At 48.3% G+C, this 41,305-nt stretch carries 32 protein-coding genes and 1 rRNA gene; 6 read left to right on the forward strand and 27 right to left on the reverse strand.

The features are described from left to right. From NE536_RS19230 to NE536_RS19240, 3 genes are all read right to left on the reverse strand, one after another. A 16S ribosomal RNA gene (locus NE536_RS19230) occupies window positions 1-88 on the reverse strand; the annotation flags it as partial. Between the two features lie 766 nt (window positions 89-854). Next, a complete protein-coding gene (gene secA / locus NE536_RS19235; protein ID WP_261273716.1) occupies window positions 855-3,581 on the reverse strand; it encodes a preprotein translocase subunit SecA in 2,727 nt (908 codons plus the stop codon). A 60-nt stretch (window positions 3,582-3,641) separates the two neighbouring features. Then, window positions 3,642-4,541, reverse strand: coding sequence for a M23 family metallopeptidase (locus NE536_RS19240; RefSeq protein ID WP_006079901.1), 900 nt, complete (start codon window positions 4,539-4,541; stop codon window positions 3,642-3,644). Window positions 4,542-4,568: 27 nt separating this feature from the next. Here NE536_RS19240 and NE536_RS19245 point away from each other — a divergent pair, with 27 nt between their 5' ends. Beyond that, window positions 4,569-5,015 carry a DUF721 domain-containing protein gene (locus NE536_RS19245; RefSeq protein WP_261273701.1) on the forward strand — a complete coding sequence of 149 codons (447 nt, stop codon included), beginning with the start codon at window positions 4,569-4,571 and terminating at the stop codon, window positions 5,013-5,015. 12 nt (window positions 5,016-5,027) lie between these two features. On the opposite strand, the gene lpxC is transcribed toward NE536_RS19245, so the two are convergent. The 15 genes from lpxC to mraZ form a co-directional block, all read right to left on the reverse strand. Continuing rightward, window positions 5,028-5,948, reverse strand: a complete 921-nt coding sequence (gene lpxC, locus NE536_RS19250) for a UDP-3-O-acyl-N-acetylglucosamine deacetylase (protein ID WP_011845621.1) — start codon at window positions 5,946-5,948, stop codon at window positions 5,028-5,030. Between the two features lie 180 nt (window positions 5,949-6,128). After that, window positions 6,129-7,316: a cell division protein FtsZ gene (gene ftsZ, locus NE536_RS19255; RefSeq protein WP_006079898.1), complete on the reverse strand. Its 1,188-nt coding sequence runs from the start codon at window positions 7,314-7,316 to the stop codon at window positions 6,129-6,131. A 33-nt stretch (window positions 7,317-7,349) separates the two neighbouring features. After that, window positions 7,350-8,585: a cell division protein FtsA gene (gene ftsA, locus NE536_RS19260; protein ID WP_006079897.1), complete on the reverse strand. Its 1,236-nt coding sequence runs from the start codon at window positions 8,583-8,585 to the stop codon at window positions 7,350-7,352. Then, a complete protein-coding gene (locus NE536_RS19265) occupies window positions 8,566-9,315 on the reverse strand; it encodes a cell division protein FtsQ/DivIB (protein WP_198555559.1) in 750 nt (249 codons plus the stop codon). The genes ftsA and NE536_RS19265 overlap by 20 nt, the downstream gene beginning before the upstream one ends. Window positions 9,316-9,466: 151 nt before the next feature. After that, the gene (gene murC / locus NE536_RS19270; protein ID WP_006079895.1) at window positions 9,467-10,933 is read right to left on the reverse strand and encodes a UDP-N-acetylmuramate--L-alanine ligase; all 1,467 of its coding nucleotides are present in this window, start codon (window positions 10,931-10,933) and stop codon (window positions 9,467-9,469) included. 2 nt (window positions 10,934-10,935) lie between these two features. Beyond that, a complete protein-coding gene (gene murG, locus NE536_RS19275; RefSeq protein ID WP_261273717.1) occupies window positions 10,936-12,024 on the reverse strand; it encodes an undecaprenyldiphospho-muramoylpentapeptide beta-N-acetylglucosaminyltransferase in 1,089 nt (362 codons plus the stop codon). Next, window positions 12,024-13,235, reverse strand: coding sequence for a cell division protein FtsW (gene ftsW, locus NE536_RS19280; RefSeq protein WP_261273702.1), 1,212 nt, complete (start codon window positions 13,233-13,235; stop codon window positions 12,024-12,026). Before ftsW ends, murG begins: the two co-directional genes overlap by 1 nt. Next, on the reverse strand, window positions 13,225-14,544 hold the full coding sequence (murD, locus tag NE536_RS19285) for a UDP-N-acetylmuramoyl-L-alanine--D-glutamate ligase (protein WP_259523109.1): 1,320 nt from the start codon (window positions 14,542-14,544) through the stop codon (window positions 13,225-13,227). The genes ftsW and murD overlap by 11 nt, the downstream gene beginning before the upstream one ends. Before the next feature lie 6 nt (window positions 14,545-14,550). After that, the gene (mraY, locus tag NE536_RS19290; protein ID WP_107403417.1) at window positions 14,551-15,633 is read right to left on the reverse strand and encodes a phospho-N-acetylmuramoyl-pentapeptide-transferase; all 1,083 of its coding nucleotides are present in this window, start codon (window positions 15,631-15,633) and stop codon (window positions 14,551-14,553) included. Then, on the reverse strand, window positions 15,634-17,016 hold the full coding sequence (locus NE536_RS19295; protein ID WP_259544382.1) for a UDP-N-acetylmuramoyl-tripeptide--D-alanyl-D-alanine ligase: 1,383 nt from the start codon (window positions 17,014-17,016) through the stop codon (window positions 15,634-15,636). It lies immediately after the preceding gene. Further along, the gene (murE, locus tag NE536_RS19300) at window positions 17,013-18,512 is read right to left on the reverse strand and encodes a UDP-N-acetylmuramoyl-L-alanyl-D-glutamate--2,6-diaminopimelate ligase (protein WP_261273703.1); all 1,500 of its coding nucleotides are present in this window, start codon (window positions 18,510-18,512) and stop codon (window positions 17,013-17,015) included. The genes NE536_RS19295 and murE overlap by 4 nt, the downstream gene beginning before the upstream one ends. Then, window positions 18,509-20,263: a penicillin-binding transpeptidase domain-containing protein gene (locus tag NE536_RS19305; protein ID WP_261273704.1), complete on the reverse strand. Its 1,755-nt coding sequence runs from the start codon at window positions 20,261-20,263 to the stop codon at window positions 18,509-18,511. Before NE536_RS19305 ends, murE begins: the two co-directional genes overlap by 4 nt. A gap of 13 nt (window positions 20,264-20,276) precedes the next feature. Then, entirely contained in the window at window positions 20,277-20,591 is a 315-nt protein-coding gene (gene ftsL / locus NE536_RS19310; RefSeq protein WP_006079887.1) for a cell division protein FtsL, read from the reverse strand. A gap of 10 nt (window positions 20,592-20,601) precedes the next feature. Beyond that, a complete protein-coding gene (gene rsmH, locus NE536_RS19315; RefSeq protein WP_261273705.1) occupies window positions 20,602-21,543 on the reverse strand; it encodes a 16S rRNA (cytosine(1402)-N(4))-methyltransferase RsmH in 942 nt (313 codons plus the stop codon). Window positions 21,544-21,574: 31 nt separating this feature from the next. Then, entirely contained in the window at window positions 21,575-22,033 is a 459-nt protein-coding gene (gene mraZ, locus NE536_RS19320) for a division/cell wall cluster transcriptional repressor MraZ (protein ID WP_006079885.1), read from the reverse strand. Window positions 22,034-22,771: 738 nt separating this feature from the next. On the opposite strand from mraZ, the gene NE536_RS19325 reads away from it, so the two are divergent. Next, a complete protein-coding gene (locus NE536_RS19325; RefSeq protein ID WP_006079884.1) occupies window positions 22,772-23,101 on the forward strand; it encodes a hypothetical protein in 330 nt (109 codons plus the stop codon). A gap of 153 nt (window positions 23,102-23,254) precedes the next feature. Here the strand turns inward: NE536_RS19325 and glpK are convergent, their stop codons facing one another. Next, complete coding sequence (gene glpK, locus NE536_RS19330; RefSeq protein ID WP_261273706.1) at window positions 23,255-24,739, reverse strand: glycerol kinase GlpK; 1,485 nt, start codon at window positions 24,737-24,739, stop codon at window positions 23,255-23,257. A gap of 318 nt (window positions 24,740-25,057) precedes the next feature. On the opposite strand from glpK, the gene NE536_RS19335 reads away from it, so the two are divergent. Beyond that, entirely contained in the window at window positions 25,058-26,356 is a 1,299-nt protein-coding gene (locus tag NE536_RS19335; protein WP_261273707.1) for an NAD(P)/FAD-dependent oxidoreductase, read from the forward strand. A 47-nt stretch (window positions 26,357-26,403) separates the two neighbouring features. Here the strand turns inward: NE536_RS19335 and NE536_RS19340 are convergent, their stop codons facing one another. The 5 genes from NE536_RS19340 to leuA all read right to left on the reverse strand — a co-directional run bounded on the left by NE536_RS19340 (window position 26,404) and on the right by leuA (window position 33,053). Further along, window positions 26,404-27,753, reverse strand: coding sequence for an outer membrane protein transport protein (locus tag NE536_RS19340; protein WP_261273708.1), 1,350 nt, complete (start codon window positions 27,751-27,753; stop codon window positions 26,404-26,406). Between the two features lie 527 nt (window positions 27,754-28,280). Further along, entirely contained in the window at window positions 28,281-28,886 is a 606-nt protein-coding gene (gene leuD, locus NE536_RS19345; RefSeq protein WP_261273709.1) for a 3-isopropylmalate dehydratase small subunit, read from the reverse strand. Between the two features lie 27 nt (window positions 28,887-28,913). Continuing rightward, complete coding sequence (gene leuC / locus NE536_RS19350) at window positions 28,914-30,320, reverse strand: 3-isopropylmalate dehydratase large subunit (protein WP_261273710.1); 1,407 nt, start codon at window positions 30,318-30,320, stop codon at window positions 28,914-28,916. Beyond that, on the reverse strand, window positions 30,320-31,414 hold the full coding sequence (leuB, locus tag NE536_RS19355; protein WP_261273711.1) for a 3-isopropylmalate dehydrogenase: 1,095 nt from the start codon (window positions 31,412-31,414) through the stop codon (window positions 30,320-30,322). Before leuB ends, leuC begins: the two co-directional genes overlap by 1 nt. A 70-nt stretch (window positions 31,415-31,484) precedes the next feature. Further along, window positions 31,485-33,053 carry a 2-isopropylmalate synthase gene (leuA, locus tag NE536_RS19360; RefSeq protein ID WP_011787768.1) on the reverse strand — a complete coding sequence of 523 codons (1,569 nt, stop codon included), beginning with the start codon at window positions 33,051-33,053 and terminating at the stop codon, window positions 31,485-31,487. Window positions 33,054-33,560: 507 nt separating this feature from the next. On the opposite strand from leuA, the gene NE536_RS19365 reads away from it, so the two are divergent. Continuing rightward, window positions 33,561-35,342, forward strand: a complete 1,782-nt coding sequence (locus NE536_RS19365; protein ID WP_261273712.1) for a diguanylate cyclase domain-containing protein — start codon at window positions 33,561-33,563, stop codon at window positions 35,340-35,342. Here NE536_RS19365 and recQ read toward each other — a convergent pair. Then, a complete protein-coding gene (gene recQ, locus NE536_RS19370) occupies window positions 35,324-37,147 on the reverse strand; it encodes a DNA helicase RecQ (RefSeq protein ID WP_012586599.1) in 1,824 nt (607 codons plus the stop codon). The two genes, NE536_RS19365 and recQ, sit on opposite strands and share 19 nt — an antisense overlap. 328 nt (window positions 37,148-37,475) lie before the next feature. On the opposite strand from recQ, the gene NE536_RS19375 reads away from it, so the two are divergent. Together NE536_RS19375 and rarD are read left to right on the forward strand one after the other, a co-directional pair. Then, on the forward strand, window positions 37,476-37,940 hold the full coding sequence (locus tag NE536_RS19375; protein WP_261273713.1) for a thioesterase family protein: 465 nt from the start codon (window positions 37,476-37,478) through the stop codon (window positions 37,938-37,940). A 200-nt stretch (window positions 37,941-38,140) separates the two neighbouring features. Next, a complete protein-coding gene (gene rarD, locus NE536_RS19380; protein WP_261273714.1) occupies window positions 38,141-39,025 on the forward strand; it encodes an EamA family transporter RarD in 885 nt (294 codons plus the stop codon). A 49-nt stretch (window positions 39,026-39,074) separates the two neighbouring features. Here rarD and NE536_RS19385 read toward each other — a convergent pair whose 3' ends face one another. Together NE536_RS19385 and argA are read right to left on the reverse strand one after the other, a co-directional pair. Continuing rightward, window positions 39,075-39,593: a PH domain-containing protein gene (locus NE536_RS19385; RefSeq protein ID WP_261273715.1), complete on the reverse strand. Its 519-nt coding sequence runs from the start codon at window positions 39,591-39,593 to the stop codon at window positions 39,075-39,077. Between the two features lie 119 nt (window positions 39,594-39,712). After that, window positions 39,713-41,032 (reverse strand): amino-acid N-acetyltransferase, encoded by a 1,320-nt coding sequence (argA, locus tag NE536_RS19390; protein WP_106648335.1) that lies wholly within the window; start codon window positions 41,030-41,032, stop codon window positions 39,713-39,715. Between the last annotated feature and the right edge of the window lie 273 nt (window positions 41,033-41,305).

Raw genomic sequence — 41,305 nt, forward strand, 5'->3', positions numbered from 1 at the left:
AGTAAACTCCCTTGTGCTGCCGCTCGACTTGCATGTGTTAGGCCTGCCGCCAGCGTTCAATCTGAGCCATGATCAAACTCTTCAATTAAAGTTTTGTTGTTTGACTTGCGTCAAACGGCTCAACGAATTCTGTTCGACTTCTATTTATCCGAAAATAAGTAGTAAGTCTTTGTACATATTGCTATGAACACTCATCACTCTCGTGAAAGAATTGGTTGATTTAAATTTTTGACTGCCAACCCTAAGGTTAAGCAGTTTCGATTAACTCAACACCTGTGAGTGTCCACACAGATTTGCTTGATAAATTGTTAAAGAGCGTTGACCACACACTGAGTTTTCTGCGGGTCAGGGCTGCGTATTCTACGCATTCCCGTTAATGCGTCAAGTAGTTTTTTCAACTTTCTCAACACTCATCGTTTAGCTCGCTAACCGATGAACTGCTTGGCTTTCTTTGCTTAACTTACGTTACGCTGTCTGCCGTGTCAGTGGATGCGCATTATAGGGAGATTGAGAAAGTCCGCAAGGGCTTTTTTGAGAAAAATGGATCTTTTTTTAATACTTTCAGTTAGTCACACAATACCCCCACTTTATCCTCAGACTTATCCACAAAATGGGTTTTAACGGTTAAATTTGCTACAGCGATGGGTTTGCTTTAATGGCTATCAATGAGAATGAAATGATGTTCAATGGGGAATAACGACGATTAGCGATATAAAGAAGAGTAAGAATGTAATCCGGATGACACGAGAATCAGCGCGAGGCTTATTAAAGAGGAAATAAAAAGGCAACTTAGATAAGTTGCCTTTAGTGTGCGTTCTATTCTACTTATTCAGTAGGCTTAATCTGTCAGCAGATTAACTTAACTTGCCGTGACATTGTTTGTACTTGCGACCTGAGCCACAAGGACAAGGATCATTACGACCCACTTTCTCACCATCACGGATCATCGGTGCTTGCGCAGTGACAGCTTCATGCTCATCACCACCGCCAACAAGCGACTCTGCCGCTGCGTGTTGATAGTCGCGCTGGATCTTGGCATCTTCTTCACGACGACGCGCTTCCATTTCTTCCACATCTGACTGAGCTTGAACTTGTACTTTCGACAGCACACTGATGACGTCATGTTTCAAGGTGTTCAACAGTTGTTGGAATAACTCAAACGACTCACGCTTATATTCTTGCTTTGGATTTTTCTGTGCGTAACCACGTAAGTGGATACCTTGACGCAGATGGTCCATCGCCGCTAAGTGTTCTTTCCACAGACCATCGAGCGTTTGTAGCATAACGGCTTTCTCGAACTGGCGTAGCACTTGCGCGCCAACCATTTCTTCTTTCGCCTTATATGCATCGCCCCAAGCAGTGATAATACGCTCACGTAGACTCTCTTCATGCAGATCGTCTTCTTTATCTAACCATTCCTGGATAGGTAGTTTGAGCATAAACTCTTGGTGTAGACGTTGCTCTAAACCTGGGATATCCCACAGCTCTTCTACTGATTGCGGTGGAATATACTGATCGATTACCGCGCCAATCACATCGTCTTGAATGTTTTGGATAGTATCTTCAATGCTTTCCGCATCCATCAACTCGTTGCGCTGGGCGTAAACCACTTGGCGCTGATCGTTAGCTACGTCATCAAATTCGAGTAATTGCTTACGGATATCGAAGTTACGGGCTTCAACTTTACGTTGAGCGTTTTCGATTGCGCGAGACACCCATGGATGTTCGATCGCTTCACCTTCTTCCATGCCCAGCTTTTTCATCATGCCAGAGACACGATCCGAGGCGAAGATACGCATTAAGCTATCTTCCATCGACAGGTAGAAGCGTGATGAACCTGCGTCACCTTGACGACCCGCACGACCACGTAACTGGTTGTCGATACGGCGTGATTCGTGACGTTCAGTACCTAGGATGTGTAAACCACCTGCGGCAACGACTTCATCATGACGAACTTGCCAGTCGGCTTTGATCTTAGCTTTTTGATCAGCAGTTGGATTATCGAGCGCATCGATTTCCATGTTCCAGTTACCGCCAAGCACGATATCGGTACCACGACCTGCCATGTTAGTAGCAATAGTCACAGCGCCAGTACGACCTGCTTGGGCGACGATTTCAGCTTCTTTCTCATGGAATTTCGCGTTCAAAACTTGATGTGGGATTTTTTCCTGCACCATTAAGCGCGCTAGCAGTTCAGACTGTTCGATTGAGACCGTACCCACCAACACTGGCTGACCACGTTCGCGGCAATCTTTAATGTCTTTGATGATAGCTTGATATTTTTCATCGGCGGTCAGGTAAACCAAATCCGCCATATCCTTACGCACCATTGGGCGGTTAGTCGGCACAACAACTGTGTCTAATCCATAGATGTGTTGGAATTCGAACGCTTCAGTGTCGGCAGTACCTGTCATACCTGCCAGCTTCTCGTATTGACGGAAGTAGTTCTGGAAAGTGATCGAAGCCAATGTTTGGTTTTCGTTTTGAATGTGCACGCCTTCTTTGGCTTCGACAGCTTGATGTAAGCCTTCTGACCAACGACGACCTGGCATAGTACGACCCGTGTGTTCATCGACTATGATGACTTCGTTGTCTTGTACTATGTAATCCACATCACGCTCAAACAGCGTGTGCGCACGGAGCGCCGCGTTAACATGATGTAACAGAGAAATATTTGCAGCAGAATAGAGTGAGTCACCTTCGGCTAACATGCCGCGCTCGATCAGCAGGTTCTCTACTTTTTCTTGACCACGTTCGGTGAAATGCACTTGTTTGGCTTTTTCATCGATGCTGTAGTCACCCTCACCCACATACTCTTCAGAGTCTTCTTTATCCTGACGGATAAGATTTGGGATAAGCAGGTTGATCTTGATGTAAAGCTCAGAGCTGTCTTCAGCGGCACCAGAGATAATCAGCGGTGTACGTGCTTCGTCGATTAAGATTGAATCCACTTCATCGATTAGGGCGTAATGCAACGGACGTTGTACCCGTTCTTGCGGCGAAAACGCCATGTTATCGCGCAAATAATCGAAACCAAACTCGTTGTTGGTACCGTAAGTGATATCGGCGTTGTAGGCATCTTTCTTTGCCTGCTGACCGAGACCTGCCACGTTGATGCCGACGGTTAAACCGAGGAACTCAAACAGTGGGCGGTTATTCTCGGCATCACGACGTGCTAAGTAATCGTTCACGGTAATCACGTGAACACCTTTGCCCGTCAATGCGTTTAAGTAAGCGGGCAAGGTTGCCGTTAAGGTTTTACCTTCACCCGTACGCATCTCAGCAATACGGTTACTGTCGAGCACCATACCACCGAGTAACTGTACGTCGAAGTGGCGCATGTCAAATACACGCTTAGACGCTTCACGTACTGTCGCAAACGCTTCAGCCATGATGCTATCTAATGAAGCGCCGGCAGCTAAACGCTCACGGAACTCAGCGGTTTTCGCTTTTAAAGCTTCATCGGTTAATTTTTCATAATCAGCTTCTAGTGCGTTAATGCTAATAACGATCTTTTGAAGCCCTTTAAGGGTGCGGTCGTTGCGACTACCAAATACTTTTGTCAGTAATTTACCAAACATCTGAATCACTTATTCTCTGTAGGCCAAGTCCATGATGGAAACTAGAAGCCAATGTTTCAATTAACTTGCTTTGCGGTAGACAAACTTTTGTGGATCTATCTGCTGTCCGCCGCGCAACACTTCATAATGCACATGAGCCCCAGTTGAGCGCCCAGTGCTTCCCATACTGGCGATTGCATCGCCTTTTGCGACCACATCACCTACAGTCACTGACAAAGCTTTATTATGGCCATAACGCGTATGTAAACCGTTACCATGGTCTATTTCGACCAACTCGCCATAACCGAACATGTTCCCAGCCCAAGTTACTACGCCTGCAGCAGTCGCAACAACTTTGGCCCCTTCTCGGCCGGTAAAATCAATCCCCTTATGCACAGTCCTGCGACCGTTGAAAGGGTCATTACGTAATCCGTAGGGCGACGATAACCAACCTTTATCGAGTGGGATCCCTGATATATAACGTTCATCATCTATATGGTGGTTAGATGACACTGTTTCAAGTAGTGAAAGCTGAACATTATTATTGTCAATTCGTGATGCCAACTTATCCATATCGTCGATAAGCTGTCCGAGCTCGATGTTAGTGCCTAATTCGCTCAAACCACCCACACCAACTTCGGATGAGAAATCAAAATCTTCATCCAATTTATTCTGCTGGGCGACCTGTTGACCTAAGGCTTCGAGACGGGTGATCTTGGCTTGCATACGTGCAACATGAGTCACTAGCATAGCCAGTTGAGACTCTGTAGCACTTTTTAGCTCTAAGACTTGTTTCTTTTGTTGTTCGCGTACGAGACGATCGTTATCGACACTGGCTTGCTGATCTTGAAATCGAGCTGAGTTGTGTTGATAAATACCGGACCCAGTGGCCAACAATAGTATTGGAAGTAGCAACCAGCGTTTACTGGGCTGCCAGCGTGTGACGCCATTCCGACCTTGAATAAATACTGTTACACTCATAGCCTAATTCAGCCATCTTATTATCATATGAAAAAGCCCCCTCAAGATCTCAGCCAATTACTGCATCAATCGGGCAAATTACCCGACCTTGCTGAGAAAGCGGAACTACTTATGTATCTGAATCATCATGTGAAGCAGATTATCGCAGGTCCTGTTGCGGAGCAGCTAAAAGTCGCTAATTTCCGCCAGGGTGTTCTTGTGGTTGAAACCACTTCGGCGGCCTGGGCTGCACGAATTAATTTCCAAAAGCCGAAGCTACTAGCGCAGCTTCAAGCAGAAACGCTCCCAATCCTTACCGCAATCGAAGTTAAAGTCAACCCGAGATTAGCAATGTATGACGCAAAGCCTAAACAGGGACACAAAGAATTAAGCCCTGCGGCAGCGGAGCATATTGCGGCATTAGCGGAAAATATTGGCGGTTCACTGGGCGAAAAACTAAAACGGCTGGCCTCATTGGCCAGCCGTAGTAAATAATCTCACCGCTTTTTAAGCAAATACAGCGCCACCTGGCACGGTAAAGCTAACGGGAACATCGGCTTCTTTTTCAAAGCTGACCAACTCCCACGCATCCTGTTGCGCCAATAAAGCACGCACCAATTGATTGTTCAACGCATGACCGGTTTTATACGCAGTAAACTCACCTAAAATAGCGTGTCCTGCCACGTATAGATCACCAAACGCATCTAGAATTTTGTGCTTAACAAATTCGTCCTCATAACGCAGGCCGTCGGGATTAAGGACGCGATATTCATCAAGTACAACAGCGTTTTCCATGCTGCCGCCCAACGCTAGGTTGTTGGCTCGCAGATATTCGATATCACGCATAAACCCAAAAGTACGGGCGCGGCTGATATCTTTCACGAAAGCAGACGTTGAAAAGTCCATCACCACATGCTGTTGGCTACGAGCGATTTCTGGGTGCGCGAAGTCAATTTTAAAATTGACTCTAAAACCTTTAAAGGGTTTCAGCTCGGCCCATTTGTCGCCATCTTCAACACGCACAGGGCGCTTAATCTTTAAGTATTTCTTAGGTGCGGCCTGCTCTTTAATACCCGCAGACTGCAATAAGAAGACGAACGGGCTCGCACTGCCATCCATAATAGGAATTTCAGGCGCGTCCACTTCGATTACGGCGTTATCTATGCCTAAACCCGCAAGTGCTGCAAATAAATGCTCAATGGTCGAGATACGAATACCTTCGTCATTGACAAGTGCCGTACACATAGTGGTTTCACGAACTTGCTCCGCCTTCGCTGGAATAGCGACAGCAGGACTCAAGTCGGTGCGCACGAGTACGATCCCTGAATTAACGGGCGCGGGCATTATGCTCAAAGTGACCTTGTTGCCAGAATGCAATCCGACACCAGTAGTTTTCACCATTTTCTGAACAGTTCTTTGAAATATCATTCAGTTACCCGTTTAAATGCCAATTATAAAGCCTAATATTTGTACACTCAGCGTCGGCAAATTGGCCGCACTGGTTCAACATAATAACATAACTTTATTATGTCACACAAATGCAGCTATGCTGTGGTATTGCCCAAAACGAACAACACCTCACATATACGCTGGACTCAAACGCTATCGCTAGTCGGCTTGCTTACGCAAAAATGCTGGAATATCAAGATAATCCAACTCATGCTTTGTCGATGGTGCAGGCTGTGGAGCTGGCTGTGGTGCCGCTGGCAATACGTTGCCTTTTGGCGCAGCGTAGTTCACATGTACCGCTTCTTCGACATAGGCTTCGACTTTTGGTTCCACAACCACTGGCTCTGGACGAGGCGCAGGCTTAGACACCAATTGAATATCTGGACGCTTTTCAGCACCGATACCTGTAGCAACAACCGTTACACGCAGCTCATCACTCATTTCTGGGTCGATGACAGCACCAACAACCACAGTCGCGTTGTCAGAGGCATAAGCCTTAACGTGATTACCCACGGTTTCGAATTCTTCGATACTCATGTCCATACCCGCAGTGATGTTAACTAACACACCACGCGCACCGGCTAAGTCGATGTCTTCTAATAATGGGCTGGCAACAGCAGCTTCAGCCGCTTCTTCAGCACGGTCTTCACCACGAGCGACGCCTGTACCCATCATGGCATTACCCATTTCAGACATCACAGTCTTCACGTCGGCGAAGTCGACGTTAATTAGACCTGGACGAGTGATAAGCTCGGCAATACCTTGTACCGCGCCAAGTAACACGTTATTCGCTGCGGCGAACGCATCGAGTAAAGAAGTACCACGGCCCAATACTTTTAATAATTTTTCATTTGGAATCGTGATTAACGAATCCACGTGCTTAGCCAGCTCAGCAATACCTTGCTCAGCATAAGCCATACGCTTTTTCCCTTCGAATGGGAAAGGCTTAGTCACAACCGCAACGGTCAGAATACCTTCTTCGCGAGCGATTTGAGCGACAACTGGTGCAGCACCTGTACCTGTACCACCGCCCATACCGGCAGCGATAAAGATCATGTCAGAGCCTTTGATTGCTGCGCGAATGTTTTCGCGGTCTTCTTCAGCTGCTGCACGACCCACGTCTGGGTTTGCCCCAGCTCCGAGACCTTTAGTGACATCGCGTCCTAATTGAATCGTTGAGCCTGCACCTGATTTTCTCAGGGCCTGAGCGTCTGTATTGGTAACGATAAACTCAACACCTTCAATGTTGTGTTTGACCATATGTTCGACAGCGTTACCGCCACCGCCGCCAACGCCGATGACTTTAATCACCGCGTCGTCTGAGTGAGTATCCATGATCTCAAACATTGTCTGATCTCCGTGTTGCCTGCGTTATGAAAATTAAAATTCGCCCTTAAACCAGCTTTGGACCCGATTCCAAGCGCTAGTTACCCCTTGGCGCTCAGGACGTTCGAACTGACGTTCGATCACCCGTCGTGCACCGTAATGAAGCAGTCCGACTCCAGTGGAGTAAATAGACTGGTCCACGTATTCATATAAACCTTTGATCGGTAGCGGTGATGCTACGCGAACTGGCATGCCGAATGTCGCTTCTGCGATATCGACCACACCTTGAATCGACGCTGTGCCACCAGTGAGCACAATACCTGCGGCGATTTGATCTTCTAAGCCACTGTCTTTCAGCTCTTTGAGCACTAACTCAAACAGCTCTTGGTATCTTGGTTCTACTACTTCGGCGAGCGTGTGACGTGACATGCTCCGCGATGGACGTCCACCTACCGATGGCACTTCGATACTGTCTTCGCGGCTCACCATCGAGCTGCGCGCACAGGCGAATTGCACTTTAATTTGTTCAGCATGTGACGACGGCGTGCGAAAAATCTTCGCAATGTCGTTGGTCACTTGGTTGCCCGCAACTGGCACAACCGCGCAATGACGCAAGGCACCGTTGGTATAGACCGCGATATCCGTAGTGCCACCGCCGATATCGACGATACACACACCTAAATCTTTCTCATCGAAGGTCAGCACTGCATCGGCCGAAGCAATCCCAGAGAACACTAAGTCATCGACCTTAAGGCCACAACGCTCAACGCTCTTAGTGATGTTCTTCGCCATATCATTGGCGCAAGTCACTATATGTACCTTGGCTTCCATCCGCATGCCGGACATACCGATAGGGCTGCGGATGCCGTCTTGCACGTCGATCGCATATTCCTGCGGCAGCACATGTAAGATGCGACGTTCGGTCGGGATCTTCACCGAGCGAGCCGTGTGGATCACGTTATCGACGTCTTCCTGTGTCACTTCTTCATCGTTGATCGATACCATGCCGTTTTCGTTTTGGCAGGCGATGTGTTTACCAGAGATACTCAGGTAAACCGATGACACTTGGCAATCCGCCATTAATTCCGCTTGATCGAGCGCACGTTGCACACTGCGAACTATCGAATCTAAATCATTCACGCCACCTTTATCCATGCCTCTTGAGGGATGGTTGCCAAGGCCGACTATGCTGATTTCGCCATCGGGCAGAACTTCGCCTATGATCACTGCGACCTTAGAGGTTCCTATATCCAATCCGACGATAAGGTTTCTATCTTGGTTTTTGATCATTAATTATCGGCTCTCTTGTTTGTGCATCGCCCCAGCCTACGGCCAACCCTGTGTCGTAGCGCAAATCTACTCTGGCGACGGATTTATCTTGTTTCGCCAAAACCGGATAAACAGTTATAAATCGCTGTATCCGTGCAATTTTATCTTCGCGACCTAAATCTAAAACGATGCCGTTTCCTAAGGTCGCGTGCCACGCATGTCGTGGCGTCAAATTCAAACTGGCTAAGGTAAAGCCATTAATCTTTAACAGTGAGTTGATCTGTGCATACACAGTCAGCACCTCAAGACCCATATCGTCTGGCCCTGATAACTGCGGTAAATGCTCCAGCTCTGGGTGCGATGGCGCTTCAAACACTTCGCCATGCACGTTCAACCAAGCGTCACCATTCCAATGGGCTGCTGGTTGCTGCTCCTGCAAATATACCCTGAGTTTCGCAGGCCACTCGCGTCTTACCGACGCGCGATACACCCAAGGTAAGGCTTCTAACGCCTGTTGCACTAAGGTGATATCAGCACTAAAAAAACTCCGCTGCATTAAATCCTGTAGTGCCACTTGTATATCTTTATCTGTGGTGTAAGCCCGCTCACCTTTGATGGCAACGGCCTCAATCGGCAAGGTGCTGGCATCGTTTAAAAATTTATGTAGCTGGTATCCACCAAATACAAAACTGGCCACGATGAAGAATAAAAAGCCAGCCCCGCTCCACAGATACCAATTAACCCGTGACATTCTTGCCCGCCAGTGCCGCCTCTTATCACTCCAAGACACGCTTCATTCCACCTTTAACGACACTCATTAAAAACCACAGAAAACCGGCCATTATATAGACCAAAATCCTTTGGTCAAAATTTCCTTTTCCTCGCAGATCAAGCGCTAAAGATCAGCTTGCTTGCGCAGGTAATTCCGCAACAGCAAAGCCCAATTCTGTTGTCGCTAACAATCGCGACAGGGCGCCAATATTACCCGCACCTTGGGTGAGTAATAAATCCCCCTCCTGCAATACATCGGGCAATACTTCTGCGAGCTGATCAGGACTAGCGATAAAGATCGGATCTAACTGGCCACGCAGACGAATTGAGCGACATAGAGCTCGGCCATCGGCACCTGTGATTGGCGCTTCACCCGCACTATAAACATCGAGCAACAGTAAGCAATCCACTTGGGATAACACTTCAACAAAATCTTCATACAAATCACGGGTACGTGTGTATCTGTGTGGCTGATACGCCATAACCAGACGTTTGTCGGGCCAACCTGCACGGGCAGCTTTAATGGTCGCGGCAACTTCACTGGGGTGATGGCCATAATCATCGACTAACATAACTTCGCCCTTGGGCGTAGCAAACTTGCCCAAATGCTGGAAACGACGACCTATGCCTTGAAACTCCACTAACGCCTGAGTAATGGCACTGTCGTCGATTTCATCTTCGGTCGCGACCGCTATCGCAGCTAACGCATTGAGCACATTATGTTGACCCGGTAAATTCAGCACCAGATCGAGATCCGCTTTGCCTTTACGTCTCACAGTGAAACGACACTGATGCCCTTGCTGACTGAAATTCAGCGCTTGCACGTCCGCATCGTCACTAAAACCATAGGTCACGAGTTGACGACCAATCCGCGGCATGATTTCGCGCACCACAGCATCGTCGATACACACAACTGCGACACCGTAAAACGGCAAGTTATGTAGGAAATCCACGAAGGTCGATTTCAATTTTTCGAAATCACCGCCATAGGTATCCATATGATCGGCTTCAATATTAGTTACCACACTGACCATAGGCTGCAAATGCAGGAAGCTCGCATCACTCTCATCGGCTTCGGCAATCAAGTAACGGCTGGTGCCTAATCTGGCGTTGGTACCGGCGCTATTGAGCAAGCCACCAATCACGAAGGTTGGATCCCGCCCCGCTTGACCGTACACGCTGGCGATAAGGCTCGTTGTCGTGGTTTTACCATGGGTGCCCGCAATTGCCACACCATGACGGTAGCGCATCAACTCGGCTAGCATTTCGGCGCGGCGCACAATAGGAATACGTAATTCTTTAGCAGCAAGGATTTCTGGGTTTTCCAGATTAATCGCCGTGGAGACCACGACCACATCCACTTGCTGCACGTTTTCGGCGGCATGACCAATTTGGATCTTGGCACCGAGCAAACACAATCTGTCGGTCACGGCATTTTGCGCGATATCCGAACCACTCACCTGATAGCCTTCGTTCACTAACACTTCGGCGATCCCGCCCATGCCCGCGCCGCCAATGCCGACGAAGTGAATACGCTTAATACGGCGCATTTCTGGGATCATGCTTCTCAGTTGTGCATATCTTTCTGTCTTAGTCATGCTTATCCTTTCTCAGCAAGGCTGATGCACACTGCGGCAACTTGTTCAGTCGCATCCAGTACGGCAACGTCTCTCGCTCTTTGGCCCATACGGGCTAATTCTGTTCTGTCATTGGCAAGCAGTTGTAATTTGCCCGCCAGTTTATTCACGTCCAAGATGGCCTGTGGCAATAGGAAAGCTGCGCCAGCCTCAACCAATACTTGACCGTTACGGGTTTGGTGATCATCCACCGCATGGGGATAAGGCACCAGAATACTCGGTAGCCCCACCGCCGCTAACTCAGACACCGTCAGCGCACCGGCGCGGCACAATACCACATCAGCCCAGCGATAAGCGGCTTCCATGTCGTCGATAAACTCGGCGATATTCACGCCGCCATCTTGCCCATGTTGCTGATAAGCCGCCTTCACGCCCGCAAGATTATCTTTACCCACTTGATGCCAAACCGTAACGGACTGTTGCTGACTCAGTATCGCAACCGCTTCAGGCATAAGATCGTTAAAGACTTTGGCGCCAAGGCTGCCACCGACAACTAATACTTTTAAGGCTTCATCAGCCTCTGGCTTTGGTTCTGCGCCTAAGGCAATCAATTCTTGGCGAATCGGATTACCAACAACCTTGGCCTTCACTGTGGTAAAGGTATTTTTAAAGGCACATAACACTTGCGTCGCAATCCGCGACAACAACTTGTTCGTCATCCCTGGGATGGCATTTTGCTCATGCAGAACCAATGGAATACCGGCTAATCTTGCCGCCACACCACCTGGGCCACTGGCGAATCCGCCCATGCCAAGCACGACATCGGGTTTAAACTCAGCAATCACGGTCTTAGCCTGCAATATTGAGCGCACCACTTTAAAGGGCGCCGCGAGCTTACGTATCAAACCATTGCCGCGCACACCTTTGATATCGATGAAATCAATATCAAATCCATACTGGGGCACTAAACGCGCCTCCATACGATCGGCCGTGCCTAACCAACGCACTTGCCAACCCTGTTGAGCTAAATGCTTAGCCACTGCCAGCGCCGGGAACACATGTCCTCCCGTACCACCCGCCATGACTAAAATACGTTTTCCTGCTGGGGTCATCACTTCAATCTCCCTTGCACGGCCTGAACTAATGTCATGCGCCGCTCGTAATCAATGCGCAGCAACATCATGGCTGCTGCCGTCATGACCCATAAACTACTGCCGCCATAGCTGATAAAAGGTAATGTCAGCCCTTTGGTCGGTAACATGCCGATACTTGCGCCGACATTAACCACAGTCTGAAAACAAATCCAAATACCGATGGCATAGCCTAAATAACCTTCGAATGGCTTATCCATGGCTAGACATAAATTACCTAAACGAATCGATCTCAGCGCCACAAATAGCAGCACGGATAACACGGCGATAATGCCGATAAAACCTAATTCCTCGCCGATCACGGCAAAGATAAAGTCAGTGTGCGCTTCGGGCAGATATTCTAATTTTTGAATACTGTTGCCCAGCCCTTGGCCAAACCAATCACCACGGCCATAGGCCATCAAAGATTGCGTCAACTGGTAACCGCTACCGAAGGGATCTTGCCAAGGATCCATAAACGATGTCACCCGGCGCATACGGTAAGGTTCTAACAACACCAAAGCCACAAACGCCAACACGCCAGCAAAAATCAGGGCGAAGAAGTCGAGCAAACGTGCACCCGCTAAAAACAGCAGGCCAACGGTACCGACGAACAACACCACAACCGTCCCTAAGTCGGGCTGCATCAAAATCAGCACAGCATAAATGGCAAATACCGCAATCGGTTTATAGAAACCCTTAGCATTCTCGCGCACTTCCTGATGACGACGCACTAAATAGCCCGCCATGTAGATGGCAAAGGCAAACTTAGCGACTTCCGCCACTTGGATGCGTATTGGGCCTATCGATAACCAACGCGTCGCACCGTTTACCGTAGTACCGACCACTAAAACCGCCAGCAACATCAAGCCCACAACCAATAGCAACATGGGGCTCCAGCGCTGCCAAGTTTGCATTTCAACTCTTAATACAAATGCCGCAATGGCTAAGCAACCCACTAAATAACCCACATGGCGAGTCATAAAATAAAACGGGTTACCCGTGAGCGTTTGCGCTTCTGGCATTGAGGCCGACATCACCATCACAAAGCCAAAGCCAATCAAAGACAACACAGCCGCGAGCAAAGCGCGGTCGTACAATTGCACGCCCGGCACTTCGGTATCACGTTGCCAATTGGGCATTGCTGAACGCAAACGCCCAAATAGGCTGAGTTGTCTTACATCACTCGCCATTGAGTTGCTCCACAAGGTTTCTAAAATCGTCACCTCGAGCCATAAAGTTACTGTACATATCTAAACTGGCACAGGCTGGCGACAATAAAACGATATCGCCAGAGGTCGCCAATTCAGCGGCTTTAGCCACCGCAGCCGCCATCGTCTCGACTCTGACCGCGCCGTCTTTTAAAGCGGCAATCTTTTTGCCATCACGACCTAAGGTAATGAGGTGTGTAACTTTCGCTAACGCCACGCCTAAAGGTTTAAAATCAGCACCTTTACCGTCACCGCCAGCAATCAAAATAATATCGCCTAAGTGATCACTCAAACCATCGAGCGCGGCAACGGTGGCGCCGACGTTCGTCGCTTTCGAGTCATTGACATAGGTCACGCCATTCTTAATCCCAACCACTTCACAGCGATGGGATAAGCCGGTAAAGCTACGCGCCACTTTTGCCATAATCTGTTTATCAATACCGACAACATCCACAAGCGCCATTGCTGCGAGTAAGTTGGCATGGTTATGGCTACCAATCAGGGAGACTTCAGTGATCGGCATGATTTCGCTGCTGCCGTGATAAATCTTGCTGTCGCTGATACCCCATTCGTCCGCTTCTGGCGCAGCTAAACCAAAACTGTTTTGATTCATTGGCTCTGGCGGTACGGTCAGTTTATCGTCGCGATTAAACAGCACGGCGCGGCTTTGTTTGTATAAACGTAATTTAGCTTCGCGGTAGGCAGCGATATCGCTGTATCTGTCCATGTGGTCTTCGCTGATATTCAAACAGGTCGCCACCACACACTTAAGGCTATGGGTGGTTTCCAATTGAAAGCTCGACAACTCAAGCACAAATAAGTCGGCATTTTCATGCAGTAAATCCAGCGCAGGCACACCGATATTGCCACCAACGGCAACGGCAATACCCGCTTCCCTTGCCATTTCGCCTACAAGCGTAGTGACAGTTGATTTACCGTTAGAGCCAGTAATACCGATAACGCAAGGTTTACGGTCAGCAATCTCACGAGCAAATAGCTCCACATCGCCAATCACTTCGATGCCCATATCCACAGCGGCACGCACCTCTGGGGTATAAGTGGCAATGCCGGGACTGATAATGATCTGCGTCGCTTGCACGAGATAACGGCAATCGAATCCGCCAGAAATCAGCTTCACATCAGGAAAAGACGTCGCTAATGTTTCGGCGCCCGGAGGCTGCCGACGACTGTCCATGACCAATGGCGTAATGCCCTTTCCACACAAATAGCGTACGACGGACAAACCCGTTGCCCCTAAACCTAACACTATGTGTGAATACTGATTTTGCATAACCAATTACCTTAACTTCAACGTGGCTAAGCCAAGTAAGACGAGGAATATCGAGATAATCCAAAAACGCACTATCACTCGAGGTTCGGGCCAACCTTTTAACTCATAGTGATGGTGTATCGGCGCCATGCGGAAAATACGCTGGCCGCGTAACTTGTACGAACCTACCTGCAGAATGACTGACAGGGTTTCCATCACGAACACGCCGCCCATGATCACTAACAAAATTTCTTGGCGAACGAGCACTGCAATTGTGCCCAGTGCAGCACCTAATGACAGAGAACCCACATCGCCCATGAAGACTTGCGCGGGATAAGTGTTGAACCACAAAAAGCCCAGACCCGCACCGACAATGGCGGTACAGACAATCACAAGCTCACCCGAACCGGGTAAATGCGGAATATGTAAGTAGTTCGCAAACTGCGCGTGACCGGACAAATAAGCAATCAAGGCAAACGCCGCCGCGACCATTACCGTCGGCATAATGGCCAAACCGTCGAGGCCGTCGGTTAAGTTCACCGCATTACTCGACCCCACAATAGTGAAGTACGCCAATACGATAAATACGGCGCCAAGTTGCGGCATCACGTCTTTAAAGAAAGGCACCACTAACTGGGTTTCACCTGGATTTACCGCTGTGGCATATAGGAAAAAAGCAATGAGCAGCGCAGCCAAAGATTGCAGAATGTACTTCCAGCGCGCGATCAAACCTTTAGTGTCTTTACGCACCACTTTGCGGTAATCGTCGATAAAGCCGATCAGACCGAAACTGCCGAGCACAAACAACATCACCCACACATAGCGGCTACCGAGATCGCCCCACAGCAACACACTGATGAAGATAGCGGCCAATATCAGCAAGCCACCCATAGTCGGCGTGCCACGCTTACTAAAATGTGATTCTGGACCATCGTTACGCACGACCTGACCAATTTGCAGTAATTGCAAACGTTCAATCAGTTTAGGGCCAAACCATAAGCTAAAAACCAATGCGGTTAATAAGCCTAAAATGGCTCGAAACGTCACATAGGAAAACACGTTAAACCCGGTATGAAAACGGGTTAAATACTCGGCCAGATATACCAGCATTTACACTAACTCCCCACGCCCGAAGGCTACTGTTAGTCCATCCACGACCCGCTCCATGGCGGCGCTACGTGAACCTTTAACGAGAACCGTTACCTGTCCCGGTAACTGGTTAATATGCTTTATGAGTTTTTCTACTAACGTCGCCACACTGTCATAGTGCTCCGCACCGAAAGCTTGGCTCGTATGCTGACTTAACGTTCCGGTGCAAAACAAGGCATCTATCCCCTGTTGCTTGGCCAGTTGCCCTAGTTCAGCGTGTAAAAGGGGCGCATTGTCGCCTAATTCTCCTAAATCTCCCAGTACCAGACAGCGATTTTCAGAAATTTCCTTTAACCAAGCGATTGCCGCCCCAACGGACACAGGATTCGCGTTATAGCTATCGTCGATTAGACGAACGCGTCCCAATTGACTCGGCTGCATGCGCCCTTTCACTGGCGTTAATTGGCTTAAGCCTTCGGCGATCTCTGTCAAACTTAATCCCAAGGCAATACAAACACTTGCAGCGGCTAGTGCATTACTCACCTGATGGCGACCCGCCAGCGGTAGTACCACTTGGCAAGATTCACCTGAGTAATTGAGCATAAAACGATAGCAACCATCGGCATTGGCCTTATGACCTGTAGCGATGATATCGATATGACGTTTAGCAGCACCATCTTGCTGGGAGAAGCTCAGTTGCTTATAAGGTCTTGCCTTAACGCTCATAAAATCGGCGAAGGCATCATCGGCGTTGATGATGGCGGTGCCATCGGCCTGCAGATGATTAAAAATTTCCGACTTAGCCTGCGCGACACCCGCTTGCGATCCAAATCCTTCTAAGTGGGCACTGCCGACGTTATTCACCAGCGCCACGTTCGGACGCACGAGTCCCGAGGTGTAATCAATTTCACCTTTATGGTTAGCCCCGAGCTCGAATATCCCAAACTCATCCGCTGGCGTTAAACGCAGCAAGGTAAGCGGCACACCGATTTCATTATTGAAGTTACCAGCGGTATAGAGGATTTGATGCTTTGCCGACAGAATGGTCGCGATCATTTCCTTCACGCTGGTCTTGCCGTTTGAGCCTGTTAACGCCACGCAAATCGGATTGATTTGATCACGGACATAAGCCCCTATCGCGCCCATGGCTTTTTGGCAATCGGGCACAATCAGCTGCGGAATATCAAAGGCTAATTCGCGCTCGACCATTAACGCCGCGGCGCCGTTCTCAATAGCGGTTGCAGCAAAATCATGGCCATCAAAACGCTCACCCTTTAAGGCTACAAACAGGGTTGCAGCGCCGATTTTGCGGCTATCACTGCTTAAATCTTCGATGGTGACGTCGTCACCGACTCGAAACGTACCTAAGTGTTGACTTAGGGTCTCGAGAGAAAGAGGGATCATCTTAATTGCTCCGATAACTGGCGTGCCAGGGCGCGTTCATCATAGTCATGACGCACACCTGCCGCCTCTTGGTAAGTTTCGTGGCCTTTACCCGCCAGCAAGATCACATCGCCCGGTTTCGCCAATGCCACAACCTCTTTAATTGCTGCGATACGGTCAACCTGAGTCAATGCCTGCTGAGGGTTGATTAGCCCTTGGATAATATCGGTAATAATTTGCGCGGGGTCTTCACTACGCGCATTGTCGCTGGTCACCATAATGCGGTCGGCATATTGCTCTGCGGCTTTGCCCATCAAAGGACGCTTGCCCTTATCACGGTCGCCACCACAGCCAAATACGCACCATAAATCACCGGCACAATGGCGACGTAGCGCGTTTAACGCTTGTTCAATCGCATCTGGTGTATGGGCATAATCGACCACTAAGGTAATGTTATTCGCAGTTGTGAAACGCTCCATACGACCTGCGACGGGCGTTAGGTATTGCACTTGCTCGGCTAACGCTTTCATATCAAAACCTTGCAGATACAAGGCTGAGAGCGCCGCGAGTAAATTAGAAAGATTAAAGGCACCAAGTAGTGGGGAGTGAATTTGAGTTTCGCCCTCGGGCCAGACTAAGGTTGCACTGACGCCTTGATCGTCAAACTTGGCATTTTTAGTATAAAAAGCCGCACCTTGATGACCTTCAATACTAAAGCCCCACATTTGCGCAGGCACAGATTTAAGTTCAGTTAACCAAGATGCGCCAACTGCGTCGTCGAGATTCAATAAACCGTGACCTAAGGTGCTGAAACGAAATAGGCTTTGCTTAGCGGCGGCATAGCTTTCCATGTCGCCGTGGTAATCGAGGTGATCGCGCGTCAGATTGGTAAACACGGCAACATCGAATGGTACTGCATCGACGCGGCCTTGCACTAAGCCGTGGCTCGACACTTCCATGGCGCAGACACTCGCGCCTTGGGCTTCAAAGTCATGCAACTGACGCATTAGGGTAATCGCATCGGCTGTGGTGTTACCGCTATCGACGAGCTCGCCCCAGAGTCCATTGCCAAGGGTGCCCATCACGGCGGCTTTGCGGCCGAGCGACGTTATCAGCTGGGCAATCAGTTGGCTTGTCGAGGTTTTACCATTGGTGCCAGTAATACCAATCACCCCAAGGGATGTTGTCGCAGACTGATGCGCTAAGGGATAACGCTGGGCGGCGATGGCTGATACTTGGCGACTCAACTGGAAGACATAAATCTGTACGCCGTGCTCGGCATTATCGCTGTGCAACACTTTGCCATGCTGATCAGCATCATCCGTGTGGACTAATACGGCTGCAGCACCTAAATCTAAGGCTTTTTCAATAAACTGTCTGCCATCGACCTTATGCCCTGGCAGTGCCAAAAACACATCGCCGCGACGTATTGCGCGGCTATCTAAGGTCAAATCGTTGAAGGACTGCGCGCCGGCATAATGCAGCCAAGGCGCAAGCAGATCCCGTAATAACATCATTCTGCTCTCCCGGCGGCGATACCCGCCAATTGCACTTGTTCTTTGTCGGTAATGGGTTCAACGTTTAACATTTGCAGTGCGCCAGACATGACTTTGGCAAATGCAGGCCCCGCCACTGAACCACCATAATAGAGATCGCCCTTAGGCTCGTTCACGACGACCACTATCGCTAACTTAGGATTATTCGCCGGGGCAACACCCGCAAATAAAGCAACATAATCATCACCATAACCGCCAGCAACCGCCTTACGGCTTGTACCAGACTTGCCCGCAACTGGATAACCGTCGATATGCGCTAAGGTGCCCGTGCCGCCTTTTTCTGTCACGCCAACCAGCATTTGCATCACATCGTGGGCCACATCTTCAGAAATGACTCGCTCACCGACTGGTGGCTTTTTCAGTTTCATAATTGAGACGGGAAATAAAGTACCGCCATTGCCTAAGGTGGCGTACATGCGCGCAAGTTGAAGTGTTGTTGCCGTTAAGCCGTAACCAAACGACAAGGTGGCACGTTCAAAGTCTGACCAACGGTGGCGATCTTGAATCAAGCCAGCGCTTTCACCCGTGAGGTTAATTCCCGAAAAGCTGCCAAGTCCCATGGATTGATAGGTGCCGAGTAACTGCTGCACCGGAATAGACAAGGCCAATTTACTGATGCCGACGTTACTGGATTTCGCCAGAATACGCGCCAAACTCATGTCGCCATAGTTGGCAGGGTCGCGCACTTGGCGGCCGCCTAAACGCATCCAACCCGGTGAAGTGGCAATAATATCGGTCGATTTAACTGTACCAGCTTCAAGCGCGGCAGCCACAACAAAGGGCTTAATGGTCGAACCTGGCTCGAAGGTATCTGTCATGGCGCGATTACGCATTCTGAAGGTTTGCAGATTGTCGCGCGCATTGGGGTTGTACGATGGCGTATTAACCATAGCCAAGACTTCACCAGTGTGAATATCGAGTACGACGATGGAACCTGAGGTCGCTTGGTTCATTTCTGTGGTGCGTTTCAGCTCGCGGTACGCTAACTGCTGAATCCGTTGATCTATGCTGAGCACAAGATCATTCGGGCTTTCGCCTTCTTGGATAATATCGAGGCGCTCAACCACATGACCATCGCGGGATTTACGCACTTTCTGTTTTGAAGGCGTGCCCGTTAGCCAGCTGTTATAAGCATTTTCTACGCCTTCAATCCCAACATCATCAATGTTTGTGATACCGATAAGCTGAGCAGTGATTTCACCACCAGGGTAATAGCGGCGGGATTCAGATTTGAGGAAAACACCGGGTAATTTCAGCTGAGTAATATAATCCGCAACCGCAGGGGTAATTTGGCGTTTCAAGTAGGTAAAGCGTTTGGTGGGATTACTGCGCACCCGATCTAATATGTCTTCTACTGGTTCATGCAACACATCAGCTAAAGCTTGCCAGCGGCGCATATCCGCAAAGCCATTGTTATCGTTAACTTGTTTAGGATCGGCCCAAACGGCACGCACTGGCACACTGACGGCCAACATGTCGCCATTGCGATCTGTGATCAAACCACGCTGAACCTCACGGCTCGTGGTCCGTAAGGTACGCATATCGCTTTCATGGCGTAATTTGTCAGGTTCGATAATTTGAATGTAGGCTGCGCGTCCCACTAGGCTGCAAAATAGCGTACACACAAACCCCACCACTACGTATAAACGCCAATGGATTAGTTGCGGTTTCTGCGGTTTGCTTACCCGTTTGATTTTCGCTTGCCTAGTCATATCTTCCCTATACTCACGGCACCTTTACCACAACTTCTTCGCTGGGTAACGGACGACTCATGTTGAGTTCCTTAGAGGCAATGCGCGTAATACGACTGTGTTCAGTCTGCGATTGCTCCTCTAATAATAAATTGCGCCACTCAATATCTAATCTGTCTCGCTCTTGCAGTAACTGGTCCCACTGGGTCGTTAGTTGGCGGCTAATATGGCTGCCATAAACAACCGCGACCGCATTGCAGAGCACGAGCAGAGCTAATAACAAGATCCATTTGTGCAGCCATAAATCGTGTAAGACGATCCGTGGCAGATTGATCGAGGGCTTACTCACAGTGCGCCCCTTAGTAATCTAAACGCTCGGCAATGCGTAACACTGAGCTGCGAGCTCTGGCATTGCGTTCGATTTCTTCGTCGGATGGCATAATCGCCTTGCCCACGGCGCGTAACTTACGCGACTTGTTAATTTGATCCTCAGTGACCGGAAAACCGTGCGGCACACTTTCGCCTTGGCTATGGCGGCGAATAAAGCGCTTCACGATACGATCTTCTAAAGAGTGGAAACTGATGACCGACAAGCGCCCTTGGGGAGCCAGCACATTGACTGCACCTTCAAGCGCTTGATCAATTTGATCTAACTCACTATTAATATAAATCCGGATGGCCTGAAACACCCGAGTCGCAGGGTGCTTATTACGCTCTTTACTTTTAGTGATACGCGCGATCAAATCGGCTAAATCTTTAGTTCGTAAAAACGGGGTTTTATCACGATCCGCTGCGATACAACGGGCAATATGACGAGCGTTTTTCTCTTCGCCGTAGGTTTTAAATACCCAAGCCATATCCTCTATTTCTGCGCGAGCTAACCACTGAGCAGCTGTTTGGCCTTGGCTGTTATCCATGCGCATATCGAGCGGGCCATCACGCATAAAACTAAAACCACGTTCGGCATCGTCAAGCTGAGGTGAAGACACACCTAAATCGAGTAATACGCCATCTATTTTGCCCACTAGCCCAAGCTCTTCGACGTAATCGGCTAATTGGCCAAAACCACCATGCACGATTTGAAAGCGAGGATCGTCAGCAAATTGTTTCGCCGCTTCAATCGCTTGGGGATCTCTGTCGATGGCGATCAATCGACCATGTTCACCGAGTTGTTGTAATACTTGTCTTGAATGACCACCGCGGCCAAACGTGCCATCGATATAGATGCCATCGTCTTTGATGTTTAAACCGCCAACCGTTTCTGCTAGCAGTACGGATAAATGGGCAAATTCTTGACTCATTACTCTCTTCTTATTTAGTTATCACGACTCGTTAAAGTGAAAAATCCGCGAGGCGCTCGTTACTGGCAAGCTCCTCACTTCGAATCGTTTCCTGACACTCATCGATTTGCTGCAGCCAAGATTGCTCATCCCACAGCTCAAATTTATTCAATTGCCCCACCAGCATGATGCGCTTATCTAAATTGGCATATTGCCTTAGCGGTGGCGGCAGTAATATGCGCCCATTACCGTCGAGCTCCACTTCGTGGGCATAACCAAGTAACAGACGTTTCAACGATCGCTGGGTTTTATCGGTATCGGAAAGCGTTAACAACTTAGCTTCGATCAATTCCCATTCATGGATTGGATACAAGAGTAAACAGGCGGATTGGATGTCGACGGTAATCACGATGCGGCCTTGGTGCTCAAGCTGCAAAGGTTCGCGGTATCGCACTGGAATAGCGATCCGTCCCTTTGTATCTAAGTTGATAGCACTGGCTCCACGAAACACGCTAATTCATCCTTTCCTGTGATTTTTGATCCACAAATATCCACTATTTCCCACAACTGCTAAGTTTAGGGACAGTCGACAAGCAATGTCAAGGGATGGGATCCTTTTATAAATCCAGTCGGCAAGCGGGTTAGCAGCATGTTGAGCACTTAACCTAGCGACAAACTTTTGACATGAAAGACCACGAGAGATCGACTAAACAGAAGAAACTACAGGAATAAATTGCGCCGAAATATTCAGCAACCTTTTGCTTTCAGGCGCTTGCGATGAAAAAAATGGAGGATTAATTCTGTATTTGTGGGATTTTACGGGCCGAGGAATAACCTTAAACCCAAAAAAGTAACAAAACAAACTTAAATTCAACCTTATTAGACAGTCAAAAAAGAGTTGGATTTAGCACGAAAATCTAAATAATTATCCGAAATAAAGACGATCATCTTTTTGCAGATGATGGAATATTAATGTCACGATTGCGAGAAAGCTCAACGTTCCCACTCCAAATCCCGCAAAGCACCACGCGAATCCAACAATTCACCTCAATTTTGCATTCGCTACTATTGTTCCTTCTCAACCACTGTGGTTCCTTCACAATGAGTGCCGCTTTGGTTAGCATCGATTGCTCATGCTTAGATCTTAACCCCCCCCTCATTCGCCTTAACGACTTAAACCGCGTATAGTCTAAATATTGACCGACTCCTGCCGATAACATGTTAAGAGGTGTAATAACAAGGAGGCGTTATGAGTGGATTGGATAGCATTTATGCCATGCTGGCGCAGCCAGTGAAAGCCGTGTTGCACCCTAAACGGGTCGTCGACCAAGTGAGTAGTGCAACCGCAAATGCCCCCGATAGCCATGAAACACCGCAGTCGCAGTTACCCCCAACGTTAGAAGGGCGCGACGCGAAAGTCAGGGAGAGGCGCAAAGATGCTGATAACAACAAGAATAAGAAACGCCGCGCATCGGATGAGCCCGAAGAATTAAAAGAAGGTGTCGTGCTTGAAGTGACCGACGATACCGCGGAAATCAAAAAGCCACCAAGCCAACATATTATTGATGTTGAAGTATAAATCCGTACTGATATAAAACGGAAAAGGCGCAATCCCATGGGATTAGCGCCTTTTTATTCACCGCAATCGAGTCATATTTCAAACCAACTCAATATCAAATTTAAGCATGCCTCAAGTCAAAGAACTCAAATTGAGTAGCTTAAGTCGAATAGCTTAGGCGCGAGTTCTGGCGACGGCATCCTGCCAACCTGCGTATAACCGCACCCGAGTCTCGGCATCAATATTGGGGATAAAATGCTTATCGATACAAGCCTTATGTTCAAGCTCAATGACACTCTCCCAAAAGCCCACTGCCAGCCCAGCTAAAAATGCCGCGCCCAAAGCCGTTGTCTCACAAACACTCGGCCTTAATACTTCGACATCGGTGATATCGGCTTGAAACTGCATCAAAAAATCATTGGCGACCGCGCCGCCATCGACCTTCAAACGCTTAAGGCTAACGCCACTGTCTTTAGTCATAGCATCGAGTAAATCTTTACTCTGATAAGCGATAGATTCTAACGCCGCCCGAATAATATGATTACGGTTGGCGCCACGGGTTAAACCAAAGAGTGCGCCACGGGCATTGGGATCCCAATAGGGCGCCCCGAGTCCCACAAAGGCTGGCACCAGATATACGCCATTGGTATCTGCAACCTTAGAGGCAAAATACTCAGTATCACTGGCGTCACGAATAAGCCCCAGTTCATCCCGCAGCCATTGAATAGTCGCGCCACCCATGAAGACTGAACCTTCGAGGGCATAGTTCACTTCGCCCTTCGGTCCCACGGCAACGGTGGTCAGTAACCCATGGTTAGAGCGCACCGCTTTGGTCCCGGTATTCATCAATAAAAAACAACCAGTGCCATAGGTATTCTTCGCCATGCCGGGCTCGACACACAGCTGGCCAAAAAGCGCCGCTTGTTGGTCGCCCGCCATCCCCGCGACTTGGATTTCACTGCCTTCACCGGCAATCCGCGTAGTGCCATACACGCTGCAGGAAGGCTTAACTTCTGGCAACATCGACAAGGGAATGTCTAAAGCTTCAAGTAACTTGTTATCCCAAGTCAGGCTATGGATATTAAACAGCAGAGTACGGGCGGCATTGGTGGGATCGGTGACATGCACTTTGCCCTCGGTTAACTTCCACACTAGCCAAGTATCGATAGTGCCGAACAACAACTCACCGCGTTCAGCTTGCGCACGGGCATTGGGCACATTATCTAGAATCCACTTGATCTTAGTGCCTGAAAAATAAGGGTCAAGTAATAGGCCCGTGTTTTCACGCACATACTCTTCTAGCCCTTGGGCTTTGAGTTGCTCACAAATTTCAGAGCTGCGACGGCACTGCCACACAATCGCGTTATAGATAGGTTTGCCTGTGGATTTCTCCCAAATTACAGTAGTTTCCCGCTGATTGGTAATGCCAATCGCGGCCACTTGATCGCTGTGGATCCCCGCGCGCGCCAGCACTTCAATTAATACTGAACTTTGGCTTGCCCAGATCTCCATGGGATCATGCTCGACCCAACCCGGATTTGGATACAACTGGGTGAATTCCCGCTGGGACACGCTGACAATGTTTGCGTCGTGATCGAACACTATCGCCCTTGAGCTGGTCGTGCCTTGATCTAAGGCCACCACGTATTTTTTCTGCACGCTTTCCTATCCTATTTCTATTCCGAGTAACACTCTGAATGCCCACGAGTTTTGCTCTATCACCACAACTACGGACTTAAAAAATAATTGTGGATACTGAATATATTCGCAATAACGCCCTATGACCAGCCCAACAGCGACGTTGCCCTAGCGTGGGCTAATTCAAATAAATCATAGAAAGCATACAAATAGAGTTGCAAACAACTAAAGACGGCCTACGCTTACATATAATTAGAAAAATCTAATTGATAGAAATTCAGTGAATGCCAACACCGAGGTCGACGCATTGATGATTTAATCTGTTTGAAGGAATGCATGATGAAAAGAGTGATAGTGATAGGTGCAGGACTGGGTGGCGTTTCCGCCGCATTTGAACTTAAGCAACGACTTCCGGCCGACTGCGAAGTAGGAGTGATCAGTGAAGGAGACTATTTTCAGTTTGTTCCATCCAATCCTTGGATTGCCTTGGGGGAGCGAACACGTGATGAAATTAGCCTACCGATAGGCGCTTACTTGAATAAGCGCAAGATCAGTTACTCGGGTGAAGGCGTTACCTATATCGATCCTATTAAGCGTCAGCTCACTCTAGGCAACGGCAGCACCGATCACTATGACTATCTTGTGATCTGCTCAGGCCCCAAACTCGCCTTCGAGAATGTGCCTGGTGCGGGTCCCGAAGGTTTCACTCAATCTATCTGTACGTTAGATCATGCGGAAAAAGCCTATGCGTGTTTTCAGCAACTACTCGCCTCACCCGGCCCCGTCGTAGTTGGCGCATTACAAGGAGCCAGTTGCTTCGGGCCCGCCTACGAATATGTGTTATCACTCGAACACTTATTGAGAAAACATAAAATTCGCCAGCATGTTCCCATCACTTTTGTCACTAGCGAACCCTATGTTGGCCATATGGGATTAGGTGGCGTTGGTGATTCTAAGTCCTTAATGGAACATGAGTTTAGAGAGCGAAGTATCAAATGGATTTGCAATGCAAAAACCACTCACTTCGAGCCAGGCATGGCCTATGTGGATGAACTAGATAGAAGAGGTGAAGTTGAGTTTCAACATGAGCTACCTTTCTCGCTCGCCATGTTTCTGCCGCCTTTCAAGGGCAGCGCAGCGATTGCAGCCGTGCCCGAACTCTGTAATGAAAAGGGCTTTGTGTTGACCGATAGCTATCAACGCTCACCACGTTATCCCGAGATCTACGCCGCAGGTGTCTGTGTGGCGCTGCCGCCACTGGAAAAAACTCCCGTTCCTATTGGTGTGCCTAAGACTGGCTTTATGATCGAATCCATGACCACTGCAATTGTGGATAATATTCTCGCCAGCTTAAAAGGCGAGTCTCCCAACACTAAACCCACACTCAATGCGATTTGTCTGGCCGATATGGGCGACAAAGGCGCCGCATTTGTCGCTTTACCCCAAAATCCACCGCGCAATGCTAACTGGACCTCCATGGGTAAATGGGTACATGTCGCCAAAATTGCCTTTGAGAAATATTTCCTCTACAAAGTTCGCCACGGAACGAGTGAGCCCATCTATGAAAAATATGTGCTCGGCAGTTTAGGTATCCATCGAACCCATGAGCCTGAAGATCCAAAACCACCTCAAGAATAAAACAAAAAAGCCCTGAAGATTCAGGGCTTGATTAAACTACGTAGAACTTACATCGTATAGCTCATCTGGATACCCGCAAGCCACACATCGCCGCTTGCTTCGCCGTTAAAGTTAACCGTCGCTAGATTCAATAGATTTTGTTGCTCGTTGATGGGCGCATCGCCTGTTGCTTTGATATAGGTTACAGCAAAATCAACGTTCAGATTCTTAGTTGCCTGATAACCGGCGCCCACAGAGAACCACAGACGGTCAGAGTCTGGAATTGTGGTTGTGCGCCACTCGTCCTGCGCCGCCGTTTTATCTAGCGCCACACCGGCACGCACTAACCAAGCATTATTGACTTGGTAAGTGGTTCCCAGCGCGAAGCGCCAGTTATCTTCGAAGTGTTCTTCTTTAACTAAATCAGACTCTAAACCGCCCTTAGGTTTAACCTCGCCAGGGAAATACGCCACCAGTTGATCGAATACACTCCAATCGGTCCAGTTCACACTCGCGTGCATGGCCCAGTTATCGGTCAATTGGTGATGGGAAGCAATTTCTGCAAAAGCAGGCAATTCAAGTGGTAAATACCCTTCGATAGATACATCTTGGCCGCCGGTATAAATCACACCTGAAGCATGACCATCTAGCTCTAATTTAACGCCACTGTGATACGCAAAACCTAAACGGTGAGCGGGATTAATCTGCCAGCTTGCACCTAACTGCCAGCCGTAACCGATATCATCACCCTTCATGCTCTTAAGCTCAGTACCACCTGGTGGCAACACAGCCTGCACTGGAGCCGGCAGAGCAGGCTTGATACCATCGACCCAACCGGGTAATGAGGCACCAATTTCGCCCTCACCATAAACAATACGTACACCAGCACCGACGCTGACAGCGTCATTGATGCGATAAGCGATGTTTGGATTAAACTCAACTGTGGTAACCGAAGTCTTATTACCAAAAATGGCCGCGGCGTGGGTCGCAGGTAATTCGGTGGCTAGACCATAGTTAGAGTTTACCGCTAGGCCCCAAGTCCATTGATCATTTAGCTGATTCGAGTAGTAAAAGTTAGGTACCAGTGCATCATCGGCCACATCGAGTGCATCGCCGCCTTTCATTTTAACGGGTTCAGGGCCAAGCAACGGCGAGCTAAGGCTGACATCACCAGTCACATCGACATTTGGCATCACATAAATGCCACCCGCAGAGAGCTGACGACCTTCAAGGTAAGTCAGCATGGCTGGATTTCGACCTTGAGCCGAAGCGTTATCCGCCATAGCCGCTTCACCCGCAAAAGCACGGCCTAACCCAGTGGCAGAATATTCGGCTAATTGAAAACCAGCGGCATGGAGTTGAGTCGTTGAACTTAACAAGGCTGCAGTGACAGCCAAAGTCAGAAGACGTTTTTGCATCATTATTCTCTAATCATATTATTGTTATCTGTACTACTCAAATGAGTACTGCGGCGTTCAGGCAAAATAGAGCAAAGACTCCAGATTGAATGCGCAGCAGTTTACTTATGCAGAAGATGTTTGCAACCAAAGGAGATAAAACAGACAAAAACTCTAGACAATCACGACTTTAAAACAGATTTAGTGACCAATATCACCATTTAAACAAAACTCAGCCTAGATACGCCCAGTTATTATTCGCCACGCTGATTAACTCAAAATAGTAAAATCACAAAAATAACCAGAATAAACAATACAATAAAATCAAAAATAGCATAAACACGTGTAAATCATTCTGATGTAACAAATTCAGCATAAATCACTATCGATTCAGAAATTCTATGGCGCACAACCAGCAGTGAAAATTTATTATTTAAAATACAATAAGTTAAACTTTTTATGGATGATGATTTAAAACAAAAGCGCCTAGGTGCTAACCTAGGCGCTTAAATATGGACTCAACACCAGTACAAATGTGCGCTGAAAGTTTAGCAGCGCCAACCTTGGATTTGAGTTTCGTACTGACTGATTTGCGCAGCATGGGACAAGGTCAGCCCAATAGCATCTAACCCATTGAGTAGCTTATGTCTCGCCGACTCAGCCAGCGTAAAACTAAACTCTGCCCCCGACGGAGCAATGACTTTGCAGCTTGTGAGCTCGACTGTGATTTGTGCGCCTTCTTCTGCGGCCACTTCATCCATCAACTGACGCACCTCTGCATGGGTTAACGCCACAGGCAATAGGCCATTATTGATTGAGTTACCGTAAAAAATGTCAGCAAAACTCGGCGCAATAATCGCACGTAGGCCAAAGTCCGCCAGCGCCCAAGGCGCATGTTCGCGGCTTGAACCACAACCAAAGTTTTCCTGCGCCAACAGAATCGACGCGCCTTTATAGCGGCTTTGATTCAATGAAAACTCAGGATTTGGCACATCGCCCGCATCATCTAAATAACGCCAGTCGTGGAATAAGTGCACACCAAAACCATCGCGCGTCACCTTAGACAAAAACTGTTTCGGAATGATCTGATCCGTATCGATATTGGTGCTGTCTATCATGACCGCAAGCCCGCTATGGGTTGTAAAAGGTTGCATTAACTTCTCCTCTTGGGTTTACGGTAATTAGTAAGGTTTACGAATATCGACAAAATGCCCTGCCACCGCAGCAGCTGCGGCCATTGCTGGACTCACCAAATGGGTACGACTGCCGCGACCTTGGCGACCTTCGAAGTTACGATTACTGGTCGAGGCGCAGCGATCGCCCGCTTCTAATCTGTCGTCATTCATCGCTAAACACATAGAACAACCCGGTAAACGCCACTCAAACCCTGCTTCGATAAAGATTTTATCTAAGCCCTCGGCTTCAGCTTGGGCTTTCACTTGGCCAGAACCTGGAACGACAATGGCGGTGACGCCACTCGCGACTTTACGTCCTTTGGCATGTACGGCGGCGCTGCGTAAATCTTCAATCCGTGAGTTAGTACAAGAACCGATAAACACCTTATTGATACTGATATCTGTCATCGGTGTGCCCGCACTCAGGCCAATGTATTCTAAAGCCTTTTCCATACTAGCTCGGGTGCTTGGGTTGGCTTCATCAATAGGATTAGGCACTTTGCCATCAATCGCAACTACTTGTCCTGGGTTAGTGCCCCAGGTCAATTGCGGCGCAATGTCGGCGGCATCTAACTCAACGACAGCATCAAACACCGCGCCGTCATCGGTTTTAATGGCTTTCCAGTAAGCGACAGCCTCTGCCCAATCTTCGCCCTTTGGCGCAAATTCACGGCCAGCTAAATAATCGAAAGTGGTTTGATCTGGCGCGACCATGCCCGCCTTAGCGCCCATCTCAATCGCCATGTTGCACACTGTCATGCGCCCTTCCATCGACAGGGCTTCAATCGCCTCACCGCAGAACTCCACCACGTATCCAGTACCACCATCCATGCCGATTTTGCCGATAATGGCGAGTACGATATCTTTGGCGGTCACGCCATCGGTGACATGACCACGCACTTCAATCTTCATAGTCTTAGCTTTTAACTGACGCAGGGTTTGCGTTGCTAACACGTGCTCAACTTCAGATGTACCAATCCCAAACGCCAATGCCCCAAAGGCGCCATGGGTCGCGGTATGGGAATCGCCACAGACAATCACAGTACCGGGCAAGGTAATGCCAAGTTCGGGCCCCATCACATGCACAATCCCTTGATTAGGATGATGAATGTCGTATAAACGCACGCCAAAGTCTTTACAGTTTTGCGCTAGGGTTTCTACCTGAGTGCGCGCCATCGGACTTAAAGCATCTAAGCTAGCGCTGCGGGTTGAAGTGTTGTGATCCATAGTGGCAAAGGTTTTTTCCGGCGCGCGCAGTTTGCGACCCGCGACCTTCAAACCGCTGAATGCTTGAGGTGACGTCACTTCATGGACTAAATGTCTGTCGACATAAATAACCGGCGCCTCACCCTCGGGAGCTGCAACGATATGTGCATCCCATACTTTTTGGTACAAGGTCTTTGCGTTCGTCATTACACACCTTCCTTTATAGCATTGGCGATAAAGTCACCCATTTCTGCCGTCGATTTCGCTTCACTACGCTTGTCGCTGCTCAACAGCTCGCCGGTTAAATAGCCAGAGTTCAAGGCTTTGCTCACGGCGCGCTCAATCGCACTCGCCGCTTCTTCTTGTTTCAAGCTATGACGCAACATTAATGCTGCTGACAGAATTTGGGCGATAGGGTTTGCAATGCCTTTGCCCGCGATATCCGGCGCACTGCCACCCGCTGGTTCGAATAAACCAAAGCCAGTGCTGTTCATGCTCGCCGATGACAACAAGCCCATAGAGCCCGTTAACATCGCGATTTCATCGGATAAAATGTCGCCAAACAGGTTAGAACATAGCATCACATCGAACTCATCGGGACGACGTAGCAACTGCATGGTCGCATTATCGATATAGATGTGTTCAAGCTCGACATCGGGGAAGTCCACCGCCACTTCTTCAACCACTTGGCGCCATAACACTGAACAGGCGAGCACATTGGCTTTATCCACTGAGGTCACTTTTTTACGGCGACCACGGGCGGCTTCGAAGGCGATGCGGGCGATACGGCTAATTTCACGGCGGCTATAACGCATGGTATCGAAAGCTTCTTCATTTTCGCCTTCGCCTTGACGGCCCTTTGGCTTACCAAAATAAATGCCGCCGGTTAGCTCGCGTACACATAAAACATCAAAGCCACGGGCGGAAATATCGCTACGCAGCGGTGACATATGTTCTAAGCCATCATGCAATTTAGCTGGGCGTAGATTACAAAACAGTTCGAAGTGACCACGCAGCGGCAATAGCGCGCCGCGCTCAGGTTGTTCATTTGGCGGTAACTTTTCCCACTTAGGGCCGCCGACTGAGCCAAACAGGATCGCATCGGCCGCTTCGCACCCTTTTAGCGTGGCATCGGGTAGTGGACAACCGTGGTTATCGATGGCAATACCGCCGACATCGTATTGCGTATATTCGATATTCAAATCGAATCGCGCTTCCACTTCACGTAGCACTTTACGCGCCTCTGCCATCACTTCTGGGCCGATCCCGTCCCCTGCTAATACTGCTACTTGATAACTCATACGCCAGCCAACTCCTTTAAATGTGAATGCTTTATGCTCGACCTTGCTATTCTTTGGATGCTTTTAGCGACTAGACGCCGCCTAGCTCTCGATTCTTTTGCATGCTTTGTTTGTAATCGGCGACCTTGTCTGCGCGGCACGTTAAGTTCATCACATGCACTAAAGCACGCGCCGAGGCTTCAACGACATCAGTCGCTAAACCTACCCCGTGGAAGTTTTGCTCGTGGTAAACGGCGGTAATGTCCACTTGACCTAAGGCATTTTGGCCTACGCCCTTAGCGCCTAACTTGTAGCTGATGATGTCGATACGACGATCAGTTGCACGGGCAATGGCGTTATAGGCGGCATCAACGGGACCATTGCCCGTTGCGGCTTCAGTTTTAATTTCGCCGCCCACTTCGATACGCACAGTCGCCGTAGCAACACCTTCGGTAGAGTCAGACTGCACCACTAATTGCTGCAATTGATAGTGATTATCTTCTTCGGCCTGCGCTTCCATAAAGGCCAAGGCTTCTAAATCATAATCAAATACTTGGCCTTTTTTATCTGCCAATTTCAGAAACTCTTCATACAGAGTATCCATATTGTAATCGTGCTCGCTATAGCCCATTTCTTCCATGCGATGCTTGATCACATGGCGACCAGAGCGCGAAGTCATATTCAAATTGTTGCGATTCAAACCTATGCTTTCTGGGGTCATGATTTCATAGGTATTTTGCGCTTTCAGCATGCCATCCTGATGGATACCCGACGAATGGGTGAACGCATTGGCACCGACAATCGCCTTGTTCGCCTGCACTGGCATATTGCATAACTGGCTGACTAAATTAGAAGTACGGTGAATTTCTTTGGCATTAATGCCGGTTTCTAGCCCTAACATGCCCTTACGCGTCGCTAAGATCATCGCGATCTCTTCCAATGAACAGTTACCCGCACGCTCACCTATGCCATTGATGGTACATTCAATTTGACGCGCACCGTGCTGTACAGCGGTAATTGAGTTAGCCACAGATAAACCTAAGTCATCATGGCAATGCACTGAGATCACCGCTTGGTCGATATTCGGCACACGGTTAAACAGGGTTTGGATAATATTGCCAAACTCGCTTGGCACTGTGTAACCGACCGTATCGGGAATGTTAATGGTACGCGCGCCAGCAAGAATGGCGGCCTCCACCATGCGACACAGATTGTCGATTGGCGTACGTCCCGCATCCTCACAGGAAAACTCCACGTCGTCGGTAAAGCGGCGGGCGTATTTCACGGCGCCTACGGCCATCTCTAACACTTGATCGAAAGAACGCTTCAACTTGCTCTCAACGTGAATCGTCGATGTCGAGATAAACGTATGGATACGGAACTGATCTGCAACAGACAAGGCCTGCGCCGCGGCATCTATGTCCTTTTCAAGTGCACGGGATAACGCACAAACGCGGCTATTTTTGATGGTGCGCGCTATGGTTTGCACCGACTCAAAATCACCGGGTGATGAGACAGGAAAACCCACTTCCATCACATCAACACCTAGACGTTCCAGCGCCATGGCGATCTGTAACTTTTCTTTGACCGAAAGGCTTGCGGCTAACGCCTGCTCACCATCACGTAAGGTCGTATCAAATATAATTACTCTGTTAGACATCTCGCTTCTCCATGGAACGTCACCGTTCATTATTTAACTTTTGCCGTATTCAGATACAAAAAACCCCGCAACATTGGTGCGGGGTTTGTGAATGCTTTGCCTATTTATCGAGCGTGCAACACTAAGACCTCCGCGTATAAACCGCGAGGAGAGAGAGGAGGAGGTCGAGTTTGCTGCTAATTCTATTCATTTTATTTAAATATTTATTCTGTTCAAATAATCTAGGACGGTTAATATTTAACTTGCCTAGCCAAGAGTGTCAACCCTAATTTTTTCATATTCCACTGTTCCGCCCCGTCTTAAGGTCAATAAATGTGAGTTTTATCGCCAAATTAGTGATCGACCCCACAGAATTAACCCGCTGTTTGGATTCAGAAATCACTGGGATGTGTTAACTTATTTCTCTTAGAAAAAAATAGTTTTTTATGCAAAAAATGATTAAGTAAAGTTATAATCCCGCCTTAGTGATTACGGATATTAGAGCTTACGCATTTTATGGAGCACAAAATGGATTTTCGCGTCTTAGTACTGGGCCTATTGTTATGGCTGTTCTCCTTTGGGGCCAGTGCTATAGACCAGTTAGATGAGCTCACAGAACTCGTCTACCAATATCCCAGTAAAGCCCTGACTCAAATCACTGCTTTAGAAAAACAATTTACCACCCGCGCAACTTCTGACATTAATCGACTCAGATTGAGCGTGTTGAAATGCCAAAATCTGCTGCAACTGGGTGAGAACGAAGCTGCAATCAACGTGGCACAGCTAGGCGAGGCCAATGCTAAACAGCTTAAGCTCGATCAGGTTCGCCCCTATTTTTTGATTTGCCAAGCCGACGCCAACCTCAACTACAACAATATTCAAAATGCGCTGCTCTTGCTGGATTCCGCTATTACCTTAGCGCGACGTTACCAACAGCCTCAAGCCCTAGTCGATGCCTTACGTTTACGTGGTCAACTCGATACCGACACAGATAACTTCTCCTCTGCCATCGAGGATTTACGTCTGGCCATCGATATTTATCCAGATATTCATACTCAAACCCCAAATTGGGTTTGGCCTCCACAAGCCTATATTTATGCGGCCATGGGCAATTTACTCTACGCAACCCATGATTTCCCCCAGGCCATGTATTACACCAACTTAGGAATACAGAGCCCGGATGCCAAGGGTAAAGTGTTACACATCATTCTACGAAATGCGGCAAGAATAGCGCTCGATAATCAAGAATTCGATTACAGTGACCAACTCGAAAAACAAGCAAAGGCACTACTGCCTGAACTCGGTTCGCCACTAGAGCTTGCCTACAGCTATGCCATTTTGGCATCAATCTCGCTCGATAAAGGCCGAATCGACGCAGCAGAAGAATACCTTTCTATCGCCATCAATACCTTTAAGAAACACAATCAGCAATTGGCGATGATGCGCTCGACCCGCCTACTGGCCCAAATACGCTTTGCCCAACATCAAGACGATGCAGCCTTAACCTTAATGAATCACGCCATTGAGCAAGCTGAAAATCTAAAACAGTATTCTGATCTCAAAGGATTTTACGGGATCATGAGCGATCACTACTTAGAACAAGGGGATTTTAAGCAGGCCTATTCTTTCTTACTTAAACGTTATCGAGCTGCCGAACTCGCCAATCAAGGGATGAACACTGCACGAATATTGCAATTTAAAGCCCGCCTAAATCAGCAAGATCTGCAGCAGGATCAGAGTAGTCCTGCGCCAGAAAAGGCATCGATCCTCCAAGAGTTAAATCTAGATTGGGCCTATAGCACTCTGTTCTTAATTGCAATGACGTTACTCGGCGGTGCTATTTGGTATTTGATTGATAAGCAAAATAATCGCGCGCCCCGTATCGAAGGTGAGGAGCCTGCGGAAACTCTGCTCCAACAAGTCACATCGGCCTTAAACAGCGCCAAACAAGGTAATTACCCGCTGTCTTTATTACTTTTTAATGCGAGTCAAATACGGCAAGTTGACTTGCCGCCTCTGCAGGATGAGCTACAACACAGACTGCGTGAGCAAGATAAGTTAATCCGATATTCGATGGATGAAATTGTGATTATCCTACCGCACACCTCTGCAGCTGGTGCTAAAAAAGTAGTCAATCAATTAGTGGCCTGTATTCAGCCTTGGCAGGGGTCAAGCAAGGTCAATATTGGTATCGCGGCAATGCAACACTTTGATACGTTAGAGTCTTTAATTAAGCGCGCCAGTATCAATCAATTGGGCAAGGTTAAAATCAGTGAGAATAATCCAAACCATTATTCTCCCGCTAAATAAGCCGCGATTTCATCGAGAAAAGCGTCGCCGAAACGACTCAGTTTACGCTCGCCCACTCCGTTAACGGCGAGCATTTCCCCTGCACTGGTCGGCATCATGGCCGCCATTTCCGCCAGCGTTGCATCGTTAAACACTAAATAAGGCGGCACATCCTGCTGCTCAGCTATGGTTCTTCGCAGTAACTTGAGTCGCGCGAATAGCTTACGATCGTAGTTCAGCGGCGCCTTAGATTGGCTCACCTTGCGTTTTGTGGTCGTTAACTGAATACGAGGTTCGGCGAGCATTAACGCCACCTCACCTTTGAGCACAGGTCGTGCAGATGGGTTTAAGGTAATAGATGAACCTCGCGTCACATCTTGACTCGCCAGTCCCAAATGGATCAATTGACGGATCACGCTCAACCAATATTCATGGCTCTTGTCTTTACCAATCCCCCAAGTCGTGAGTTTATCATGGCCTCGGTCAACAATCGGGGCGCCTTTCGAGCCGCGCAACACTTCAATTAAGTGATTAATACCAAAACGCTGGCCTAAACGGAAAATACATGACAACACCTTTTGTGCATCTTCGGTGCCGTTATAACGCTTAGGCGGATCGAGGCAAATATCGCAGTTACCACAGGGCTCTAGTGCGCTCTCATCAAAGTAATGCAATAGCACTTGGCGACGGCAGGTTTGCGCCTCGGCAAACGCCGCCATGGTATTGAGTTTATGGAATTCGACTTGCTGCTGTGGCCCTGGCTCAGACTGTTCAATCAAATGTCGCACCCGGCCAATATCGGCAGGATCAAACAACATAAAGGCCTCGGCATCAAGCCCATCACGGCCGGCACGGCCCGTTTCCTGATAATAGGCTTCGATACTTTTAGGAATATCGTAATGCACCACAAAGCGCACATTCGATTTATTGATCCCCATACCGAAAGCCACAGTGGCGACAACGATATCGATTTGATCTTTAAGGAAACTGTCCTGCACTGCGCCACGATCTTCCTGCGTCATTCCCGCATGATAGGCCTTAGCATTAAAACCTTGCAGACATAAACGATCGGCTACTTCGTCGACACGGCGACGACTACTACAGTAAATAATCCCGTTGGTGCCATTTTGCTGGGTTAAAAAATGCCGTAACTGATTCGCAGCATTGAGCTTTTCCGCCACTGTGTAGCGAATATTAGGCCTGTCGAAACTCGAGAGTAAACGGAAAGGGTCAATCCCAAGTCGCTCGCAAATACTCTGCCGAGTCGCCTGATCCGCCGTTGCTGTCAGCGCCATCATAGGCACATAGGGGAAGAGTTGCTTTAACTGGCCGAGCGCCGCATATTCAGGGCGAAAATCATGACCCCATTGACTGATACAATGCGCCTCATCGATGGCAAACATCGCCAGCTGGAGCGACTGCATTCGCTCAATAAAATCAGCGCTTAATAAGCGCTCTGGTGACACATAAAGCAGTTTTAACTCACCGTGGCGCAGCTGCCTTAATACTTCGGCGCTCTGCTCTCGCGGCAATGAAGAATTGAGATAAGCCGCCGCAACACCGGTTTGCAACAAGCTATCGACTTGATCTTTCATCAAAGAAATCAATGGAGATACGACAATCGTAATGCCATCCATCAGCAACGCGGGGAGTTGATAGCACAGACTCTTACCACCGCCCGTTGGCATGATCACTAAGCAATCTTGCCCGCCGCAAACACGTTCTATCACCTCCCGCTGACCGTCCCTAAAGTCACGGTAACCAAACACCTGTGCTAGGCGTTGCGAGAGCGGATCATCATGCGTGTCGAGTACGAGCTTTTCCATGGATCTTCTATGTCAAAAGTGAGGGGGCCTATTCTATACCCAAACTAGTTCAAAATGCAGGATTCAACGGTAATTTAAAGTGCTTTAAACGAGGCAATTCACCACAATTGCAGCTATTTTAACCCTAGTGGGCTAAGCCAAAAATAACGAACGCGGGGTAAAATACTTTAAAAACTGCCGAAACTGTGTCGTCATTTTAGCGACAGAGTTGCATTCGCGGTGAGCTTCACTGTAGATTAATTGCTCTAAGCCGCACTTTGTTTATCTCAGTGTTGATAACAAATCCAATTACGCCTAATGCAGTCACTCAGTGACAAGGACCCAAAAAATGACCAGCCCAATCCAAGCCGAAGCTTTGAGAAGAGTCGCAGCAGTATTTGATCAACATGTTCCTTTTCATAATCTACTCGGACTTGATATCAAAAGTTACGACATTGATGGCGTCGAAGTGGTGATTAACATGAAGCCTGAGCTGATTGGCAACATTCACCAACAAATCCTCCACGGCGGTGTCACAGCTACAGTACTAGATGTGGTTGGCGGACTCACGGCCTTTGCAGGACTGGTCGCCAGTCGTGATGATTGGACGGTCGAAGAGCTGCAGCAACGCCTGCAAACCCTAGGGACGATTGATATGCGCATTGATTATCTTAGACCTGGCCGTGGCCAAATCTTTACTGGCACGGGTAGTGTCATTCGTGCGGGTAATCGAGTGTCTGTATGCCGCATGGAACTGCATAATGAACAAGGCACGCATATCGCTTTTGGAACAGGGACTTATATGGTGGGCTAGCCGTTTCACCGCAGATAACTCATTTACCGTATTAAAGATCAAAGCCAGTGAACATCTTGATTAGCAAGATGTTTACTGGCTCTAATCGGCCATTTAAACTCTTATCGAGATATTCTGTAACCAAAAGAACGCTGCGATGCCTTGAGTCAGCGGTCAGACACACCTACAATCGCCGTCTTGTTGTCCTTCGAAGATGTCTCATGCCAGATCTTGAATACCGCAAAGGGATCCTACTCGCCGTCAGTGCTTACTGTATGTGGGGGTTTGCGCCTTTATACTTCAAATTACTCAATCATGTTTCCGCTACCGAAATTTTGCTCCATCGGGTGATTTGGTCATTCGTGTTTATGTTGATCATCATGCAATTTATTGGCGGTTTTTCACGCTTACGCTTACTGTTTAAACAACCTAAGCAACTGATGGTTCTCGCCATTACTTCCATACTGATCGCGGGAAACTGGCTGCTATTTATCTGGGCAGTAAATAACGATCACATGCTCGATGCCAGCTTAGGTTACTTTATCAACCCTTTGCTCAACGTCTTGCTTGGCATGTTATTTCTAGGCGAAAGGTTACGTAAACTGCAATGGTTTGCGGTCGCTCTCGCCAGCGCTGGCGTGTTAATCCAATTAATCTCTTTTGGCTCTATTCCCATTGTCTCACTGGCACTCGCGGGCACCTTTGGTTTCTATGCACTGCTGCGAAAAAAGGTCAATGTGGATGCTAAGGCCGGTTTATTGGTCGAAACCGCAGTGTTATTACCGGTCGCGCTAATTTACCTCGTCGCGACCTTAGACACAGCAACAGCGAGCATGCTGACAAACGATTGGCAACTGAATCTGATGTTAATGGCGGCTGGGATAGTGACTACCATTCCTTTACTGTGTTTTGCAGGGGCGGCAGTACGGATTCCATTGTCTATGCTTGGTTTTTTCCAATATATCGGCCCAAGTATTATGTTTATCCTCGCGGTGAGTCTGTTTAATGAGCCCTTCGATGCCGAAAAAGGTGTGACCTTCGGCTTTATCTGGAGCGCGCTGCTCATCTTTACCTTAGATATGGCCTATAAACGCAAAACGGCGTGAGCATTATCACGCCGATAAACACAGTGGCAGAAGCGATGACATATGATGATTACTTCTGCAACTGTGCTAAAAACTCACTCCCTTGCGGTACTGTCAGTAATAAGCTGTAGCCTTTCGCCGTTGGCACTAACACTAACTGCGATTTATCTGTTATCGCCAAAAATGCCTTACCTTTTCCCTGTAGATTAAACCAGCCCAATTGAAATCCCGGCATGCCTATGCCGTTGGTTTTAAAGCTCGGAGTCAATTCTGCCTCTTGTTGCAAATCGACCATGCGTGCCTCGGCGGGCAATAAATCCGCGCGGGATAACTGCACTTTATAGAAGGGCACATCCAAGGTAAGCTCAGTATCGGTTAACACTAACTCGGCACTATTAGACTGATAAAATACCCAAGAAAATCCGCCCATCATCACCAGCAATATGCCTAAACTCGCTGACTTCGCTATCTTTGGCATATTTTTTAGCCATAACATCAGCAAGATACCCGCTAAACCGAGCAATAAGACGATAAAACTAAAGATAGAGGTTTGGGTTAAAGGGGCGAGTTCAAAAAATTGAGGACTCATTGGCAGTATCTCCCGTGCAGTGAAGTCTTAATCTGCCAACAAAGACATATTATGTCAATAAAAATGCCAGCGCTAATATGAGTACTAGGCTGGCATTGATTGGATTGATTTAGAACGGCTTAGAGATCGAGCGCGAGAATTTTGGAGCGGCGTTGATAGTTATACAACTGCTTTTTCTTCTGTGGCAGTGCTTCAACATCTTCAATCACAAAACCATGCTCGAGGAACCAGTGAATGCTCCGTGTTGTCAGCGCAAACAAGCGTGAATAACCGCGGTTTCTGGCCTGATTGATAATGTTCTTCAGCAGTAAGCTCCCTCTGTCGGCATCGCGATAATCGGGATGCACCACCAAACAGGCAAACTCGCCCGCATTGTCCTCTTCAAAAGGATAAAGCGCAGCGCAACCAATCACTAAACCATCACGTTCAATCAACATGAACTGTTCAATTTCAATCTCAAGCTGCTCACGACTACGACGCACCAGAATGCCTTGCTCCTCCAATGGACGAATAAGGTTCAGTACACCGCCAATATCGGCGATCGACGCACAGCGTAAACGCTCGGCACTCTCAGTCACGATTTGCGTGCCTATCCCTTCGCGAGAAAACAGTTCCTGCAGCAAAGCGCCATCTTCGAGGTAGCTAACTAAGTGACAACGCGGCACACCATTGCGGCAAGCATCAATACTCGCTTTCAAGAAAGCCATAGTGCCAATGCAGGCAGAACCTTGCTCGGCCAGCTTGTTCATGATGTTTTGCGCATCGTTCGGCATCAACTCGGCAATGACATCGCCATTGCGATCGAGAATACCGTTCTGTGAGCTAAAACCGATCATCTTATCTGCTTTGAGTTTGATCGCCACCTGGGTCGCGATTTCCTCGGCGGTCAGATTAAAACTTTCACCCGTCACAGAAGCTGCAATCGGCCCCATCAATACGATGCAGTGATTATCTAACTGACGTTTTAAGCCTTGCACATCGATACGACGCACTTTGCCACTCAGGCAAAAATCCACACCATTGTCGACACCAAGAGGTTGAGCAATCACAAAGTTTCCGCTCACTAAGTTAATTTGAGCGCCTTGCATCGGCGTATTGCTTAAGCTCATGGATAAACGCGCTGTGATATCAAATTGCAGTGCACCCGCAACTTGCTTGATCACTTTGAGCGAGTCTTCATCCGTAATACGCACGCCTTCGTGGTAGGCAGGTTCGATACCATTGACGGCTAATGCAGCATCAATCTGCGGCCTAGCGCCATACACCAACACCACTTTAATCCCTAAACTGTGCAGCAGGGCGACATCATTTAAGATGGCGCGGAAGTGATTCTGAGCCAAAGCTTCACCACCCAGCATGACCACAAAAGTTTTACCTCTGTGAGCATTAACATAGGGGGCAGAGTGACGAAATCCATCAACCAGTTCAGTGGTACGCACGCGTTATTTACACCTCATTTTTGAGCTGGCAGCGTCACTATGACATGCCAGGAATGAATCGCTAACTTTCGCGTATGGTATTGCATTTTAATTCACATATAAAGAATTTATTCTCACTAAAGTACAGTTTTAATGATTTAAAGTGCTTAGAACTGCACTATTTTATATTTTCAGCAAGTGTTCACACTTTTTTAACTTCACAGGGGATGATTCAGCGGCTTAAGTTTGCGAGGCAATTATCTCAACTTGATGACTAACTACTAAAAAAAGCGC

Source organism: Shewanella septentrionalis (assembly GCF_025370265.1).
In the GTDB taxonomy this organism is placed as follows: Bacteria; Pseudomonadota; Gammaproteobacteria; order Enterobacterales; family Shewanellaceae; genus Shewanella; species Shewanella hafniensis.

What these genes read in the sequence shown, in the direction of transcription:
- secA (WP_261273716.1), bottom strand. Translation starts at nt 3,581, where the DNA reads ATGTTTGGTAAATTACTGACAAAAGTATTTGGTAGTCGCAACGACCGC.
- NE536_RS19240 (WP_006079901.1), bottom strand. Translation starts at nt 4,541, where the DNA reads ATGAGTGTAACAGTATTTATTCAAGGTCGGAATGGCGTCACACGCTGG.
- NE536_RS19245 (WP_261273701.1), top strand. Translation starts at nt 4,569, where the DNA reads ATGAAAAAGCCCCCTCAAGATCTCAGCCAATTACTGCATCAATCGGGC.
- lpxC (WP_011845621.1), bottom strand. Translation starts at nt 5,948, where the DNA reads ATGATATTTCAAAGAACTGTTCAGAAAATGGTGAAAACTACTGGTGTC.
- ftsZ (WP_006079898.1), bottom strand. Translation starts at nt 7,316, where the DNA reads ATGTTTGAGATCATGGATACTCACTCAGACGACGCGGTGATTAAAGTC.
- ftsA (WP_006079897.1), bottom strand. Translation starts at nt 8,585, where the DNA reads ATGATCAAAAACCAAGATAGAAACCTTATCGTCGGATTGGATATAGGA.
- NE536_RS19265 (WP_198555559.1), bottom strand. Translation starts at nt 9,315, where the DNA reads ATGTCACGGGTTAATTGGTATCTGTGGAGCGGGGCTGGCTTTTTATTC.
- murC (WP_006079895.1), bottom strand. Translation starts at nt 10,933, where the DNA reads ATGACTAAGACAGAAAGATATGCACAACTGAGAAGCATGATCCCAGAA.
- murG (WP_261273717.1), bottom strand. Translation starts at nt 12,024, where the DNA reads ATGACCCCAGCAGGAAAACGTATTTTAGTCATGGCGGGTGGTACGGGA.
- ftsW (WP_261273702.1), bottom strand. Translation starts at nt 13,235, where the DNA reads ATGGCGAGTGATGTAAGACAACTCAGCCTATTTGGGCGTTTGCGTTCA.
- murD (WP_259523109.1), bottom strand. Translation starts at nt 14,544, where the DNA reads ATGCAAAATCAGTATTCACACATAGTGTTAGGTTTAGGGGCAACGGGT.
- mraY (WP_107403417.1), bottom strand. Translation starts at nt 15,633, where the DNA reads ATGCTGGTATATCTGGCCGAGTATTTAACCCGTTTTCATACCGGGTTT.
- NE536_RS19295 (WP_259544382.1), bottom strand. Translation starts at nt 17,016, where the DNA reads ATGATCCCTCTTTCTCTCGAGACCCTAAGTCAACACTTAGGTACGTTT.
- murE (WP_261273703.1), bottom strand. Translation starts at nt 18,512, where the DNA reads ATGATGTTATTACGGGATCTGCTTGCGCCTTGGCTGCATTATGCCGGC.
- NE536_RS19305 (WP_261273704.1), bottom strand. Translation starts at nt 20,263, where the DNA reads ATGACTAGGCAAGCGAAAATCAAACGGGTAAGCAAACCGCAGAAACCG.
- rsmH (WP_261273705.1), bottom strand. Translation starts at nt 21,543, where the DNA reads ATGAGTCAAGAATTTGCCCATTTATCCGTACTGCTAGCAGAAACGGTT.
- NE536_RS19325 (WP_006079884.1), top strand. Translation starts at nt 22,772, where the DNA reads ATGAGTGGATTGGATAGCATTTATGCCATGCTGGCGCAGCCAGTGAAA.
- NE536_RS19335 (WP_261273707.1), top strand. Translation starts at nt 25,058, where the DNA reads ATGAAAAGAGTGATAGTGATAGGTGCAGGACTGGGTGGCGTTTCCGCC.
- NE536_RS19340 (WP_261273708.1), bottom strand. Translation starts at nt 27,753, where the DNA reads ATGCAAAAACGTCTTCTGACTTTGGCTGTCACTGCAGCCTTGTTAAGT.
- leuD (WP_261273709.1), bottom strand. Translation starts at nt 28,886, where the DNA reads ATGCAACCTTTTACAACCCATAGCGGGCTTGCGGTCATGATAGACAGC.
- leuC (WP_261273710.1), bottom strand. Translation starts at nt 30,320, where the DNA reads ATGACGAACGCAAAGACCTTGTACCAAAAAGTATGGGATGCACATATC.
- leuB (WP_261273711.1), bottom strand. Translation starts at nt 31,414, where the DNA reads ATGAGTTATCAAGTAGCAGTATTAGCAGGGGACGGGATCGGCCCAGAA.
- leuA (WP_011787768.1), bottom strand. Translation starts at nt 33,053, where the DNA reads ATGTCTAACAGAGTAATTATATTTGATACGACCTTACGTGATGGTGAG.
- NE536_RS19365 (WP_261273712.1), top strand. Translation starts at nt 33,561, where the DNA reads ATGGATTTTCGCGTCTTAGTACTGGGCCTATTGTTATGGCTGTTCTCC.
- recQ (WP_012586599.1), bottom strand. Translation starts at nt 37,147, where the DNA reads ATGGAAAAGCTCGTACTCGACACGCATGATGATCCGCTCTCGCAACGC.
- NE536_RS19375 (WP_261273713.1), top strand. Translation starts at nt 37,476, where the DNA reads ATGACCAGCCCAATCCAAGCCGAAGCTTTGAGAAGAGTCGCAGCAGTA.
- rarD (WP_261273714.1), top strand. Translation starts at nt 38,141, where the DNA reads ATGCCAGATCTTGAATACCGCAAAGGGATCCTACTCGCCGTCAGTGCT.
- NE536_RS19385 (WP_261273715.1), bottom strand. Translation starts at nt 39,593, where the DNA reads ATGAGTCCTCAATTTTTTGAACTCGCCCCTTTAACCCAAACCTCTATC.